The sequence below is a fragment of the Bacillus sp. A01H genome, assembly GCF_045277205.1.
GTDB classification, from domain to species: domain Bacteria; phylum Bacillota; class Bacilli; order Bacillales; family Bacillaceae_G; genus Bacillus_A; species Bacillus_A paranthracis.
The window spans coordinates 2,789,747-2,847,417 of sequence record NZ_CP117702.1; the positions used below are offsets into that span (position 1 = coordinate 2,789,747).

At 33.0% G+C, this 57,671-nt stretch carries 64 protein-coding genes and 6 pseudogenes (1 of these 70 cut by a window edge); 19 read left to right on the plus strand and 51 right to left on the minus strand.

From position 1 onward, the window contains the following. Positions 1–82 precede the first annotated feature (82 nt). Positions 83–1,819, minus strand: coding sequence for an SgrR family transcriptional regulator (locus PSR14_RS14720; RefSeq protein ID WP_098487568.1), 1,737 nt, complete (start codon positions 1,817–1,819; stop codon positions 83–85). Between the two features lie 101 nt (positions 1,820–1,920). On the opposite strand from PSR14_RS14720, the gene PSR14_RS14725 reads away from it, so the two are divergent. Further along, a complete protein-coding gene (locus PSR14_RS14725; protein WP_098487569.1) occupies positions 1,921–3,147 on the plus strand; it encodes an MFS transporter in 1,227 nt (408 codons plus the stop codon). 79 nt (positions 3,148–3,226) lie between these two features. On the opposite strand, the gene PSR14_RS14730 is transcribed toward PSR14_RS14725, so the two are convergent. The 9 genes from PSR14_RS14730 to PSR14_RS14770 form a co-directional block, all read right to left on the minus strand. Next, positions 3,227–3,871 carry a YjgB family protein gene (locus PSR14_RS14730; protein ID WP_001267136.1) on the minus strand — a complete coding sequence of 215 codons (645 nt, stop codon included), beginning with the start codon at positions 3,869–3,871 and terminating at the stop codon, positions 3,227–3,229. 28 nt (positions 3,872–3,899) lie between these two features. Further along, positions 3,900–4,745 carry a hypothetical protein gene (locus tag PSR14_RS14735; protein ID WP_000609539.1) on the minus strand — a complete coding sequence of 282 codons (846 nt, stop codon included), beginning with the start codon at positions 4,743–4,745 and terminating at the stop codon, positions 3,900–3,902. A gap of 99 nt (positions 4,746–4,844) precedes the next feature. Then, a complete protein-coding gene (locus tag PSR14_RS14740; protein WP_000847587.1) occupies positions 4,845–5,240 on the minus strand; it encodes a hypothetical protein in 396 nt (131 codons plus the stop codon). Between the two features lie 77 nt (positions 5,241–5,317). Further along, positions 5,318–5,560, minus strand: coding sequence for a GlsB/YeaQ/YmgE family stress response membrane protein (locus tag PSR14_RS14745; RefSeq protein ID WP_000638307.1), 243 nt, complete (start codon positions 5,558–5,560; stop codon positions 5,318–5,320). 179 nt (positions 5,561–5,739) lie between these two features. Beyond that, entirely contained in the window at positions 5,740–6,705 is a 966-nt protein-coding gene (locus tag PSR14_RS14750; protein ID WP_000029504.1) for a nucleoside hydrolase, read from the minus strand. Positions 6,706–6,832: 127 nt separating this feature from the next. Next, complete coding sequence (locus PSR14_RS14755; RefSeq protein ID WP_098487850.1) at positions 6,833–8,266, minus strand: IS4 family transposase; 1,434 nt, start codon at positions 8,264–8,266, stop codon at positions 6,833–6,835. A 181-nt stretch (positions 8,267–8,447) separates the two neighbouring features. Then, a complete protein-coding gene (locus tag PSR14_RS14760; protein WP_000621882.1) occupies positions 8,448–8,636 on the minus strand; it encodes a YvzF family protein in 189 nt (62 codons plus the stop codon). A gap of 70 nt (positions 8,637–8,706) precedes the next feature. Then, positions 8,707–9,492 (minus strand): class I SAM-dependent methyltransferase, encoded by a 786-nt coding sequence (locus tag PSR14_RS14765; protein WP_048557955.1) that lies wholly within the window; start codon positions 9,490–9,492, stop codon positions 8,707–8,709. Positions 9,493–9,688: 196 nt separating this feature from the next. Further along, positions 9,689–10,057: a hypothetical protein gene (locus PSR14_RS14770; protein ID WP_000067092.1), complete on the minus strand. Its 369-nt coding sequence runs from the start codon at positions 10,055–10,057 to the stop codon at positions 9,689–9,691. Positions 10,058–10,535: 478 nt separating this feature from the next. Between PSR14_RS14770 and PSR14_RS14775 the strand changes: the two genes are divergently transcribed. The 8 genes from PSR14_RS14775 (at position 10,536) to coaW (ending at position 16,538) form a co-directional block, all read left to right on the plus strand. Further along, complete coding sequence (locus tag PSR14_RS14775; RefSeq protein ID WP_073541767.1) at positions 10,536–10,688, plus strand: YqbF domain-containing protein; 153 nt, start codon at positions 10,536–10,538, stop codon at positions 10,686–10,688. Positions 10,689–10,843: 155 nt separating this feature from the next. Continuing rightward, on the plus strand, positions 10,844–11,278 hold the full coding sequence (exsC, locus tag PSR14_RS14780; RefSeq protein ID WP_073541761.1) for an exosporium protein ExsC: 435 nt from the start codon (positions 10,844–10,846) through the stop codon (positions 11,276–11,278). Between the two features lie 304 nt (positions 11,279–11,582). Next, positions 11,583–12,785: an MFS transporter gene (locus PSR14_RS14785; protein ID WP_000269249.1), complete on the plus strand. Its 1,203-nt coding sequence runs from the start codon at positions 11,583–11,585 to the stop codon at positions 12,783–12,785. 161 nt (positions 12,786–12,946) lie between these two features. Continuing rightward, positions 12,947–13,246, plus strand: a complete 300-nt coding sequence (locus PSR14_RS14790; RefSeq protein WP_001279503.1) for a hypothetical protein — start codon at positions 12,947–12,949, stop codon at positions 13,244–13,246. Between the two features lie 171 nt (positions 13,247–13,417). Further along, entirely contained in the window at positions 13,418–13,780 is a 363-nt protein-coding gene (locus PSR14_RS14795; protein ID WP_000722267.1) for a hypothetical protein, read from the plus strand. A gap of 180 nt (positions 13,781–13,960) precedes the next feature. Next, positions 13,961–15,160: an LL-diaminopimelate aminotransferase gene (locus PSR14_RS14800; RefSeq protein ID WP_000222674.1), complete on the plus strand. Its 1,200-nt coding sequence runs from the start codon at positions 13,961–13,963 to the stop codon at positions 15,158–15,160. Positions 15,161–15,215: 55 nt separating this feature from the next. Next, positions 15,216–15,614, plus strand: coding sequence for a 3-hydroxyacyl-ACP dehydratase FabZ family protein (locus PSR14_RS14805; RefSeq protein ID WP_000547657.1), 399 nt, complete (start codon positions 15,216–15,218; stop codon positions 15,612–15,614). 93 nt (positions 15,615–15,707) lie between these two features. Continuing rightward, positions 15,708–16,538 carry a type II pantothenate kinase gene (coaW, locus tag PSR14_RS14810; RefSeq protein WP_098487199.1) on the plus strand — a complete coding sequence of 277 codons (831 nt, stop codon included), beginning with the start codon at positions 15,708–15,710 and terminating at the stop codon, positions 16,536–16,538. 215 nt (positions 16,539–16,753) lie between these two features. Here coaW and PSR14_RS14815 read toward each other — a convergent pair whose 3' ends face one another. The 7 genes from PSR14_RS14815 to PSR14_RS14845 form a co-directional block, all read right to left on the minus strand. Continuing rightward, positions 16,754–17,380: a CPBP family intramembrane glutamic endopeptidase gene (locus PSR14_RS14815; protein ID WP_048557959.1), complete on the minus strand. Its 627-nt coding sequence runs from the start codon at positions 17,378–17,380 to the stop codon at positions 16,754–16,756. Positions 17,381–17,570: 190 nt separating this feature from the next. Then, a complete protein-coding gene (locus PSR14_RS14820; RefSeq protein ID WP_048557960.1) occupies positions 17,571–18,050 on the minus strand; it encodes a CcdC family protein in 480 nt (159 codons plus the stop codon). A gap of 36 nt (positions 18,051–18,086) precedes the next feature. After that, positions 18,087–18,758 carry a DUF4052 family protein gene (locus PSR14_RS14825; RefSeq protein WP_000178194.1) on the minus strand — a complete coding sequence of 224 codons (672 nt, stop codon included), beginning with the start codon at positions 18,756–18,758 and terminating at the stop codon, positions 18,087–18,089. Continuing rightward, positions 18,755–19,627, minus strand: a complete 873-nt coding sequence (locus PSR14_RS14830) for an ATP-binding cassette domain-containing protein (protein WP_000560908.1) — start codon at positions 19,625–19,627, stop codon at positions 18,755–18,757. Before PSR14_RS14830 ends, PSR14_RS14825 begins: the two co-directional genes overlap by 4 nt. Then, on the minus strand, positions 19,614–20,003 hold the full coding sequence (locus PSR14_RS14835) for a GntR family transcriptional regulator (protein WP_098487200.1): 390 nt from the start codon (positions 20,001–20,003) through the stop codon (positions 19,614–19,616). The genes PSR14_RS14830 and PSR14_RS14835 overlap by 14 nt, the downstream gene beginning before the upstream one ends. Before the next feature lie 125 nt (positions 20,004–20,128). Further along, the gene (locus PSR14_RS14840; protein ID WP_000424651.1) at positions 20,129–20,617 is read right to left on the minus strand and encodes a DinB family protein; all 489 of its coding nucleotides are present in this window, start codon (positions 20,615–20,617) and stop codon (positions 20,129–20,131) included. A 14-nt stretch (positions 20,618–20,631) separates the two neighbouring features. After that, positions 20,632–21,225 carry a DUF4825 domain-containing protein gene (locus tag PSR14_RS14845; protein ID WP_098487201.1) on the minus strand — a complete coding sequence of 198 codons (594 nt, stop codon included), beginning with the start codon at positions 21,223–21,225 and terminating at the stop codon, positions 20,632–20,634. A gap of 440 nt (positions 21,226–21,665) precedes the next feature. On the opposite strand from PSR14_RS14845, the gene PSR14_RS14850 reads away from it, so the two are divergent. Genes PSR14_RS14850 through PSR14_RS14875 form a run of 6 tightly spaced genes read left to right on the plus strand, consistent with a single transcriptional unit; the run spans position 21,666 to position 22,650 of the window. After that, the gene (locus PSR14_RS14850; RefSeq protein ID WP_000156198.1) at positions 21,666–21,806 is read left to right on the plus strand and encodes a YrzI family small protein; all 141 of its coding nucleotides are present in this window, start codon (positions 21,666–21,668) and stop codon (positions 21,804–21,806) included. Positions 21,807–21,833: 27 nt separating this feature from the next. After that, positions 21,834–21,977, plus strand: coding sequence for a YrzI family small protein (locus PSR14_RS14855; RefSeq protein WP_000142725.1), 144 nt, complete (start codon positions 21,834–21,836; stop codon positions 21,975–21,977). A 28-nt stretch (positions 21,978–22,005) separates the two neighbouring features. Further along, positions 22,006–22,149, plus strand: coding sequence for a YrzI family small protein (locus tag PSR14_RS14860; RefSeq protein ID WP_000668983.1), 144 nt, complete (start codon positions 22,006–22,008; stop codon positions 22,147–22,149). A 25-nt stretch (positions 22,150–22,174) separates the two neighbouring features. Next, complete coding sequence (locus PSR14_RS14865) at positions 22,175–22,318, plus strand: YrzI family small protein (protein WP_000668966.1); 144 nt, start codon at positions 22,175–22,177, stop codon at positions 22,316–22,318. Positions 22,319–22,343: 25 nt separating this feature from the next. Further along, complete coding sequence (locus tag PSR14_RS14870; RefSeq protein ID WP_000669815.1) at positions 22,344–22,484, plus strand: YrzI family small protein; 141 nt, start codon at positions 22,344–22,346, stop codon at positions 22,482–22,484. A gap of 25 nt (positions 22,485–22,509) precedes the next feature. Then, positions 22,510–22,650 carry a YrzI family small protein gene (locus PSR14_RS14875; protein ID WP_000668488.1) on the plus strand — a complete coding sequence of 47 codons (141 nt, stop codon included), beginning with the start codon at positions 22,510–22,512 and terminating at the stop codon, positions 22,648–22,650. 241 nt (positions 22,651–22,891) lie between these two features. Here the strand turns inward: PSR14_RS14875 and PSR14_RS14880 are convergent, their stop codons facing one another. After that, a complete protein-coding gene (locus PSR14_RS14880) occupies positions 22,892–23,977 on the minus strand; it encodes an AI-2E family transporter (RefSeq protein ID WP_000837888.1) in 1,086 nt (361 codons plus the stop codon). Positions 23,978–24,126: 149 nt separating this feature from the next. Here PSR14_RS14880 and PSR14_RS14885 point away from each other — a divergent pair, with 149 nt between their 5' ends. Continuing rightward, positions 24,127–24,948, plus strand: coding sequence for an HNH endonuclease (locus tag PSR14_RS14885; protein ID WP_000189721.1), 822 nt, complete (start codon positions 24,127–24,129; stop codon positions 24,946–24,948). 228 nt (positions 24,949–25,176) lie between these two features. On the opposite strand, the gene PSR14_RS14890 is transcribed toward PSR14_RS14885, so the two are convergent. The 25 genes and pseudogenes from PSR14_RS14890 to PSR14_RS15010 form a co-directional block, all read right to left on the minus strand. Beyond that, positions 25,177–25,269, minus strand: a complete 93-nt coding sequence (locus PSR14_RS14890; protein ID WP_001289320.1) for a putative holin-like toxin — start codon at positions 25,267–25,269, stop codon at positions 25,177–25,179. Between the two features lie 138 nt (positions 25,270–25,407). Further along, entirely contained in the window at positions 25,408–26,520 is a 1,113-nt protein-coding gene (ssuD, locus tag PSR14_RS14895) for an FMNH2-dependent alkanesulfonate monooxygenase (RefSeq protein WP_000422271.1), read from the minus strand. Between the two features lie 76 nt (positions 26,521–26,596). After that, the gene (locus PSR14_RS14900; RefSeq protein ID WP_000432111.1) at positions 26,597–27,445 is read right to left on the minus strand and encodes an ABC transporter permease; all 849 of its coding nucleotides are present in this window, start codon (positions 27,443–27,445) and stop codon (positions 26,597–26,599) included. A 16-nt stretch (positions 27,446–27,461) separates the two neighbouring features. Next, a complete protein-coding gene (locus PSR14_RS14905) occupies positions 27,462–28,448 on the minus strand; it encodes an aliphatic sulfonate ABC transporter substrate-binding protein (RefSeq protein WP_000276920.1) in 987 nt (328 codons plus the stop codon). 17 nt (positions 28,449–28,465) lie between these two features. Beyond that, a complete protein-coding gene (locus PSR14_RS14910) occupies positions 28,466–29,221 on the minus strand; it encodes an ABC transporter ATP-binding protein (protein WP_098487202.1) in 756 nt (251 codons plus the stop codon). Positions 29,222–29,448: 227 nt separating this feature from the next. Next, the gene (locus tag PSR14_RS14915) at positions 29,449–30,177 is read right to left on the minus strand and encodes a hypothetical protein (RefSeq protein WP_098487203.1); all 729 of its coding nucleotides are present in this window, start codon (positions 30,175–30,177) and stop codon (positions 29,449–29,451) included. Then, complete coding sequence (locus PSR14_RS14920; RefSeq protein ID WP_000822635.1) at positions 30,174–30,764, minus strand: TetR/AcrR family transcriptional regulator; 591 nt, start codon at positions 30,762–30,764, stop codon at positions 30,174–30,176. The genes PSR14_RS14915 and PSR14_RS14920 overlap by 4 nt, the downstream gene beginning before the upstream one ends. A 209-nt stretch (positions 30,765–30,973) precedes the next feature. Beyond that, on the minus strand, positions 30,974–31,483 hold the full coding sequence (locus PSR14_RS14925) for a DUF402 domain-containing protein (RefSeq protein ID WP_001037865.1): 510 nt from the start codon (positions 31,481–31,483) through the stop codon (positions 30,974–30,976). A 102-nt stretch (positions 31,484–31,585) separates the two neighbouring features. Then, positions 31,586–32,080, minus strand: coding sequence for an NUDIX hydrolase (locus PSR14_RS14930; protein WP_098487204.1), 495 nt, complete (start codon positions 32,078–32,080; stop codon positions 31,586–31,588). Then, entirely contained in the window at positions 32,073–33,122 is a 1,050-nt protein-coding gene (locus PSR14_RS14935) for a hypothetical protein (protein ID WP_406644023.1), read from the minus strand. The genes PSR14_RS14930 and PSR14_RS14935 overlap by 8 nt, the downstream gene beginning before the upstream one ends. A gap of 12 nt (positions 33,123–33,134) precedes the next feature. Beyond that, a complete protein-coding gene (locus PSR14_RS14940; RefSeq protein ID WP_000400626.1) occupies positions 33,135–33,608 on the minus strand; it encodes a tetratricopeptide repeat protein in 474 nt (157 codons plus the stop codon). 123 nt (positions 33,609–33,731) lie between these two features. After that, positions 33,732–34,421: a phosphopantothenoylcysteine decarboxylase gene (locus tag PSR14_RS14945; protein WP_098487206.1), complete on the minus strand. Its 690-nt coding sequence runs from the start codon at positions 34,419–34,421 to the stop codon at positions 33,732–33,734. A 15-nt stretch (positions 34,422–34,436) separates the two neighbouring features. Next, complete coding sequence (gene aacC, locus PSR14_RS14950) at positions 34,437–35,234, minus strand: BA2930 family N-acetyltransferase (RefSeq protein WP_130776749.1); 798 nt, start codon at positions 35,232–35,234, stop codon at positions 34,437–34,439. Between the two features lie 176 nt (positions 35,235–35,410). After that, on the minus strand, positions 35,411–36,658 hold the full coding sequence (locus tag PSR14_RS14955) for a glutathionylspermidine synthase family protein (RefSeq protein WP_098487207.1): 1,248 nt from the start codon (positions 36,656–36,658) through the stop codon (positions 35,411–35,413). A gap of 20 nt (positions 36,659–36,678) precedes the next feature. Continuing rightward, entirely contained in the window at positions 36,679–37,290 is a 612-nt protein-coding gene (locus PSR14_RS14960) for a hypothetical protein (protein WP_098487208.1), read from the minus strand. Positions 37,291–37,387: 97 nt separating this feature from the next. Then, positions 37,388–37,804: a GNAT family N-acetyltransferase gene (locus tag PSR14_RS14965; RefSeq protein WP_001053310.1), complete on the minus strand. Its 417-nt coding sequence runs from the start codon at positions 37,802–37,804 to the stop codon at positions 37,388–37,390. A gap of 56 nt (positions 37,805–37,860) precedes the next feature. Beyond that, complete coding sequence (locus PSR14_RS14970; protein ID WP_000643663.1) at positions 37,861–38,799, minus strand: multidrug resistance efflux transporter family protein; 939 nt, start codon at positions 38,797–38,799, stop codon at positions 37,861–37,863. A 69-nt stretch (positions 38,800–38,868) separates the two neighbouring features. After that, positions 38,869–39,390 (minus strand): DinB family protein, encoded by a 522-nt coding sequence (locus PSR14_RS14975; RefSeq protein WP_000654213.1) that lies wholly within the window; start codon positions 39,388–39,390, stop codon positions 38,869–38,871. 18 nt (positions 39,391–39,408) lie between these two features. Continuing rightward, a pseudogene (locus PSR14_RS14980) lies at positions 39,409–39,906 on the minus strand (N-acetyltransferase family protein); the annotation flags it as partial. 34 nt (positions 39,907–39,940) lie between these two features. Continuing rightward, a pseudogene (locus PSR14_RS14985) lies at positions 39,941–40,469 on the minus strand (GNAT family N-acetyltransferase). 15 nt (positions 40,470–40,484) lie between these two features. Further along, the gene (locus PSR14_RS14990; protein WP_000646299.1) at positions 40,485–41,186 is read right to left on the minus strand and encodes a nucleotidyltransferase domain-containing protein; all 702 of its coding nucleotides are present in this window, start codon (positions 41,184–41,186) and stop codon (positions 40,485–40,487) included. Between the two features lie 16 nt (positions 41,187–41,202). After that, complete coding sequence (locus PSR14_RS14995) at positions 41,203–41,886, minus strand: DNA alkylation repair protein (protein ID WP_098487209.1); 684 nt, start codon at positions 41,884–41,886, stop codon at positions 41,203–41,205. A 222-nt stretch (positions 41,887–42,108) separates the two neighbouring features. Further along, positions 42,109–42,610: pseudogene (locus PSR14_RS15000) on the minus strand (pyridoxal-phosphate dependent enzyme); the annotation flags it as partial. 119 nt (positions 42,611–42,729) lie between these two features. Then, positions 42,730–43,119: a VOC family protein gene (locus PSR14_RS15005; RefSeq protein WP_000800664.1), complete on the minus strand. Its 390-nt coding sequence runs from the start codon at positions 43,117–43,119 to the stop codon at positions 42,730–42,732. Between the two features lie 191 nt (positions 43,120–43,310). Next, a pseudogene (locus PSR14_RS15010) lies at positions 43,311–43,475 on the minus strand (hydrolase); the annotation flags it as partial. A 222-nt stretch (positions 43,476–43,697) separates the two neighbouring features. On the opposite strand from PSR14_RS15010, the gene PSR14_RS15015 reads away from it, so the two are divergent. Continuing rightward, positions 43,698–44,525, plus strand: a complete 828-nt coding sequence (locus PSR14_RS15015) for a peptidoglycan-N-acetylglucosamine deacetylase (protein WP_000551424.1) — start codon at positions 43,698–43,700, stop codon at positions 44,523–44,525. 39 nt (positions 44,526–44,564) lie between these two features. On the opposite strand, the gene PSR14_RS15020 is transcribed toward PSR14_RS15015, so the two are convergent. The 4 genes and pseudogenes from PSR14_RS15020 to PSR14_RS15035 all read right to left on the minus strand — a co-directional run bounded on the left by PSR14_RS15020 (position 44,565) and on the right by PSR14_RS15035 (position 48,828). Next, positions 44,565–44,990 carry a hypothetical protein gene (locus PSR14_RS15020; protein WP_000575898.1) on the minus strand — a complete coding sequence of 142 codons (426 nt, stop codon included), beginning with the start codon at positions 44,988–44,990 and terminating at the stop codon, positions 44,565–44,567. 154 nt (positions 44,991–45,144) lie between these two features. Further along, positions 45,145–46,416 carry a PTS ascorbate transporter subunit IIC gene (locus PSR14_RS15025; RefSeq protein WP_000459665.1) on the minus strand — a complete coding sequence of 424 codons (1,272 nt, stop codon included), beginning with the start codon at positions 46,414–46,416 and terminating at the stop codon, positions 45,145–45,147. 24 nt (positions 46,417–46,440) lie between these two features. Next, on the minus strand, positions 46,441–46,710 hold the full coding sequence (locus tag PSR14_RS15030; protein WP_000757318.1) for a PTS sugar transporter subunit IIB: 270 nt from the start codon (positions 46,708–46,710) through the stop codon (positions 46,441–46,443). 13 nt (positions 46,711–46,723) lie between these two features. Further along, a pseudogene (locus PSR14_RS15035) lies at positions 46,724–48,828 on the minus strand (BglG family transcription antiterminator). A gap of 305 nt (positions 48,829–49,133) precedes the next feature. On the opposite strand from PSR14_RS15035, the gene PSR14_RS15040 reads away from it, so the two are divergent. Further along, positions 49,134–49,808, plus strand: a complete 675-nt coding sequence (locus PSR14_RS15040) for a TerC family protein (RefSeq protein WP_000346935.1) — start codon at positions 49,134–49,136, stop codon at positions 49,806–49,808. A gap of 56 nt (positions 49,809–49,864) precedes the next feature. Here PSR14_RS15040 and PSR14_RS15045 read toward each other — a convergent pair whose 3' ends face one another. Both PSR14_RS15045 and PSR14_RS15050 read right to left on the minus strand, forming a co-directional pair. Continuing rightward, on the minus strand, positions 49,865–51,838 hold the full coding sequence (locus PSR14_RS15045; protein WP_000808752.1) for an LTA synthase family protein: 1,974 nt from the start codon (positions 51,836–51,838) through the stop codon (positions 49,865–49,867). A gap of 518 nt (positions 51,839–52,356) precedes the next feature. Beyond that, a complete protein-coding gene (locus PSR14_RS15050) occupies positions 52,357–53,982 on the minus strand; it encodes an ABC-F family ATP-binding cassette domain-containing protein (RefSeq protein ID WP_098487210.1) in 1,626 nt (541 codons plus the stop codon). 233 nt (positions 53,983–54,215) lie between these two features. Between PSR14_RS15050 and PSR14_RS15055 the strand changes: the two genes are divergently transcribed. After that, entirely contained in the window at positions 54,216–54,656 is a 441-nt protein-coding gene (locus PSR14_RS15055) for a hypothetical protein (RefSeq protein WP_001997685.1), read from the plus strand. Between the two features lie 192 nt (positions 54,657–54,848). Here PSR14_RS15055 and PSR14_RS15060 read toward each other — a convergent pair. Both PSR14_RS15060 and PSR14_RS15065 read right to left on the minus strand, forming a co-directional pair. After that, positions 54,849–55,699: pseudogene (locus PSR14_RS15060) on the minus strand (hypothetical protein). A 415-nt stretch (positions 55,700–56,114) separates the two neighbouring features. Then, positions 56,115–57,671, minus strand: partial view of an MMPL family transporter gene (locus PSR14_RS15065; RefSeq protein WP_142328646.1) — the final stretch only. The gene runs 1,560 nt beyond the window's last position; only the last 1,557 of its 3,117 coding nucleotides appear in the window; its start codon lies beyond the right edge, outside the window; it ends in the stop codon at positions 56,115–56,117.

Below are 57,671 nucleotides of genomic sequence, written 5' to 3' on the forward strand. Positions count from 1 at the left end.
ACAATGTGTAAAACAATCCTGTTTCACACAAAAAAAATAGGGTTCTCACGCATCTTATAAAATGCGTAAAAACCCTTATATATCAACATGTAAACCATATTTCATAAAAATCAATCCACCCTTGTGAATTAATCATTATATTTTGTACTTTTTCATGAGAAGTTACTTGTTGTTTGTTACGGTATAAAGGAATAACTTGAACTTGACGTAACAATGTCTCCTCAATATCGCGTAACAGTGTAACTCTTTCCTCTACTTGTTCTTGTTTAAAATAAGGGGACAATAATTTATGAAAATCCACGCTGCTTTGCCCATGAATAAAACTGTTTTTTGTAAGAAACATATATAACAAACTATCTTCTATTCGTTCGCTAATTGTTGCGCTATCATGCATCATATCAGCCTTTTGTATCGTACTAATTTCTAAAAGATCTTCTATTTCAAGAAAATTGGTTTCTACACGAATCCCGTACTTCGCACACTCTTTTTGTATCCATTGTGCATCTTCAACGTGATCTCGTCCTGTAAATGTGTATAGTTGTAGCACTTCACTATGATACGTACTCCTTTTAATTAAACTTTGGATATCTTCGTCAATATCTACTATACTTTCATTTGCTAATATTAGTTTTTTTGCCACTTCTCCACGTTCTCCGCCGAGTTCTTGAACGATTTTATCACCATGAATAATTTTGTATAGCGCTTTTCGAAACAGCTCATCTTGCATTGGCCCTTTTTTTACAAGATTACACGTTACATATGTCACATTCGATTCAAGCCGTGAAAGTTCTTTATTAAGATTTTCTTTATCTTTATACTGTGCCTTTACTAATACGTCATATGTATTTACATTTTGCTCTACATTCAATAGTTCAATTCGGTCAAGAAAAGGTCTTTCACGATAATATAAATCATGTACTTCTAATACAAATAAATGTGTATTCTTCTCTTGTAATATAAAAGGTCCTGTACCTATGAAGTTTCCCGCTTCATCTTCCTTTACGATAGAACATTGTTCTGCACTTATCATATGTAAAAACATCCTATTTTCCGTACGTAACTGAATTTCAATAACATATTCATCTACTGCGCGGAAGCTTTCAATATGTTGTAACATCCACGTATGTGGGTTATTTTCAGCATTCATAAATCGATTCAATGAATGTATAACATCATGTGCAGTAAGTTGTTTCCTATTATGAAAGTGAACTCCTTTTCGTAAATAGAACGTCCATATCTTTTCTGCATCATTATATTCCCATTGAAAAGCTAGCCTTGGTTCTATATAGTTTGATTCCTCATTTACATATACGAGTGTATCAAAAATATGTTTAACCATATGACATTCCGATCGCATTGTAGCGTAGACCGGATCTAATGCAATATCTAAATTCATTTGAACCTGCAAACGAAGGACATCTCTTCTCCCTTCGGATGTCCTTTCTATTTGATGACCAAATATGGAATCCATCCAAGCTTCATACTCTTTCTTTACTAACGGAAATTGTAAGCTGTAGCGTTCCACAAATGAAATTCCGCTTCTTACATCCCCTTTTTTCGTTAGTTCTTTTCCTCTGTCTAAAATTAATGTCATTGGTTGCTTTTGAAATATTAGTTTAGAACGATTCCCTCTTCCGCGCCCTGGAAACCAAGCAATCCAATTTAATTCATCTAACTTTTTGATAATTAATTTACTATTCCGTTCTGTACAAAATAATGTTTCTGCAATCATTTGTACTGTTACTTCAAATTGTTCGCCTTCTTGTCTCTCTTTACCATAGGCACACCATAGTTCAATATATTGATCTAAAATAAACATCATACTCCCCCTAAAAGGTGAAAAATACCCCCTTTTATTTCTACCCTTTTTCTCTTTCTCCTTTCATCTTATCATTTCAATATAGAAAGGAGGAATTAATATTGACCAATCTCTTACTACGTTATAACAAACCAATTATTATAAGAATGTGCGGCGAATTATTAATCCGAACAACAGAATCCATGTTAGCCATCATTATGATTATTTACGTTGATAAAATGTTAAACGGTAATATCATAATAACTATGCTAATTTTCGGATTACAACCACTTTCAGACATTGTATTTACACTTATTGCTGGAGGAGTGACTGATAAATATGGACGAAAGAAAATTATGTTACTAGGATTGTTACTACAGGGCGTTGCAATCGGTAGTTTCATTTTCGCTCAATCCGTTTTTATCTTTGCATTATTATACGTTATAAATGGTATTGGCCGTTCCTTATATATTCCCGCTCAACGTGCACAAATTGCTGATTTAACAAAACATGGGCAGCAAGCAGAAATCTTCTCACTTCTGCAAACGATGGGAGCAATAGGTACTCTAATCGGTCCTTTAATTGGTACTATTTTTTATAAGACTCACCCTGAATATGTATTTATAGTGCAAAGCATTACACTTATAGCATATGCAGTCGTTGTTTGGACGCAGCTTCCAGAAACTGCTCCGGCAATGATAACACCAACGCAAAAGCTTAAAGTATCATCTCCAAAGCAATTTGTACACAAACATTACGCCGTATTTGGACTAATGATTACTACAATTCCTATTAGCTTTTTTTATGCACAAACTGAAACAAATTATCTTATTTTCGTGAAACATACAATTCCGGATTTCGATCGCATACTCGTTTTTATTACAACATGCAAAGCTCTTATGGAAATCACTCTACAAGTTTTCCTTGTGAAATGGTCTGAACAATTTTCTATGGCGAAAATCATACTTATTGCTTACACCTGCTTTACGATAGCTGCAATTGGCTATGGATTTTCAGCAACAATCTTGTCACTATTTTTCACATTACTCTTTTTAGTCATTGGAGAAAGTGTTGCTTTCAACCACTTGCTTCGATTCGTTTCACAAATCGCTCCTACAGATAAACGTGGATTGTATTTTTCAATTTACGGGTTACATTGGGATGTATCTCGAACGTGCGGTCCTGTTATCGGTGCGGTTTTATTAAGTAAACTAAACGGTAGTATGCTATTTTATAGTTGTGCTTGTTTCTTAATGATTGGCGGCATTATTCAAGCTCTTTTTGTTCAAAATTTAGAGCGTAATAAAATAAAAAAAGACATTTCGGAGCATACTCCCCATGTTTTATAGGCTGCATTCCCCACCCTTTTAACAGTAAAAAGAAGGATGTCACAAAAGTCTCGATGACCTTTGTGACATCCTTTCTTTATTACCCTGCCATTTTATTAATACTATCCTCAGGTGAAAATACCGAAATATGATTTACCTTACCAGTCGATTTTGGAATGATGAATTTTAACTCAAACTGATTGTTTACTTTATATACATATATTTTATCTTCACCATTTCCTTTAACTGAGTTTGGTTTTCCTAATGCCTTTTCAATTTCTTGTAATGTAATTGATTTTAGTTCTGCATGATAGGAGCGTACATCAAAAACTTGTGATCCTTTATTAAAACCGAAGGAAACATTTTTATTTGTAAAAGTTGCGTACATTCCGTTTCCTGCTTGTTCTGTTTTATCTGCTTTCCCCCACGCTTTTTCTATTTCTTCAATATCTCCTGTATGAGCTGCGAACGGAACATTAGGTACTTTTCCTTCTTTCGCTAGTTCAAACAAGTTTTTAACGTGGTTAATTGATTTTTGGTTTATAACTGTATCCTTCGAATTTGAATCGGTATTTGATTTAACCTCAGGCTCTTTCTTTTCTTCAGAAGTATTATTCTGTTCATTTTTACTATTTTCCGTTGTTGGATCTGTTTCCTTTTTTTCGTCCGTTCCTTTACATGCTACTAATGCAAAAATACATGTAAAAGCGAGAAATAACATACCTATCTTTACATACACTCTCATACATTTCAGCCCCCTATCATAATCTGATTCATTTCGATAACCAATCCATTACACCTCTTTTCAAATTGTGTTTGTTCCAAAAAGTAAATACTTCACTCTCGCCCAATGCTTGTGCAACATATTCTACAAAAGCTGTTCCTAAAAAATAACCGAGTCGGTTGTATCCAAAATATTGTCCGCCAGATAACCGAAACCACTCTTTCTCTTTTTCAAACGTCCATCCTTCTATATAATCTTTCAAAAAACGTTTCTTTATTTGTTCTTCATTTTCTATATAATATTGTAACCAACGTTCACCATCATCGTCATATGAGTAATACACGGATTCATTTAAACCTTTCACAATTTGCTTTGATACGTATGTTGCAACACCTTCACGATACAAATTAACTGCCGCATCGGTCCACTCAGCTTTCTCCCAATCCATTCCATTATTTTGTAACATAACATTATGATATATATGCCCTATTTCGTGAGCGACAATAACACGAAGGTGATTTAAATTTGGAGATAATTTTTCTGCGGCAAAAAACATATCTCCAATAATCTCTCTTTCTACAAATGCATTTGATCCAAATCCTCCAACAAATAAATGAAATTTCATTTTTACATCAAAGTTAAATTTATTATGATATGCATTTGTTACCTCTTGGATAATGATTGGTAATGTTTTAGTAATGATACGAATGTCTTCTATTTTTGCGGGATATTGTTTTATGGCATTAGAAAGACGTTCATTCGTATTAGGACAATGATACTTAAAGTATTCTTCAAATATCTCTGGATGCGAAGTGAAGTATTGATTGAGGACTGCTAATTCTACGTCGGTGCTTTCCCATAATTTTAAAAAACTTGGAATTGTATTGTTTATCATTTTTCCATCTCCTTATATATCCCTTCTCGCCATTTACACTGCACTCCTTCCTTAAATAGAAAAAAGCTGCCCAAAAAGGACAGCTTTACATATGTATTTTTACACTTCGATTGACTTACCATCTTCAACAATATGGTAAAGTAAGTGAGCTAAATGATGAATTGGACCATATTCTTCCTCTTCCTCATCCGTTTCGCCTTGGAATTCAAGATCATTTAAGTATAGTGCTAAAAATTGATAGTATAATTTTAAGTCAAATCCGTAACACGCAGTTGGCTCTTCATGATCTCCTTCATATTGTAGCATTAAGTATTGATCATTTCCTTCTGCATCTTCTGCGTCAAAGAATACGAAGAATCCAACGTTTGTATCTAAATCAAATAGATGACGAGTACCTTTTTCTGTCGCTTTATTGAAGTCCTCTTCACTTAATTTATGTACTGTTGTCGCTTTAGCATTATCTTCTTGATGAAAATTTACTGTAAATGTTTTCAATGCTGACACCTCCTGATTGTATAATACTAGCATAACATATAAAAAGGACTGCTTACAAATGTAAACAGTCCTTACATTCATTTTCGCATTGCTCGCAATAAGAAACTTACGATGAAGATTAAAATAATCGCACCAATTAAAGCTGGAATAATTGCATATCCGCCGATTACTGGGCCGAAACTACCAAGTAATTTCCCACCAATCCAAGAACCAATAATACCAGCAATAATATTACCAATTACACCGCCTGGTACATCCCTACCAGTAATTAAGCTAGCAAGCCACCCTAATATACCACCAACGATTAAAGACCAAATCATATGATAACCTCCTTTATATTTCACCAATCAAAATATAATTAGAAACAATTGCTTACCATTAGTTATGTTACATTTTTCATAAGTTATTCACGGAGCATAACTGTATTTTTTTGTAAAAATAATACATGTTAATTAACTTTTTAGACTAACGATTTATGCAGCTTGAGATATTACACTTATTATGGACAATCGGGCTTCAATATTGTCCGCATAAACTCTTCTTTAAATGCAGGATAATTAAAACCAACCGCAATTCTTTGTATCGGCCGATCATCAAACCTCGTCGGCTCAGCTATTTTTCTAAAGTCAGCCACACTTTGTCCTCTTGTTACGTCATTTGTCGTACTAATCCAAACTGCAGATTTTTTATATTCAAAAATATCATCATTTATAAATGAAATGAACGGAAGCAAATCGTGAATCGGACTTCCAGCAATACCCGGGTATTCTTTTTTATAAAAGTTCTCATAATAAAAATCAATCATTGGTTTAATAAGCTTTGCCTGCCCTGTTCCTTCTTTATTAATAATATCCACCATTTCAGGCGTAATTAGGGCCTGTTGCGTTACATTTAATGGATAAATAGTCGCATTCTTTGCGTACTTCATTACAATATTTGCAGCAATTGGATCTCCATAAAAATTTGCCTCCGATACAGGAGTAACGTTACCAGGAAATAAAAACGCACCGCCCATAATATAATACGAACATATTTTATCCATTACATTTGGATATAATAAAAATAATGTTGCCAACGTTGTTAATCGTCCTGTCGCTACGATAATAATATCTTCTGGACAAGGCTCAATTAATTTAATTAATTCACAAAAATTTTCTCGTTTACAAATCCTCATTTCAGGTGGAATAATGGGACCTAGGCCGTGCTCTCCATGAATTTCAGGAAAAAACAAAGGTTCTTCAGCTGTCATCGGTCTTGCTGCACCCTCAATGATTTTTACTTCTGTAGCATAGTATCTTTCTAAAAAATACACATTTTCTGTTACGATTTCTCGCGATACATTCCCATATTCAGCAACAATACCTAAAATATCTAATTTACATGTTTTATTTGCATAAATTAACGCCACAGCATCATCAATACCAAAGTCTCCAAAAAAGATGATTTTCTTATTAACTATACTCACCCCATGCCCATCAACTTAAGGATGGATACAAAACAAAATTTTGTTCATTTGAACTAAAATCTCCCCAAATGGAGGGATTTATTAAAAATAAGCACGCAAAATAAACCCTAACGGGTTTCATTTTTTCTTATGCAGCTTTCTTTTGCTTGCTGCATCCACTATACTCATAGATAACACCCATGATATCAAAGACAGTTTTCTTCTCATATCGATGAGATTTCCGTCCGTTTTGTTGTAGAAGGTGGAACAGGCGGGTTAGAAGATTTGTTATCTCTTGGGTGTTTTGTATGGATTGATAGAGGAGAAATAGATGGTCTTGAATCATTCCAATTGCTTTATATTCACTTAATTCTTTTTGCTTCTTCTGTAATAAAAGTTGACGCATTTTAAACATGGTAGAAGAACATAAGAAAATAGCGATCAGTTTTCCGTATAAATGGCACTCTATTCTTTCTTGTTTGACAGTGCGACAATGATCTATATCAAATAATGATTTCCACGTTTTAAAAACAATTTCTATCTGCCAGCGTAATGTATACAATTCATGTACTTGTTCCATCGGAACCCATTCCCAAGGTGCATTTGTCACATATACATTTAATCCCGCTACTAATTTACTTTTCTCTGAATAGGTTCTGTGTTTTGACTTTTCTTTTTCTGTAATTTTCTCTAGGCGTTTTTGTAATTGTGCCGCTGTTAAACGATGAAAAACGAGACGTGAAAATAACTGCTGTTTATCTCCAATATAAGCTTGCTGATATTCTATCGTTTCCCCTGGTTGGAGTTGATTCAAAATCTGTATGACATTGATTTGTATGTATTCTGATTGTTTTTTAATGGAACCATTTTTAAAATACTCCGGATCTGGATTTTTTACATATACGTTTGTATTTAACTTTAACCGCGAAATATAATACGTACCCCGTTGATCCATTTGATCTAAATCCTCTAATGAAAAATACCCTAAATCACGAATACATAAATCGCCTGGCCGTAACGTATCTAAACATTCTGTTCCGAATGTTTTATCATTATTTTTTCCAGGTTCCACTTGAAAATTAAGAAATTGTCCACTATGCAAATCATATTCTAATTGAATTTTGATCCCAGCGGTTTGCGCACAGCCACCTGAACCAGGATATATATGTTCCAAAGTATGGGGTACTTGAAACATAGTGGCATCCATGATGCGAATACGTTTAAAATGCGCAAAAAGTTGGCTAGAAATGTGTGTTTGTTCACAGATTTTTTGTTGTAACAACAAAGAAAAGATATGTTTTAAAAATAACACTGATTTTTCATTAAATCGTTTATTTAAGCCCTCCGGGCTAAGTACAGTACCTGTAACTGCGTGAAGTCTACTACATAATCGTACTAAAGGATCACTGGCCACCCTTTGACTAATCCAAATACAAATGGTAGCTAAATCTGATCCCGAAAATTTGCGTTTTCTCTTTACAAACTTCATCTCTCTTGCTAGTTCTTCCAAAAATTCAGGTGTGATATAGCGCTGTAATTCTTCCGCAAATGGTTGTAATTCATCTTGAATCGCGAGATTCATAAAAAAACGTCACCCTTTCTCATTTATATTATGTAAGAAAGAATAACGTTTTTTTGTACTTGGGGGTAGTAAAAAGCCTTAAGTTGATGGGCATGTATACTCACCCCTCTTCAGCATTATCTACTATTATTAGTATGTAAAAAAGACAAGGCTGTGAAACGGTGCAAACTAAAAAAGCCGCCTATTTATTGGCGACTTCAATCTTTTTATAAGATAAATATGCTAGCACATTTTTACTTGAATCATACTTTGGATTATTTCCTTTTCTTGGTTCTCTCGTATGTGTTTTTTCAAATCCAGGAATATCCGGCATTTTCTCCATAAATTCAAGCATTTCTTCTTCAGTTCCTTCAATACGTACGCGAATCATTATTACATTTCCTCAATTCTCATTTTCTCTGTTACTAAGTATAACGTACTTTGGAAAGACTGCAAGAAATTTATCTTTTTAATGTTAAACTTTTTTTACATACAAACAATGCCATTTCAGTATAAAACGATATAATTTTATTATTTTCATATTGAATGTTAAAGAATTCTTGCATTTCAACTGATGTTTTCATCATACATTCTGTTAACTTCACCCGCTTCTGCAAAGGTACATTCATCATATCGCACCACCATTCAAAATCAAATTTCTTGTCAAAAGTAAGACATGACTGCATTTGCAAACCATTTTTCTCTAATAAGGTAATCCATTCTGTTTTTTTCAAAGCCCGTTCATGACTCGGATCCCGCTTTTTTTCTATAAAATTATAAAATGTATCGTATTCATTATTTTCCGGTGAAACATTATCTATTAAAATAAACAATCCATTATCTTCTAACGTACGATTTACTTCATAAATAAACTGAGCTGGATTCGTAAAGTGATGTGCTGCAATTCGGCACGTAATTGTATCAAAAGAACTATCAGAAAACGGTAAACTCTCAGCGTTTCCAGCAACAAAAGACACATTTTCATGGCCGTTACTTATAATAAATTTTTTTGCATTCTCTAACATTTTTTCTGTTAAGTCTAAAGCAACTACTTCGTTAAACAATGGCGCTAATACATTTGCAACATGTCCTCCGCCAGTAGCAATATCAAGAAGACGATTATTATGACGAGACTCAACTTGTTGAACTACATATTGTAAATCCGGTCCTTTAGCGTGAATTTTACTTTTTACATACTTCTCCGCATTATTACCAAACTGTTGTTTCACAAGCTCTTCTTTACTCATTTTATCATCTTCTTTCTATTGTTATTTACATATAGAATTCATATAATAATTAAAGTTCTCTTTATGTATTTTCAAATCCTCTTTTCAGCTCACTTCTTATCATGCTGTCCTATCATCAACATAAAATCGATTTTCCGTTTACATATAAAACAAAAAAGGCTACGGGAACTTGTCCCCTAACCTGACCAAATATCAATTACATTTTTACTTTTTCATATACATCTATATAATATAAATCCTCTTTCAACTTCATAATAACGTCTACTTCGTTATAAGTAGCCTCACGAGCATGTAAACCAAATTGATCCATACCAATCCATATCCATCCAGGTGTATGATAGAGAACATCTATGTTAAAATACTCTAATTTAGTAAGCTCCGATTTAATAAATTTATCTTTATTAGCAATTTGTTTATCTATTAAACCATATTCTTTTCCATTTTCCAATAGCGATATAATTTTTCCTACAATCGGGTGTTCACGAACAATAAAGTGATATTCCTTTTCCTCCACATTCGCCACAATTAAACGAAAATCAGATAAATCAGCCTCTAAATTCGACATCTTTATTTATTCACCTCCTTTATGAGTTTCATAAACATAATAACAAATGAATATTCAAATAATATTAATATAATGTAAAAAATAAAAAAGCTGACTTCCCTTTAGAAATCAGCCTTTATAGTTTAATCATCTGTATACTTTTACAAACTATTATAATGTTTCTTTTTCCTCATCCTTTCCAGAAACTAAATTCCCAATAGCATCTGCTGTTACTTCCACCACAAATTCACAAATTCCTGCTACAACTTCTCCAATCACTTCATCCATCATTTTTACCCCCTTATTTTATGTAACTTATTTGTAGTATAGAAGAGATTGGTTATTTTTAACTATCGGAAAACGTGACAACAACATTACAGTTTTGTAAGCTTTTTAATTTGTTTCGCTTCTATACTTTGAAACTTCAAGTATGATTCACAAGCATATAGGTCATCATAATATTAAGTGAATACTAATTTTGCTAGAGGAGGCGTGTAAAATTTACTACGTAAAATTAATTAAAGGTCAATCCTTCTATGCTTTTAATCATCGTTTCTTAATGTCTGAAGAAGAAGAGGTTTCCGAGAAAGTTTATAATTACTTACGTCGTAATGAATTTTTCGAAGTACGCAAAGAAGAATATTCGGCCTAAGTACAAAAGCACCAAGAAAACCATCACTGTATTGTGATATTTTCTTGATGCTTTTTTGTGAATTACTCCTTTTCAACAATTAATGTCGACTCTATTATTTGTCCAAGCTATTTCATTGCTATTTTCATATTTTAGTATAAGAGGAGGTGACGAATATGACTCATATCGTTGATTACCAAGCTACTCAACCTATAAGTAAAACGGGTGAAACCACTTTTGCAATTCCAGCTTCTCCAAATAAAGCAATTCTAGCAAATTTGAAAGTAAGAATTTCAAGTAGAAATTCACGTAATAATCGTGTAGAGTTAATCGCTACAATTGGTATAGAAGGTATATCTGGGACTTCACAAGTTTTATTCCGAATTTTCCGTGATAACTTTGAAATTTTCAATGCACAAGCAGGTATTGAATCTACAGATTCTGAGCAATTCTACACTCAAACATTTCAAGCTATAGATCAAAATGTTAGCAGTGGAACACACCAATATTCATTAACTGTAGAAAACCTTACTAGTGGTGCAAGCGCAGAAGTTGTTGGTCCTCTATCTTTTAGCGCTTTAGCTATTGGACAAGAGCGTAAATGCTGCTAAGTGAATCTAATGTTTAATTTTGCAATTGAGAAAAGCGAGACATAGTTATATGTTCTTGCTTTTTTATTTTTTTAATATTTATCCCTACTATTCATTATGTTTTAATCATTTAGTATTTACATTTTGATTTGCTTATTTTATCAATTAACGAATCGATTTTTTGACAAATCAAAAAAATTGAAATCCACTCATGAAACACGTAATATAGACTCTGACTCTAAAAAAGTTCGTTAAAAATAATACATAAAATAAGGAGGTTTTATATACGAGTTTTTCATTTTAAAAGACGGAGAGGTTTTATATTATGTGGCGTAATAAAAATGTTTGGATTGTTTTAATTGGGGAGTTTATTGCTGGTTTAGGGTTATGGCTTGGAATTCTTGGCAACCTGGAATTTATGCAAAAATATGTCCCTTCTGATTTCATGAAATCAGTTATATTGTTTATCGGGCTATTAGCAGGTGTTCTAGTGGGACCTATGGCTGGTCGTATCATCGATCAATATGAAAAGAAAAAAGTCCTTCTTTATGCTGGTTTTGGTCGTGTTATTAGTGTTATTTTTATGTTTTTCGCTATCCAATTTGAAAGTATCGCCTTTATGATTGCATTTATGGTTGCGCTTCAAATTTCAGCAGCATTTTATTTCCCTGCATTACAATCTGTAATTCCACTCATCGTACGTGAGCATGAGTTATTACAAATGAACGGTGTACATATGAATGTAGGTACAATCGCTCGTATTGCAGGTACTTCACTAGGTGGAATTCTTTTAGTTGTAATGAGTTTACAATATATGTACGCCTTCTCAATGGCAGCATATGCTTTATTATTCCTCTCAACTTTCTTCCTACAATTCGAAGATAAGAAATCAACAACACCTAGTAAGCAAGCGGCAAAAGATAATAGCTTTATGGAAGTATTTCGTATTTTAAGAGGAATTCCGATTGCTTTCACAGCACTTATATTAAGTATTATCCCTCTATTATTTATAGCTGGATTTAATTTAATGGTAATTAATATTAGCGAAATGCAACATGATCCAACGATTAAAGGCTTTATATATACGATTGAAGGTATCGCATTTATGTTAGGTGCCTTCGTTATTAAACGTTTATCTGATCATTTCAAACCTGAAAAGTTACTATATTTCTTCGCTGTTTGTACCGCTTTTGCACATCTATCATTGTTCTTTAGCGATATAAAATGGATGTCTCTTACATCATTTGGGTTGTTTGGTTTTAGTGTTGGTTGTTTCTTCCCTATTATGTCAACAATTTTCCAAACGAAAGTGGAAAAGAACTATCACGGCCGACTCTTCTCATTCCGTAATATGTTTGAGAGAGTGATGTTCCAAATTGTCTTACTTGGCACAGGCTTCTTCTTAGATACGATTGGATTGCAATATATGGTTCTTATTTTCGGTGTTATTTCATTATTCATTATCTTCATATCGCTATCTAAACAGAAACAGTATGAAAAACAACCTTCGCAATCTGCGAATTTATAACATAATTAAAGAAGCATGGATTTAGTAGTATTAAACTAATCCATGCTTCTTTGTTTTATATAATCTTATTTATTACGTTTATTGAAATTATTAAAAGGAGTAAACACTCTTACCTTCGAATACATTATATAAACTATTATCTACAACAAGGCGGTGTAGGAATGTCTGATGGTATGCAATTATTTATTATCTTTATTTTTGTAATAGTTATGTTTAGCATCCTAAACTTTTTAGCCATTTTCCTTTCTCAGCATAACTTTAAAAGAAGAATTGTCGCAGGTTTTATATTTTCACTACTGACTCCCCTTGTCTTTTTGACTACCACAGCATTCGCTTCTATATTTGATAAAGCTGGATTTGTCGCAGGTACATTAGCCTTTATTGTTGCAATTGTATATATTTTAAATGGAATTGTGATCCTACTTTCCTCTTTATTCTTCCTCAAAAGAAACATCACATAAACTATTGTACTCGGCATGAATCTGACTTTACACTAGATTCATGCTTTTTCAATCCCCCCCTAAATTTTTATATGAAATTAAATAATTCTTTATAAAAATTTAAACTTTATTTATTACAATGTTCGTATCGTATTCGCACGTTTATTGAAAATGCAAAGAAAGGAGTACAAAATGAAAAAGATTCTATTAATTATTCCAATATTCATCGTTTTACTTAGCGGATGTAGCAATAATGATATTTACGGTTCTTGGGAAGTCGTTGACAATAAAAACGGTCTTTGTCCTATATCGTATAAATTTGAAACAGTTGTAAAAGAAGAAAAGAAAGAAAAAATCATTCAATATTTAGTAGAGATGCAAACAACGAAGAAAAAAGAAGATTTATACAAAGGCTCATTTGTTAAGGATTCTAATGTATATCACATTGATTATGGTAACTCATTTACATCAGATCAAACTTTAAAAGTTGTCGATGGCAAATTAAACGTATACTTTTATGCAGTGGAAAAATTATGTACATATAAAAAGAAATAATTACACTTCATATCAAACGCAGAAAATGTTTTCTGCGTTATTTTGTATTCCATCTCTTTATCCTCCCTCTAAATTTGTCAATCATTTTAATTTTCACAAAAAAGTGATAAAATGTAACCATGTGTTTTCAGAATAATTAAAAACGCAGAAAGAAAACACTGTTTTTTAGGAGGGGTTTTGATGACTTACACGTTAGCAACTAGAATGAAAGCATTCCAATCTTCTATATTTAGTGAATTAGGGGCCTATAAAAAAGAAAAAATTGCAGCAGGTCACAAAATGATCGATTTAAGTATCGGGAATCCTGATATGCCACCTGCTGATTTCGTAAGAGAAGAAATGGTACATACAGCAAATCAAAAAGAAAGCTATGGATACACATTAAGTGGTATTCAAGAATTTCACGAAGCTGTAACTGAATATTACAACAACACTCATAATGTTATATTAAATGCCGATAAAGAAGTTTTATTATTAATGGGGTCACAGGACGGACTCGTTCATTTACCTATGGTTTATGCGAATCCAGGAGATATTATATTAGTTCCTGACCCAGGATATACAGCTTATGAAACAGGAATTCAAATGGCTGGAGCAACATCTTACTACATGCCTTTAAAAAAAGAAAATGATTTCTTACCTAACTTAGAGCTAATTCCTGAAGAAATTGCAGATAAAGCGAAGATGATGATTTTAAACTTCCCAGGGAATCCGGTTCCAGCAATGGCTCATGAAGATTTCTTTAAAGAAGTAATCGCATTTGCGAAAAAGCATAACATTATTGTTGTCCATGATTTTGCTTATGCTGAATTTTATTTTGATGGTAATAAACCAATTAGCTTCCTTTCTGTGCCTGGTGCTAAAGAAGTTGGCGTAGAAATTAACTCTTTGTCAAAAAGTTATAGTTTAGCAGGTAGTCGTATTGGATATATGATTGGAAATGAAGAAATTGTCGGGGCACTTACACAATTTAAATCTAATACAGATTACGGAGTGTTTTTACCAATTCAAAAAGCGGCATGTGTTGCACTAAGAAATGGCGCTGCTTTTTGTGAGAAAAACCGCGGTATTTATCAAGAACGTAGAGATACTTTAGTTGATGGATTCCGAACATTTGGCTGGAATGTTGATAAACCAGCTGGCAGTATGTTCGTCTGGGCCGAAATTCCGAACGGCTGGACTTCTATAGATTTCGCATATGCATTAATGGATCGTGCGAATGTCGTTGTTACGCCAGGTCATGCATTTGGACCTCACGGAGAAGGCTTTGTACGCATTGCACTCGTTCAAGATAAAGCAGTGTTACAACAAGTTGTTGAAAACATTAGAAATAGTGGCATTTTTTCTCTTGAAAAAGCAGAAGAATTAGTTAAAAATTAATGATAACTCCCCTGCTTAACTATAAGCAGGGGTATTATTCATTGGAGGTACTTAAATGCATATTAAAGACACTCTTCCTCATCGTTATCCATTTTTAATGATTGATAAAGTAACAAATGTAAAACAAGGTGAATCCGTTACAGGATATAAACTCATTACAAATAACGAATGGTTTATAAATGATAGTCAAAAACATATGCCTCATATGTTAATTGTAGAAGCACTTGCTCAGCTTAGTGCATTTGTACATACAAGTGATTCTAACGGACTAGGCTTCCTTTCCTCGTTAGATGGGGTTACGTTCCATGAAAAAGCATATCCCGGTGATAAACTTAATTTGCATTATGAGTTAACTCGCAATCGCCGAGGTTTTGTTCTCGGTAAAGGTACCGCAACCGTTAATAATCAACCGATTGTAACGATAGAAAAGCTATTAATATATCAAGCAGAATAAAAATCATGTAATTCAACGGGGGTGTCTATCTCCTAAAAATTCGTTTCATCAACATGAACAGAGTAAATAAATTACTTAGTTAGGAGCAGACAAATGGAAAGTACTATTGGTATCGATGCTGGAGGCACATTAACGAAAATTGCTTATTTGGATGAACAAAGGCAATTAGCTTTTGAAAAATTTTATTCAAATGAACAAGATAAAATAATAGATTGGCTTAAGAAAAACACTGGTAAAAAGCAAATATGTATTACAGGTGGTAAAGCGAAAGAATTACAGCAACTACTTTCAAACTCATATAAAATAGTAGAACTAAATGAATTTGAAGCTACTCTTATAGGCGTCCGATACATTTTAAAAGAAGAGAAGTATGATATAAACAACTTTATTTTAACAAATATCGGTACAGGTACTTCTATTCATTACGTTTATAATGACCAATATATTCGAGCTGGCGGAACTGGTGTTGGCGGTGGTACTATCATGGGACTTTCAAAATTATTAACAAATCTAGATCATTTTGAAGATGTGATCCCTTTAACAAAAGTAGGAACTAGAAAAAAACTAGATATTACGGTTGGAGATATTTATGTTGGTATTCTCTCCCCTATTGATAATAGTTTAACTGCAAGCAATTTTGGTAAAGCCGCTACTATAGAATCAAATTATAATAATTCAGATATACTTGCTACTGTACAAGGACTTGTCGGTGAAGTCGTTACTGCATTAAGCCTTCAATTCGCCGAAACAAAAAACATTGACCATATTATTTATATTGGTTCAACTCTATGTAATAACATACACCTTCAAAATATTATTAGTAGCTACACAAAATATCAAAATAAAACACCTGTTTTTTTACAAGATGGTGGTAATAGCGGTGCGATTGGTGCTTTACTTTATGCTACGAATAAAAAAAGCTGACTTTTGTCAGCTTTTTGAAATGCGGATTTTATACGCTAAAACAGTCTCTACATGTGAGATTTTATCTTTGTTACTGTAAAAATCAACTAGTTCCCCAGCTAGAGGTGATTGTTGACGTAAAATTCGTTAGCTGTAGTAAAAAAACTATTTTCTTACCTTTTTTAATAAGATTTCAATAATTCATTTATAAATACACTAACTCAATTATCAATTTACTACAGCTTTTTTGCGTAATATACAGAAAGGAAGTTAAATTCTATATGTAATAATATTGGGAAAACAATTGATAGTGTGGAATCCGTAATCATACCATGTATTATTCCACCTAAAAATGCGAACAGCATAAATTTTATACTAGTCTGATTAAATTTGTAATATTGTAAGTGAGATACAGCAAATAGAAAGGAAGATATTAGAATTGGTAGCGTAACTGGTATGTAAGCTATTTCAAAATTAGAGAGGATTGGGAATGCGTTGTTAAGTATTGGTATAATCATCCCTCTAAAAATTACTTCTTCAAAAATAGGATACATAATTACAAAGTTTAAGATATTCTTTTTCCCAATTGGATTATATCCTGAGTATCGTGAAATGACAATATTCGTTATCAAAGCAATCAAGATTAATACAACAATTGATTCATAGTGAATTGGTAAACGGAATACATAATTATCTACATAAAAATAACTAATTATCGTCAGTATTGTCCCCCATATATAAATAATCTCATTTTCTATCTTGCGGTACAACGTTTTTCCAATAATAATGCCAACTGTAATATCAACAATTTTATATGAAAAAGCTAATAAAACAGCAAATACTAACGCAATAAAGTAGCTCATATCGACTCATTACCTCCTCTCAAAAAGAACTATTTCATTTCATGTATTTGATTTACCCCCATTACCATACATTTCTTTCATTCATTATAAAATTTTACCATATAGTGATGATTTTGAGAGGGAAAATTAGTTACATAGCATATAATGATTTCATAAAAACAAAGACTTCTCTATTGAGAAGTCTTTGTTTTTACACTGTATGATTACTATTCCCCCGCAAAACTTTCCTAAACTTTATATAACAAGCAATTCTCCACGGAATGATATACGATACTGCAACTACGTAAAATAATAAACCAACCGTTTGTTGATCTAAATCTACAATAAATTGTCTTGAACCATATCTTAAAACGACAAGTGCAATAAAAGTAATTAAAAAGACAGCACTTTTTTTCGTATAAATATTCCCATCATCTCTTCGTTCATAATTTGTTAATACTATAAGCGGCACAGAGAAAAGTACCCCAATGAATACCGCTATAACTACTTGTAATATAGCTGGATGTACTGGACCAAAAAACCATACAACACCTGGTGTTAAAAATAATAACGGCCATAAAATACGTTTTCCTGATCCCTTTATTGGCTTATGCATGGAGCGATAACGACGCCAGAATATTAATAGTGCAATGCCTAAAAAGACTGTAATGAGTGAAGATGTGTCTCCCATTTGCTATCCTTCTCTCTATAGTAATCTAATAATATTTCAAATCGTTTTTTCGAATGATACTTTACGAATAAATATACTACTAGTTATGATATAAAGGACAGTTAATCCAATTGAAATAACAGTAAAATACGGTATATTTACTAAAGATCCATCACTCGTAAATAATAAACTGGTTACCCCTGCTTCTCCATAAAGTACACTATTTGTTGATAAGAAAAGGGTCCCACCAATCATAAGACCGATCCACTGAAATCGTTGTTTAAAAACTACTACCACTTGAAAGAAACATGCTGTTGTAACATAAAATAAAAATTGCAAAATAAATTGTTGCACCGATTGCTCCCCAAAACTAACATTTACTAAATTATATTTTATATCTTGTAAAAGCATTATTTGAAGAAACGAAAACATTGCGGATTGCAAGATGATATAACAAATTGCTCCGATGAAATATTGAATTCTCGTTACACCAAATGAAACAGCTAAACGAAATAGCTCATCTTGAATGATGAAAACACTCCCTACTATAAACAACATAATTGCTATTGACGGGTTATTTATAATTTCGGGTAAATAACCAATGTTCACTCCATTTAAATGCGCAGCATTTAAAGCTCCTTTTATTAATAAGGCTACAATCCAAAATATTAAAATCGCTTTATAATGAAAATTAATATGTAACTTTAACTGCTTCATTAACATCGTCATTTCACTTCACCACCAGTTATATGAATAAATAATTTTTGCAATGTAATTCTATCAATTGCTAAACCTTCTTTTTCAAGAGAGTAATAATCTTCATTAGAAAGTTCTTCCCATATAACAGCAATACCCTTATTTCCATAAACTTCTCGATTTAATACTTTTTTATTGATCAAGAACTCGTCCACTTTATCCTTTTGCCCTGAAATAATCTGAACTTGTTGTAATAAATCTTCTACCAATGATTGAACAACTAATCTTCCTTCTTTTATGATTATCACATCTTCAATCACATGGGTTACTTCTTCTACTAAATGTGTTGATAATATAATTGTTCGTGGATACTCACCGTAATCTTCTAGTAGTAGACTATAAAATAATTCACGGTGTGCTGCGTCTAAACCTGTAGTTGGTTCATCAAAAATAGTAATTGGTGCTCTACTTGCTAACCCTTGAATAATGCCGACGACTGTTTGCATGCCGTGTGATAATTTATGATATTTCACTGTCATATTAAGCTGAAATTTATTAGCGAGTTCTTCAGCATACTTTCCATCCCAGTTTTTATAAAACATGCTGCACATCTTAAAAATTTCTTTTACTTTAAAACTTAACTGAGCTTCTTCTTTTACTCTAACAAAACAAATATTTTGCATCGCTTTACTATTCTCAAAAACATGTTCGCCAAATATTGATACGCTTCCACTACTTGAAGTAATTTGACCTGCAAGTAAATTTAATAGTGTCGTTTTTCCTGCTCCGTTTCTACCGAGCAAACCATATATTTTATGCTCTTCCAATGAAATCGTTACTTCATTTACTGCTACTTTCTTTTTGTATTTTTTCGTTATATCTTTCGTTTCAAGTGCAATCATCCCTCGTTCCCCCCTTCGTAATTTTTTGAATCATATCCATCAATTCATCTTTGGATATTTCTAATACTTTCGCTTCTTCCCACACTTTAGGTAAATATTCGGTCATAAAAGTATTTTGTCTTTTTTTAAGTACAACTTCTTTCGCTCCCTTTGCAACAAACATCCCGATCCCTCTCTTTTTATATAAAATTCCTTCATCCACTAATACGTTTACCCCTTTAGCTGCAGTAGCTGGATTTATTTGTAACATCTTCGCAAATTGATTTGTTGATGGAACTTGTTCTTCTTCAAGTAATATGTCTTTTAAAATATCAGATTCAATCGTTTCTGCAATTTGCAAGTATATTAATTTATTTTGCTCCAGAGTAGGTTTCATAATTTCACCACCTTAGGTTCATAGGTTCATTACTTATGTAATTAACCTTATCACATAAAAGTGTATATTTCCATAAATTTCTTTTATAAAAAAAGAGAGTCATTCGTTTAAGAATGACTCTCTTTCTAAAATTTTGAAGTTTCAACTCTAATTTTTAAATTCTTTTCATTTATACCATTTTGACAAAAATTAAATTGTTGTCCCTTTATAGACTTTGTACGATCTACAACTTGCCCTAAATGATAACTTGTGTGCTCCACTAAATGTAATAAACTATGAAGGTCAATATGTCTTTTTTCTCCACATGCTTGTATATATTCTGTTCCCCATTCATCAAATACGTCTTCAACGTACTGTAGCAAAAGTTCAGTACGTTGTCGCTTTACTGGAAAATACTCCTCAATTCCCTTTTCAAAGACTATATTTGGATTTTTATAACGACTAGTATTTCTCTGTATATGTTCACAAATATGTAGTACGATTCCACCAATTGAATTCACAGAATCCCCTTGTTTCCATAAATCTTCTTCACTAACGAAGCTAATTGCCTGTATTAACTTAGGTAAATAATGATCTTGCATTCGATGATAAGTAATTTTATATACTAACTCCACCTATTTTCCTCCCATCATTTCAACTGCTGTACTGGATACTTTACAAATAAAGCATTCCTAAACTCTTTATCATTCATAAGCATTGTAATTTCTTCGTTATTTTCGTTAAGAAACTTTACTACTTTCTTTTTATCCCATATATCATTTTCTTTTGGGAAATTATCAAACTTTTCATACAGGATTGATAGTATTTCTTCTCTTTTTATCGTGAAATTTTTATTTTCTACTTGCAACTCGTAACCTTTTGCATTTGGTACTAAAATCGCTAAATAAATAACGTTAAAGAGAAAATTCTTCTCCATCGTATCCTTACCATCAAACCAATACGTCTCAACCATGTCTTCTGTCAAAGTTCCATTTTCTTTTGTACCATAGTTCACCTTTATACTTTCATTCTCTAAACTTACACTTTGAAATGTTTCACCACCGGGTAAACGATTAACAATTGCAACTACATCTGAGTTATTCCCAACATATGTCCCAGCATATTGCTTAAAGTCACCAGGTTCAACATCAGATATTTCTTTTATTCTTTCTCCGCTAGAACAAGCAGTAATACATAAAAAAATTGTTAGCATAACAACTACATTACGATGCATATATTTCATTTAGCATCCCCCATTTTTATCGATATTTCGTTAATTACAATACACCTTCTCAAAACCCTTTAAAATATACGCATTTTAATCAAAATTAAAAATTTTCGCTTTTTATGTTTACAATTATCCATTAATTGTATATACTTACTAACGTAAGAAAAATATTCTAAAAGGAGGTCGAAGGAAATGATGAAATTACAATTACATGCTTTAACTTTAGCGTTAACTGCACCTGTATTTTCTGAACAATTAAATATGAATTCGACCACCCTAATGGAGAATTGAAAATCGTACTTTATTTCTATTAATTCATAAATTCGCCACAGGAGGTCGTATACTTTCCTGTGGCTTTTTCACGCCCTGCCATAGGAGAACTATATCTTCCTGTGGCTTTTTTGTGCGATTTTTTAGTCTCTTACATTATTTTTTAAAGAAAGGAGCAACATTCGATGACTATTAGCGTATTGTTTTTAAGTATTACGATTCAAAGAAATACAATTTCCAAACATGAAATTTTTCATAATGAGCAAATTGAAAAAGCTATGAATGATGTTAAGGAGCGCCAAGCACTTTATTGTGATCACATGTAATTCCTTTTCGAAAGGAGGAATTCATTTATGACTTTTCATATTTTCTTTTTTACGACTGTACTTCAGAAAAATACTTTATCTGAAGGTGAAATCATTCGTAAACAACAAATAAAACAACTGACTGATAAAATGACTGACATTAAAAGTTCATATTATACGCATATGTATTAAAAATATATTTTAAAGGAGCAATACCTTCATGAAATTTAAAGCATTCTTTTTAACTATCACCATTCAAAAACGTAAGCTTTCTCAAAGTGAGATTTTACGTGAGCAACACATTCAAACTATTATGGACGAAGTAAAAGAGCGTCAAGCTTCTTATTACAGCCGTCTTTTCTAATAAACTTATAAAGGGGTTTTATCTAATGAAATTTAAAGCATTCTTTTTAACTATCACTATTCAAAAACGTAAACTTTCACAGAAAGAGATTTTACGTGAGCAACACATTCAAACCATTATGGACGAAGTAAAAGAGCGTCAAGCTTCTTATTACAGCCGTCTTTTCTAAATCAATTATAAAGGGGTTTTATCTAATGAAATTTAAAGTATTCTTTTTAACGATTACCATTCAAAAAACTAAGTTCTCGGACAGTGAGGTATTGCATGACCATCAAATTAATAAAGCTATGGAAGATGTAAAAGAACGTCAAAGTCACTACTGTAGCCATCTATAATTCCTTTCGAAAGGAGGAATGTATCATGAAGTTTCATCTTTTCTTCTTAACAATTACAATCCAGAAAGAAATCTTTTCTGAAGATGAATTAAAACAAGAGCAACAATACAAAAAGATTATGGACGAAATTCGAGATCGTAGAAGCAAATACTACACTCACCTATAATCCTTTAAAAATATAAAACTTGAAAGGAGTCGATTATGATGTTGATAGCACGTTGTAAGGAAATGATTTGGATAGTTCAGAGGGATTCCACATAGTTTATTGGGGGCTATATCATACAACTTTACCGTTTTATTTGATATGTAATAAATATATAATAAAATTGCATTCGTACACTTTTTAACATTGATTAATAAACAAAAGATACACCACTTAAAAAGTGGTGTATCTTTCTCAACATATACTATTTTCGATTACTTCGTTTCGTCTTAAACAGTCTCACTAAGTTCGATACAACTGTTTTCGTTACTGCGTACACTGGCACCGCCAAGATCATTCCAATAATTCCCGCAAAGTTACCTACCCCTAAAATTAAAATAATAATTGTTAACGGATGGATATTTAATTTTGAACTCATAATACGCGGTGAAATGATGTTACTTTCAAACTGTTGTACAATTGTTACGATAATAATTACGTACAACGCTTGCATCGGAGATACGAACAAACCTACAATAACAGCTGGTGCTGCACCGATAAATGGGCCTAAGTTAGGAATTATATTTGTAAATGCAGCTATAATTCCTAAAACAAAAGCGTACGGTAAATCGATAATTAAATAACCGATAAAAGTAAAAGCACCTACAAATATACAAACGAGCGCTTGCCCTTGAATATATGCAGATAATGTTTCGTTCGTTTCCTTAATGATACGAAGCCCTTCTTCACGGTATGACTCTGGTAATAAGCTTACTGCTTTTCCTGGAAACGCATGTCCATCTTTAAACATATAAAATAAAATGAACGGTACTGTAAAAATAACTAATGCGACGTTCGTTATGATACCAAATAAAGCCGTTGCACTCGACGTAATTGTGTTTGGTATATCCTTTAAGTATTCAATTGCATTTTTTTCAATTGTTTCAATGGAAACATAATTTTGTGTAGATAACCATTCAAACAATCTATGATGGGATAAATCTTGTATGTATAGTTTTCCCTCTTTTATATAGCCTGGCATATTTTTCACTAAATCCATTAGCTGTTGTGAGATCGTTGGAACAACTACCCCAACGCCAACCGCAGTTAATGTTATGATAAAAAGATATAACAGTAAAATCGCTAAATTTCTAGGTACTTTTTTCTCCTCTAAAAAGACTAACACCGGATTAAATATGAAGTATAAAAATAACGCGATTAAGATTGGGAAAAACAGCGTTGATATGAAGATACCAATCGGTTGAAATAGAAACGATATTTTTGTGCAAATAAATATGATCGCTACAACCATTAGCACTTCTAATGTCCAAAAGTGCACTTTCGATTTCAAAAAAACGTCCTCCTTTAAACTAGCACTTCTCTTCATTGTACCAAAATAAGTAACAATTTCACATAATATTTTCCTTTACAATATTCCAAAATACCAATAAATACACTACAATGAGATTACATACAAATTTGCAGGTAAAGGTGATAAAAATGACACAATGCATCATTTGCAGAAAAGATACGAAAGAACTTAGTGAACAATATGTCATCCCAGAAATATTATGTGGATATTATTTCACAAACTCAATTTGTGATACTTGTTATGAACAAATGACAACAAATATTGATCGCCCCTTAATTCGGCATAAATTAAGTCAGTTTAAGATTGAACATATGAAAAAACAGATTGACTCCCCGCTCTATACGAATGAGCATGGTGAGGAACTTGCGGCCGCTGAGACAGATGTTGTTGAAGTAAGTGACGAAATACTTTATTCCAATGCATTAATTATGAAACTATGTAAAAAGCACGATATTTCACTACATAATGAAATTTGGAAAGAAGAACGTGTAACGAAAGTAGCTAGCTCTATTCAACGTGAATTACTTTTAGATAACCGTAAGTATAAAATGAGTGTATTAAAAATGGCTTATACTTTCGCTGTACAAGCAGTCGATGGCTATTTTGAAGATCCAGATGCGATTGATATTTCTAGCATCCTATCGAATGCCGACTTCATGGAATTAAAAGAAAAGAGCATTGTTCGTGATTTAAGCAAAAGTTCTTTATGGAATACATTAAATACAAATAGTGAAAACCATTACTTTATTTTATTAAGTGATAAAGATGGCCTGTTCTGTTTCATTCGTCTATTTGATATTTTTGATGTTGTCGTTCATTTATCAGAAAAGAGATATGAACTTCCATCACCAATTGTCGGCGTAAATGATGTAAATAAGCAAAAATTTTACGTTCAAACTTTAAAACAGTATATGGACGGGCTCTTTAAAGAAAAGTCACCTTCTATTTAATTAGAAACAGAACATACGGTCTCCTTTCTTGATGAAAAGACACTGTGTTATAATAAGTATGAAAAGAACAATACAATCACATAAACCAATTATAAATTGTATATAAATAAAAAAGACTAGTGTGCGGCTACACACTAGTCCACGTAACTTAGCAGATTGGATTGTTCATTTATCCTATTTGTTTCTTACAAACAAAACAACCCACATTCTATTGGCATAGGTGGGTTGTTATTTTTTGAGCTTGTCTATTAAAACGACGACGAATGTTAACAGTGCAACGAGAAACAGTCCACCTTGCAGTAACAACGCTATTTCACTCACTTATTATCACCCCCCTCCTACTTGGAGAAGTGATAATTGAACAACCAACCGTACCTTAAGTTACTATTTAATTTTACCATATTTTCTGATAGTTTACGATGAAAACCCGCAAGTGATTTACTTGCGGGTTTTTTCTCACTATTTTTTTAATGCATATGCATCAGCTATCATTTCACCAACAATTTTATTTTCTTGTTTCTTATCTTCTTTCAATAAAGGAAATAACAGTTCTGCCACTTCATATGCCTCTTCTAAATGAGGATATCCCGATAATACAAACGTATCAATTCCTAACGCTTCATATTCTTTTATTCTATCTGCTACTGTATGCGGATCTCCAACAAGCGCAGTACCTGCACCACCTCTTACAAGCCCGATGCCAGCCCATAAATTAGGACTTATCTCTAACGACTCCCGTGTACCTTTATTTAAATGGGTCATTCGCTTTTGACCAACTGAATCATATCTTGCAAATGTCTTTTGAGCAAGTTCAATTGTCTCATTATCTACATATTGAATTAAACGTTCTGCCTCTTCCCACGCTTCTTCTTCTGTTTCTCTTACAATTACGTGTAACCTGATGCCAAATCGTACTGAACGCCCCTTCTCTTCTGCCAGCTTTCTTACTTCCTCTATTTTCTCCTTCACTTGCTCTGGTGGCTCGCCCCACGTTAAATATACATCACTATGTTCTGCTGCAACTTCCTTTCCAGCAGCGGATGATCCTCCAAAATATATAGGAGGGTATGGCGTTTGCACTGGCGGGAACACAACTTTACTTTCCGTAACTTTAATATGTTTTCCTTCTAAAGAAAATGTTTCACCTTGCAATGTCGATTTCCAAACTTTTAAAAACTCATCAGCTGCTTCATATCTTTCATCATGCTCAAGATACAATCCATCTCCTTGTAATTCAACTGGATCTCCTCCAGCGACTACATTAATAAGTAACCTCCCGTCTGAAATTCTATCAAATGTAGATGCCATCCTTGCTGCAACTGTCGGTGACATTAGTCCCGGTCTAACTGCTACTAAAAATTTTAGCTTTTCTGTCTCAGCTGCAAGTGCCGATGCTAATACCCATGGATCTTCACAACCTTGGCCAGTTGGAAGTAACACACCTGTATATCCTAAATAATCAGCTGCCTGTGCAACTTGTTTATAATAACCATACTCAGCTGCTCTTCCTCGTTTTGTCGTTCCTAAATATCGTCCATCTCCATACGCCGGAATAAACCATAATAATTCCATACCTTTACACACCCCTTATTTATTTTGAAACGTACACTAAACTACTCTATATAAATTACCCCTAATAATTTATATGTTAATTTCCTATCTCGCCTTTAAAGTTATCTCGCCATCTTAAAAACTTCACTTCTAGTAAACGTACGAGTGAATCCGAAAACTTCCCAACGAATGCAAAAATAATAATACCGACAAATACAATATCTGTATTTGAAAATTGCCTTGCATCCATAATCATATAGCCAATGCCTTCTGTAGATCCCATAAGTTCTGCTACTACTAAACTCACCCATGCTACTCCTAATGATAATCTTGCCCCAAGTAATAGGTTCGGCAATGCTGCCGGTAAAATTAGTTTTGTAATTAATTTTCTTTTACTAAACTCTAACACTCTCGCAACATCAAATAACTTTGAATCTACACCTCGTATTCCTAGAAACGCGTTTACGTATAAAGGAAAAAATGCACCATCTGCAATTAATAACACTTTTGATGTTTCCCCAAAACCGAACCATAATACGAAAAGCGGTGCAACAGCTAAGTGAGGCACAGTTCTTAACATTTGTACTGACGGATCTAAATATTGCTCACTTCTCGTTGAAAATCCAACAATTGTTCCTAAAATAATTCCTAAACTCCCGCCAATAAAGAAACCAGCCGCAGCCCTGAATACACTAATACTTAAATGACCGAATAACTCTCCTGTTTTTATAAGTTCTTGAAAAGCTAAAAATATATCTAGCGGCGTTGGTAAAACTGTTTTAGAAACTAGACCGAATACGCCGGCCAATTGCCAAATTATTAATATAATAATCGGTATAGTAATTGCCCTTATCAAAAATTTGATATTCGTCTTCTGTACTTTCTTTACATTGTTTTTCTCAATCGTTATACTCGCCCTTTTAATAACCGCTTTCGTATTCTCCAATTTATACAACCTCTTTTCACTTCGCCTTTAACGCTTTTTCTACGAAAGAATTATCTACAACTTTATCTGTCTTAATTTCTTTCTTTATAGAACCAAGCTTATATTGAAAATCTGCTGTCTGTTGCTGTTCTGCAACTATTTCTTTCGTTACCGGAACTAAGATGGGTTTGTCGTGATTAAACACTTCTTTTACAATATCTGCATCTATTTTCTTTGCAGAAGTGTATATTTTTATTGCTTCATCCAAGTTTTCATCTTGCCATACACGTGCTTTTTCATATACTTTAAGGAATTTCTCCACTAATTCTGGATGCTCTTTCGCAAATTTTGTTCTCGCAATTAAAAACTCTGGAGAAGATACATTTAATTGTTCACCATCTGTAATCACCTTCGCTCCTTTATTTACCGTATGTAACGATATGAAAGGATCCCAAATTGCCCATGCATCTACTGATCCTGATTCAAATGCTGGCTGCGCTTCATCTGGTTGCAGTTGAATAACATTTACATCTTTCGCATTGATACCTTCTTTATCAAGCGCTCGATACAATAAATTAAATGCGCTACTTCCTTTTGCTACTGCGATTTTTTTACCTTTTAAATCTTTTACACTCGTAATCTTGCTATCTTTTTGTACAAGAATCCCCGTTCCTTTTCTCGCATAACTTGTATTAGCAATTTCAGTAAATTCAATACCTGCTGCTTGCGCGGAAATAACTGGAGAATTGCCAACTTCACCAAAGTCTAATCGATTTGATGCGATTGCCTCAAAATAAGGAGGTCCGCTTTGGAACTCTGTCCATTTCACCTTAACTCCTTCTTTTTTAAACTCCTCTTCAAACCATCCCTTTTTCTGCGCGAGTAATAGTGGACTTAATCCTTGCTGAATACCAATTTGTACTGTTACATCTTCCTTCTTACTACTTGCTGTACTTTTCTCACATCCGAATAAAAATAAAGAAATAGCTAATGCAAAAGAAAGAACTTTAAATTTTTTATACATAAATATTCACCCTCTCCCTATAAACTTGTTTGAATCAATCCTCCATACTCAAACTGCTGTAATACTTTCTTTCGAATTTCTTGGAATGACTCCGAAGTTTTACTACGCGGATAAGGTAAATTATTTTCAATTACTTTATGTATTTTTCCAGGCTTTGCACTCATGATGATAATTCTGTTTGAAAGATATATTGCTTCGTCTATATCATGTGTAACGAATATCATTGTCGTCTTTTTTTGTTCCCAAATGTTGAGCAGTACTTCTTGCAAATGACTTCGGGTAAATGCATCCAATGCTCCAAATGGTTCATCAAGCAATAACACATTTGGACCCCTTAACAACGCTCTTGCAATCGCAACACGTTGTGACATCCCGCCTGATATTTCTTTCGGATATGATTTTTCAAAACCGTCTAACCGAACAATTTCAACCCATTCCTTTATCTTATCCTTCACATACTTATCTTTTAATGACAAATCAGCTGCAATGTTTTCTTCAACTGTTAACCATGGAAACAGACGATGCTCTTGAAATATAAATCCTTGCTTCTTACTCGGTTTTGTTATACGCTCCCCATCAATAATGATTTCACCTTCAAAATCGTTGTCTAAACCTGCAATAATTTTTAATAATGTACTTTTTCCACAACCACTCGGACCAATTACTGTAACAAAATCCCCTTTTTTTAATTGAAAATTAATATTCTCTAATACTTGAACAGTACCAGTTTGCTTCGAAAAATATTTTGATACCTCATTAATTGAAACAGTCACTTCTTCCCCTCCTTGAAATGATTCATCTAAATGAATAGATTCAGTATTTATGTAATAAAAAAACCAAAGGCATTTTATCAATAGATAAAATGCCTTTGGTTTCTCCAATCAGCAATACGTAATAGAATTAAGTACATATTATACAAATATTTCCGATAAGTCAACTAGGTTTTATTAAAAAATACATATGATTCGTTTAAATACCCTTATTGTTATTTATATAAAAATTATTTTTTATGTTCCTTAATCCACTGTAACCAATAAGAAAACTCACATGCCAAATGCATTTGATGCGATTCAATAAGACTATTAGGACAAAGTGCCGGAAACTCTACAACTAGACTTACTTCTATACCAGTATCTGTATCTTTGAATTGATGTCGAACTCCACCAATAGTAGTACCGTCTTTCATACGTGCAACACCTGTTGATTGGTATTGATAAGACTTATCTCTAGGTGTCTTTAATCCTGTTTCGTCACCAAAAACAATAAAAAATTGAACTGGAAATGGAGAATTACCAGTAATTTCGATAACCTCCAATTCATTTTCCCCAAAGGGTCTTAGTACGTAGTGATCTGGACAGGCTGATAAATTCACTTGATTATTTTCATCTGATTGTTCAAGCATAAAACTATCAATTCCATTTATCGCCTCTTCTGCTGTAATCCCATCTAAATAAATATTTGTTTTTGAAAATTTTCGTCTATCACCAGATAAAGCAGTACAAATACGCATACCCATTTCACTTAATTTAAGTTTAGATTTTAACTTATCATACATTTCATTGTATGAATAATTTAATTTTAGTTCTGTTAGTTTTTTTATCATAACGTCTGTATCATTTAATTCTGGCTCTTTATGTCCTAATGTATTGAAAACTTTTTTCATACGTTCTTTTTTCCACTTTGTAAGTTGTTCATTCGAAATATTGTTTCCATCAATCATGATCTTCATATACATTCTCCTTCTCTTTGATCATATCGTAGTGTATTTAATACTAAATTAACCATTTCTCGCTTCATGTCTAGATTCAAATTCACCTCTGAATGAGCAATACTGCTAAGACCGTATAAAATAAATCCTGATGCTAATAATGAGTTATCAATATTAAAAATCCCAGTTTTCACCCCTTCTTCGATTACTTGTCGAATTAATGGCTGCATTCGCGTAAATAATTTCTGTTCCAGTTGAAAATGTTGTTCCGTCTGAAACGAACTCACATTTTTATAAGGCGCTAATTTTTCGATAAATGTCCAAAATATATTTAGAGAATCTTTCAGCTTTTGCATGACAGACCGTTCATTAGAAACAAGTATTTCTTCAATTAACTCCATATTTTTCACAATAAAATCATTTAATACTTCATCAACAAAATTCTCTTTAGACTTGAAGTAATAATAAAATAAGCCCGTTGCTACACCAGCATGATTCACAACATCTTTTATGCCAAATCCTTTCATACCATTTTTCATATATAGTTCAAAACCAATATCCATCAACTCTTGCCTTCTAACATCTGGTTCTTTCGATATTCTTTTCATATGTTATCTCCTATTATGTTTTTTCTGCGACTGAATATGATTCAATCATAAACGACTGAACTGTATTCAGTCAATATTAATTTCCACAAAAAAAGAGTAATCCCAAGAAATATACATCTAACCTTAGACTTATCAAAAAAGTTAGATTATATAACTTGAGACTACTCAATTTCATTAAACACGTATTCTATTTTCAAATCGATTACAATTTAGTTTAACCTCACTCTTTCTGTCTCTACAATCATTTGAGGAAGCGTCTTTTGAATTATTTCCTCTAATACATTAAGAGCTTCATTCACATAACCATCCTCAAACTCCTCTAAAGACTCAGGCAACTCATCCTCATCTAAAATAAAATATTCTCCACTTGGAAGTACCAAAATATCAATAATTAAGTCTTCAAATGACACTAGTTCATCTGTTATTTGCGTATTTTTTACAACATTAAAATAAGAGCCTAAATACGTTCCATTCTTATCTCTCCATATGTATAAATTGTACGGACGATCTTCCCAATAGTATGCAATGGTGTAACTTCCTTTTGGGATTGTTAAACTCGCAAGATGTGCAGTCATTGTAAATGAATACTGAACCTCATGAAATAGCACGATACTTTGCAACTGCTTTTCAAGTAATAAACAAGTGTGTTCTACTGTTGTCGAGTCATATCTTATTTTTCTTTCTATAATTTCACTTTTTGGTGTTAGTAATTTATTCATTCTTTGTTTCCCCTTATGCTATTTCTAGCTTTATTATATCCATTTATATAGTGATAAAGAAGTGTTTGGTCTCCAAATACACAATAAAAACTCCCTCTTATTTTAGAAGGAGTTTTTCACTGTCCATGTTTCATATTTTTTTACTTCTAATGGAAGCTCATTTGTTTTCAGCCACTCTACTGCACTACATACAAGCGGAGATGAATTGTCTTCTGTAATGCTTTCTATAGAAACCCATCTCGCTCCTAAAGAATCTTGACCTTCAAATTGTTTTGGTACTATGATTTTCCCTGCACTCTTTTCAACTTCATACAAAACTGCAATATGGTGTACATGTGTATAATCTTTAAACTTTGAAGGGTATTGAAAATCAACCGTTCCTACTTGCTTTATAACCTTTACTTCTAATCCAGTTTCTTCTTTACATTCCCTATGGAGTGCCGATAACAACGACTCCTCTTCATTTAAGCTCCCACCAGGTAGATCATATCTGTTCTTATATGGACCTTTTGATTTATCGATTACTAATATATTATTATTTTCGATACAAATACCGTACACACCAAACGCACGATGAAAATTAATAGCATTACCCATGTTTTAATTTCTCGGTAACTGCATCATAAAATTTCCGTTCCTCATCAACATTTAAGTGAACGCGACTTACTGTTTTAGAAAATCCATATAACAATTGTGCTTTTATTGGCTCTTTAAGTATTATTTCAAATGTTGGAGGTTCCTTTATAAATTCCATCACCGTTACGTCAAGAAGCTCTTTCTCTTTTTTTAAAAGTTCTCCTTTATAAAACGTAATCTTATCAATTTGTGTAAACGGTATAATGATTTTCTTCCCTAATCCAATTTGAATAATTACCTGTTCTTCCGTAACAATAATTGGATTTTTACGCATTGCTTGTATTTCAGCTAAAAAATAAAACATTGCATATACGTTTAAAATAAGTAACACCCATGCTATTACTGGATTCCATTGATGAAGTAAATAATGAAAACCAATACTTTCTATTAAGGTCGCATGGATGATCATGACATATGCACCTATTGCACTAGTCTTTTTGTGATATGAGTATACTGATTCACCTTCTGGCACTTTTTCACGCCACGATAAAAATGCATAATAGATTAACTTACACTCTGTTACAATGATATCTATTAATGTATTTCTTTTCATAGTGGCTTCAAACGCAGCATCAATTGCATAAGAAAATGAAGAATACTCACTTTTATATTCTTTATATTTTTTTATTATGCTAGGAAGCTTTCTAACAATTTTATATAGAAGGAATAACTCTAAACATACAAAAGCAATTTCCCCTGCAACTATAATATAAGAAACGTATGAAAAAGCTTGTAAATAGTCGCTTGGAATAATAAATCTTGCAAATATATAACCAGCTATTACAACAGGAAATATATACGTTAACGAGTACCTTTTTCGAATAATAAAGAAATACGTAATGATTGGAATTACAAACATACAATCTAATATTGATCCAAGGACAACTTCTTTCGGAGCAGCTGGTACAATCGGAAGAGCATATAATAAATAGTTTGATAACAAGATTAAAGATACGAGTCCAATCCATATACCTTTTCGCCTTCGCGAAAGTGTGACACTCATATGTTCACTCCTCTATTTAAAAACCTCATTTAAATGATCTTTATAAAATGAAATAGCACGTTCAAATTCTTTCACTTCTTCTACTTTTACGACTGTTTCAAGTAATAATTTCATCGCGGATTCATGATCGTTTACGTTATATTTCGCTAATGACAAAAATACTTTCATCACATCATTATCTGGAAACTGCTGTAATCCTGTTTCTAAAACAGTAATTGCTTTGTCATACTCACCTATACAACGATATGTACTACCAAGGCCGATATAAGCTCCGCAAAGTGACTCACCTTCAAGACCGTTTGCAATTGCCTGTTCATAATACGGCATAGCTTCTGTTTCCAGCCCCATTACATCATGTATCCAAGCACATTGATAAAGTACTTCTGCATCCCTCGTAAAATTCGTTAATCCAATGAGTATCTCTTTAGACTGCGCATATTTCTTTTCTTTCCGGAGTTTAATAGCTTGCTTTAATAAATGTTCCATAGAATTCACTCCTCACCAATTATTCTATGTATCCATATTGAATGGTTAACGTTTGTATCAAAGCAAAAAGTTTCGCTTACCAATATATACTATGCGGATTCACTCTTATCCAAATACTTGAAATTATGAAGCAGTAACGCGATTACATAGTACCTCTAACCTTTTGACAATTTCTTTCGCTGTTTCATCTTTTCCATTACATAACTGCCCTTTACCGTCTTGTCCAATTACGTAGTGCATTGCTCCGCGCGAATATAAAGAATGTGGTGAATTTGCAATCATTACACTCGCCTTCGCTTCTTCCATTCTATTTTTCGCTCTTTCAAACAATTCTTCTTTATTTACGTCACTTTCAAGTTTAAAGCCAACGAGTACAGTTTCTGGATCCCACTCTTTTATTTGTTTTAATACTTTCGGTGCCTTTTGAAAATGTATAATTGGCGCTATATCACTTGAGATTTTTCCATTCATATCAAGAACATTACCCTCTTGATCACAAATCTTGTCCACAATCCAATCAGATCCAGCCGCTGCCATAATAACCGCATCGACTTTTTCATACGTAATGATACTTTTCATTTTATCTTGTAAATCAACAATTCCTTCAAATGGATGTAATTCTAATTGATTGTTTATATCATTCGGTTTCTCCGCAAAATAACCATGTAAATATATAACATGGGCCCCTTTACTTATAAGCTCTTCGGCGATTATTCTTCCAATTGTTCCTTTTGCCATATTTGTATGGCCGCGTACTTGATCCCATTTTTCTAAACAACCACCGCTTGTAATTAATACCTTTTTCCCCTTCATCGTAACCATCCCTTACTAATTTTTCTTACGAAACCATTCTGTTCCAAAGTCAACTATATCACGTTGTTTCATAAGACGGCACTTTGCGTTTCCTATTTTCCCCATTGTTACGGTTCCTTTTTGCTCAAACTCTACACCAATTTCTACAAATTTGTCAGAATCGTAATCCATATCAACAAATTCTTTCCATACTCTTTCACCATTTTCTATAATAGGTGCCCCTACTTTTATTAACTCACATGCACCAGAACGTACTTCTGATAAATGTACAGAAGTATTGGAATCATATCCAACACCAATTAATAATATGTATCCGTCTAGATCGTATATTTTTCTTAATGGAGATTCTTCTCCTAAACTCATCGATAGTGACTGATTTACTGTTATTTCTTCTGCATGTCTTCCCCATGCAGCAAAGCTTCCTAATGGATGGTTACTACGTACTACATTCGGATATGTACGAAAACATTCAACTACTTTTCCCATTGCCCTTGTTGGTGTTATATGTGGCTCAAATGCTGGAACGTTATCCCGAATAATTTGCCACCATTCTTCAGGTACAGGTGGTCTTGACCAATGTTTCGGATCAGATAAATCCGAAGACTGAGTTGGCATAATAATCGTTCCCTCTTCTGTAATAACCTCCATTAACGCCTCTACTACTGCAACTGCTCCGCCTGATACCCAGCCAATGGAACTTAATGAAGAATGTACAATAACTGTCATTCCTTTTTCTAATCCTAATTTTCTTAAATCATTTGTAATTGTTTTGATTGTATTTGGCAATTGCGTACTTGCCACTATATCATTCATTTTCACGATTGTTCCCCCATTTGTTTTAAACTACTACATACATATATTATCATATTTTTCTTAATTTTTAACTTAATCATTTTATCTATGCAAAAAATGAAGGCGTTACATCAAAAACATAAAAACACCATATGCAAACAAAGAGCTCACCAAAAATGATAAGCTCTTTGTTTCATTTATCCTTCAATTGTAACTCCAGTAAACATCGATAAATTTCCTGTTATTTTCTCACCTACACGTAAAAATAAACCAGCAGCTCTCCCGCTAATACAGTGTGAACCAATTAATAGTTTACCAGTATACGGACCGTCCCACGTGTCAACTGTATAGTCTGGCATTTCTATGTATTGCTGATATATTTTCCGCTGTTCAAAGTAATACTCTGTTTTATCTTCAGCTAATAGTTCATTATTTTCGTATATAGATACTCCTCCGCCTTCACGGCCGTATAAAGGTTTAGAAACATAGGATTCATTTCTTTCTATAAACGGTTTATTTGTAAAATATGTTGGTAGGAAGTATTTCTGAATGATTCCTCGCTCCTCTTCCTTAAAGAAAACTTCTTCTTCGTAAAGTTGCCAAATTAATGCGAGTACACTTTTATTTTGCATAAGAAAAGCAGCTGGTGGATTAATGATTTTCACTCTGCCTTGCGCTATATGATCTAAAAACTGGAGTCCAATTCTTTTCCCGCTTTTATCAGCATCTGAAACTAAATATTCAATTGGATATAGTCTATATAAATAATGAATTCTCTCACCATTTTGCGTATATATACCATCATCTGCAACAACGATATCTTGAATACCTATATAATCCGTTGACTGATCTAAACAATAGCTTCTTAAAAATTGAACTGTTTGATGGTCTTCATCATGCCAATCATAACTCGTAAAATAAATCGTTTCTCTAGGATCTATACTATAGTCATGTTTAATTTGTTCCCACGCCTGCACAATATGCTCCTCTATATGATTTGGATGATTTACATCGTGATAACGGCATAACACTTCATTTGCGACAGATGGCTCTAAATAACCTGTTGGTGTATCACAATTTACTTCTATTAACTTTATATCTTCACCATTTACGATAAAGTCAAACCTTGTAAAATATGAAAATAAACCTGTATGTTTTATTCTCGCAATTTCCCACGTTTCAGCTGGAAATCCTAATTTTTGAAAATCTTCTGTCGTATTGAGAATGTATTGATACGTTCTATATAACACATACATAATTTCTTCTGTCGCTTTTGAAATAGCAGTATAAGTTTTTACTGGCATACGATACATACCTGTTGCCATATATTGATTCCATTCTTCATTTTCTAATAGACTCGGCCAAGTAAACCCATTCCGACCAGCCTCTTCTGCAAGTGAAAACCATACTTTCATATACTCTTTCTGTTCTTGTTCTGTATACATTACTCCATTATCCTTTCATTTTAGGATCCTGCTGGCGCTTTTGCGTTCCCAATTCCACTAGAACCAGAATTCACTTTCGGCGTTTGTGTCGTAGATGATTTCGGCGTATTTGTATCTGGTGTTACTTTATTTGATGGATTTGGCTGTTGTTTATTTAAATCCACTTTATTGGAAGATTTATTATTGTTACTGTTAGTTCCGCCGTAATACCCGCCACCACCACTGCCACCAGTTCTACTTTGGTCTTTTTCACGATATGGAATAATGTTATTTGCATACGGTTTCTTCATTATATTCGGTTTTACTATATAATTCATATTTGAAGTTCTGCTTGCTAATAAATATCCTGCAACGAACGGCAGTATCGGTAAATGTGAATTTTCATGATAAGAAGAAAATGACGGATTATTTTCCTTACATAACTCATCTTTTTCTACATTTTCATTAGTTGGAGCTTTATCATCACAATTTAATCTTTCTTGTTCATTTCCTTGTTTTGCACCATCTGTTTTAACAGCAGTACTTTCTTGCTGGGCAGTATCTTCTTCATAATCGCCACAGCCCGTTAATAAAAAAGATGACACTCCTATTGAAGTAGCAATTTTTATAAATTTACTTTTATCCATTCTCATGTGTTATACACCTAATTTCTATTATCTATATTTTTCCAGATACCTTTATTATATAATGTAAATATCACTTTTTTCAAACGAAACATAAGATGTATATTTATATATTTTTATAACGAATTTCCAAATAACAACAAAACCTTTCAACCCCCGGATATTTTTCTCCTAAACTTTTAACCTGAAAACCAATTTTTTTATAAAATTCTACCGCTTCATCGTCTGTCTCTGCTTCTAGATACATCAATTGATGCATTCTTAATACTTCCTTTATCATTTGCCACGCAATTCCATTATGACGATATTGTGGAACGACTGCTATATGACAAATTCTCGCTTTCTTTGCTCCAATTATTTCAATACCTATGCAAGCCTTTTCTTCATATCTATGCAAAGTCGCTTTATTCCTTTCATAAAATAAAACTGCTTTCTTTAAGCTAATTTCACTTGGTCCGACTGCATACTGTAGTACATTTAAAATAGGATCTTTCTCAATTTGTTCAACGCGTTGCAAATTCATATCATCATTCCTTTCTATGAAAAAAGATTAGCTCTTTATATAAAGAGCTAATCTCATTATGCCGTTATTTTTTCTTCTTTCTTCACAACGACCGCTACATAACTATGTAGTATCATTCCAATAATAACTAGACTCATACCAATCCAAGATAAAAATGACGGAATTGGTGCAGATAACAAGATAAGTTCTCCTACTAGCGCAAATAAAACCTCACCGGACTGAGTTGCTTCCACTGTTGCTAGTTTTTGCGGATCATCTTTTACAAGATCTGTCGCAAAGAAGAATAATACCGTTGCGATTAAACCTGAACTAACTGCTACTATAAAACATTGGAAAACTTGGCTACTTGACGGTAGACCACCTGTTGATACTTCATAACCAGATAGTAAAAACCAAAATGGTAAGCTTGCTAATGTCATACCGAGAACTCGCTGAAATACATCTAATTCCCCTTTACAAACTTGCATCATTTTTCGATTTCCAAGAGGGTACGCAAACGCTGCAATAAGTACAGGAACTACACATAAAACGGTTTCACGAATTCCTAATGAAGAAGCATGTTCTACTTGCATAAGTACAACACCACATAAAATAATACCCGACATAACTAATTCCTTCATTGGGAGTTTTTTATGTAACGGATCTACTGCAAAAAATGGTGTTAACAAAATCCCTGCTACGATCGTAATTTGCCATGTTGATGCAACGAGCCAACCAGGTCCGAAAGCTCCAGCAAAACTAAGTGGTGCATAGAAGAGACCAAATCCAACGATACTCCACACTAACCATTCTTTCGGATTGTTTTTCATATATTGAAAGAGTTGCTTTAAATTCCCTCTATACATGACAATAAGTAAAAGCATTGGAACCATAAAGTAGTACCGTAATGATGCACTCCAAATCCAGCTTCCACCTTCTAGGTCCATTGCCCGATTTAAAACGAAGGTAAAGGCAAAGAAAAATGATGCCAATATCCCTACTGCAATAGCTTTCATTATAAAACCCCTTGTTTAGTTTCTTCTTATACTATACAACAAATTAAATATAATTAAAATTCGAAATCTTTATCTCGTATGCATTCTAGCTCTATATAGTTTTCTTAACTGACTAATATGAGCTTGATGGTACCGATTATGATCAGCTATATGCCATATTCCCCACCTTATAGTCGCATTTTCTCCCTTTTCATAAAAAACCTCTCGTGTTAAATCATTTTCTGTTAGTTTCAAACATTCCTCATAAAACATATGTTGCACTGCTTCATAATCTTGCATTAATTGTTGCAATGTATGTTTTCTTAAACTGGGCAGCTCTCCTGCTTCATTTAACATAGGTCCATATATATTATCAAGTGCCAGTGGAACGGGTTCTCCTTTTAAGCGGTATACCCAATGCAAATCGACAACTGCTAAATGTTGAAGTAGTTGTCCAATACTATTTTCATTATTTTTTAACCCTTTAAAAGACAGTTCTTTCTCATCGGTACCCTCTACTAACTTTTGCAACCGTTTAAATGTATCGGCAACTGTCGCATATAGAATTGCTACTTGCGGGTTCATATTTTTTTCTAAATAGAGATCTTTCATAGTAAACTCCCTCTTTTTAAGGAACAAAACCATATGTTCATCATCACTATACACACCATTCATCTTTATAGCTCTCTTTTCAATCCCATACGTTTTAAAGCCTATTGATTCATACAACCTTTTTGCTGGCTCGTTAGTGGATACAACACCTAATGTCAATTGTTCCAAGTTCATTTCTCTTGCTTTTTCGATTGCCTTACGTATTAACTCACGTGCAAGACCACTTCTTCGATTGCTTGCATCTACATACATCGCAACGATATGACCTTTATGTTTATACGCCTCTTTCCCTTCTGTTAGTAAAGTAACAACTCCAACTAATTGATGCTCTTCATTAAAAGCACCAAATGTACAACTAGTAGCAGCTGTTAAATTACTTTCCACTCGCTTAATCGGATTTTCTTGGTGAATCGCCTCTTCATAAGTTGTTACAAATGCCTCTGGATTTACTTGTAATGCTTGTAAACGTAAGTCCCAATATTTTTTTGCATCTTCTTTCGTAAGTAATCGAATCATATTTCTCTATCTCCTTTTAGTTAACATAACATTTTTATAAACTACTAATTAAAGATTGATATTCTTCTCTTAACATACTATAACGATAGCGATGAATGAACTGACCTCTACGTAATCGATCATTTCTCATTAACCCTTCGCATACAAAACCAGCCTTTTCATAGCTCTTTCTAGCTTGAAAATTATCTTCATCTACACGTAGCCATACTTTTTCTAATTCAAATTCAAAGAATGCTACATGTAACATACTATATAGGGCAGCTATTCCATACCCTTTACCCCAGTATTCTTTATTACCAATCGCGATTCCCAATTCTGCATTTTTATTTGTTTTATCAAAGTTTTTAAGATCTACCCATCCAATATGTATGCCGTTCTCCGCAGTGATAGCTCTTTGTTCGTAACCATGCTTCAATCCATTTTTTTGTATCTTCACGAGTGAACGGTGGATATTGATCTGGTACAACTAAATGTTTTGTTACTTTTGTATCTAATGACCATTGATATCGGTCTTCTACATCATCTAGTGTCAGTTCTCTTAATTGAACGAATGGTATATTCATTGTATTATCCCCTTTTTACTTTCCTATACAAAACCCTTCGAACATTCTTCCTCCATACTGTTCTAGCGTTTTTTCTACAAAAGTAATTAATTTTATTTTCTCTCCCGTTGTATAAAAATGATCGAACGCCACTACAAATTGATCTGCGTATTGTTCATCATATTTTCTAAGTACCCTTATAAACCATTTTGAACTTCCAAGCCATTTCCCATTTACTCTTAATACATATTCATGTAATAAATCAGCTAATAAATTCGCGATAAACAACTCTTCTTCTCTTTTTGATGCACCAATAAAATCATCCAAAGTATCTGTAATAAAATAACGCTTCTGCTTCATCATTTCTTCAGTCCATTTAGCTGGTCCTTTATTTAGTAACTCATTCGCTTCGCTTTTTAATTTCTCAACAATTTCATCTTCCCCTTTTAATACAACACCTTCTGCAACTAATTGTGGTAACGAAGGTCTTCCGCGATCACAATCCATTTTAAAAAAGGTTTTTAACGTTTCAAAATTATGTACAAATACCTCAACTGGCCATCCATTACTATAGAAAGATTCTCTATAACAAGATGACAAACTAGGATCTATTATTACAATGTCCAGATCAGATGTTTTTGTCGCTTCCCCTCTTGCAACGCTTCCTCCAAGTAAGGCTACATCACAATCCGGAAAGTGTGATGTAATGATGCTTTTTGCCGCTTCCATTGCTTTCATAACCGTTCCCCTTTTCTTATTTCACTTTCTTTTTTGCAGCTCTTTCTCTCGCTTTTTTTATATACGACTCTGCGTCTGGTGTTTTGCATGACGTTGCTCCGTGATCAACGTGTACTTTTCCAATTTCACGTGCAATTTCAATCGCTGCTTGCTCTAAGTCTTCATTACGAATTCCTATCGCGATTAAAGCACGATTCATTGCTTCTCTTTTTCTATTTTTTTCATTATGTATATTTTCTTTAATCTCATCTAGATAAGGAGAGAAGACATCATCTTGTAACGTTTTATTTTTAATCGCTATATTTGCTAATAAAGCCCAGCCTACTCTTCCAATCCATTCATCATCAGACTTTGTCCAGTCTTCCATTCTTTCTATCGCGATTGGCGACGTACAAATAGCTGTCATTAAAACGTCCATTAAACAATAATAATCAACTTCCTGTACCCATTTATTTAGTAGTTCTGTCGTAACTTTTTTTGGATCTAATATCATTGTTGCTAATGTCATTGCATCCATATTTTTTGTTTCCCATAATGAAATTGCTAAATCATGATCTTTTTTTATCTTCTTTTTTAACAATTTTAAATTAGCAAAACTAACTCCGAATAGTGGTTCTTTCGCTCCGTGGTTTTTATACGTTTTACGATTTTGTTCTGTTCCATATTCCTCTAGTTGCTGCATTACTTCTTCAAGTAACATATACCCACCTCTTTATCTTTTCTGTTGACTTCATATATGTATGTACGATATATTCTACATTACTTTTTGGTTTTCCTATATTTACTTTTTAAATTCGGTATGTGAAATTTTTTAGTTGCTACAAACATCTAAAACCACTACGAAAAACCTGTACATTTTACATATACAGGTTTTCGTTTCATCGATTTCCTATAGTGTAAGAAATAGAATATGAAAGAACTTTTAATGGTTTGATTCTCTCCTTATTTTTGGTAAGCTCTTTACATCTGACCACTCTTCTATGGACCCTGCGTCTGGAAAAACTGTAACTACATTAAAATCAGAACCTTTTTCTCTCCCAATTTGTTTAGCGGCTAATAAATTCGCTGCCGCAGACGTTCCTATTTTCATACTAGTTTCATTATAAAAACGCGCCATTTCATACAAGGTCTCTTCATATGAATAAGTCCATTGTTTTTCTATCAAATTGTCTTCCTGTTTCCTTCCTAAGCCGAACCCACCTGATCCAGCATATTTCTTTAAATCATTTGGTGGTTGTTCAGAACCATAAGGCAATTCAGCAGGCATTACTAAATGTAGCTCAATTTTTTTGTATAATTCTTTACTGCTTTATACCCCCCATTAGAGTTCCACCAATACCAGCAGATGCTACCCATGCATGAATTGGTTTCCCATTCATTTGTACAATAATTTCTTGGCCTGTACCTTCTATATGACTTAATACTCTATACTTTTTAATAACTCCCTTAACTAAATCTTCTTATATAAAAATCCCTACAAATGCTGTAGGGATTTATGACTCAATCATTTTGTTACACTTCATTACATACGAAAAGAGCTTCTTTATTCAAATGCGTTCATTAGCACAATTCTCCAACCATCTGGATCCTCTATTGTGATTCCTTTCTCTATCCAATACGGATTTTCTGGTTCCACCTCATGATAGCCCATATTGCTTAATCGATTCACTATTTTTTCAATTTCATCTTTATTAGGCATATAAAAAACTAGTAAATTATCTTTTGTCGGTGCCGGACAGGGACTTCCGTTAACATGCGTTGTAAACTCCAAATGATACTCGGCATCCGGTAATCCAAACATAACTCCATCATATCCTTCATGATTGTGAAATTCTCCTATACGCTTTAATCCTAACCCCGTCTCATAAAAACTTATAACTTCTTCAAATTTATCTGTTGGTCTTGCAATTCTAAATTGAACCCAATTCTTCATGCAAATCTCCTCCTTTTCATTTCCCAAAGATTTACAGTCATTATTATAGGTAACATATATTTCCTTTAACATCCCTCATTAGTGTGAGAACTACTTAAGTTGAAAGGCCTATTAGTTTATAAATAGTAGGCCTTTAGTATTAAATTCATACAAAATTAATTATATGGATATCAAGATAAAATAAACATTTCTTCCTTTTTGTATAAATTGCTATTTTGCATAGTTTCTAATGTTGTCCATGACTGTCCAATTGGATTCACATATTGTCTTTCTTCATTACAAATTTTCCAACGAGAAGGTGCTTCTTCATTTTAGGAATACTGTACTCCACATGTATTGCAAATATAATTAGCCATATTCCCCCTCCCTTTTCATTTCATTGTTTCTTTACCAATATCTTAATAAAAAACAAAAATATTCGAATCAATAATTGGAACGAAAATGAAGTGATACGAAAGTATGAAATCTTGCATACTTTTGGACAAACTTTTTTGCACTTGTAAAAAAGTTTTTTTGCAATTACCTCCCTATAATTGCTAATATAGTAGAGTAGAACTTTTATAGAGAGAAGGAAAATTATGCACAATGGAATTCGAATGACAACTTTAGTGAAAAGGGCTATTTTGATTTGCGCGGGGGTATTATTTACATACGAAGCGGCTTTAGGATCAACACATACTGCTCTAGCAAGTACAGAGGATGAAGCAAAATCTGTTCAACTTGTAAGTGAAATTCAATCGTCTCTTGCACCGAAAGAAGCTCCAAAACAATACAATGGGCAAGTTAGAAAAGTAGCTTATTTAACATTTGATGATGGTCCTGGAAAATACACAGCTGAGCTTTTAGATATGTTAAAGAAAGAAAATGCAAAAGCAACATTCTTCCTTATTGGTTCAAATGTAAAAGCTTTTCCTGATCTTGTAAAGCGTGAAGATGCTGAAGGCCACTACGTTGGGATGCACAGTATGACTCATAACTACAAGAAACTTTACACAGAAGGTCATTACGTAGATGAGATGAAAGAAGATCAAGGATTAATCGCTGGCGTTCTAGGTAAATCACCAGTATTAACTCGTCCTTCTTACGGCTCAATGCCAGGATTAAACGAAGCGCTTCGCAACAAAGTTGTTGAGAATGGGCTAAAAGTTTGGGATTGGACAATTGATTCATTAGACTGGAGATATAACAAAATGCCGGTTGACGCTGCATCAGCTAAAATTGTAGAAAACGTTATTAATGGTGCAAACAAGCCAACAGAAGTTATCCTTATGCACGACATTCATCCACAGTCCGTAAAAGCAGTACCTGGTATTATTAAAGGGCTGAAAGAAAAAGGATATGAATTAGAAGCCTATAGTGAGAACGAACACTTCCCATTAAACTTCTGGCACGATAATCGTATGTAATAAAAAAGACTTGATTTCCTTTAGGATATCAAGTCTTTTTTATCGTTTTGGAAATTTTATTTGTTGTTCTTCAATCAAACGAATAATATTTTTTCTATCCTCTTGCGTAATAGTAATACAAAATTCGTACTCTTCTTCTTTACACCATGAAGGATTTAGTTCTATAGATAAACGAACTATAATTTGAAATATCTCTTCTTTTTCTCCTATAAATTCAAACGACAGATTAGGTTCTATGAAGTCTAGTCGGGTATACGTAGGATTCGGTAATGTCTGAAACCATTCTTTCATGTGTTGTAATTCGCTAGTTTGTAAAAAAGGATCCATCGTTTCAAAAACTTTATTTCCCTCTGAAAGTTTCACTTTTATTATTAGCCAATTACGATCAAATGTATCAAATGCATTGTTAAACTCGTATTTTACAGCTTCTAAATGTAATGATACAATTTCATTAAAAAAAATCATAAATTACCTCCTTATTATTCAAGTATAGAGACTATCCAATTAATATTTAATAATGTTTTTCAAATTATTTTATCATAATTTTTAAATTCATTAATAAGATAATAAAAAAGACTTGCATTCCTTACAAGAATCCAAGTCTTTTTCATCTTATCTATTAAAAAATATATCCTACTAACTTCACAATTTCACTAATTAAAATACCTACAACTGCAAAATCAGAATCACCAAATGTTGTATTCTCAAATCCTAATCCACCTAATATAGGTAATAATATTGCTGGTAGGAATGAAATTAGTAATCCATTTACAAAAGCTCCTAGTATTGCTCCTCGTCTTCCTCCAGTTGCATTACCGAATACAGCTGCTGTTGCTCCTGTGAAGAAGTGAGGAATTAACCCTGGCACTATTACACTTAAACCGATAAATGGAAGTATAAACATGGAAAGTAATCCAGCGATAAAACTTGTTAAAAAGCCAATAATAACTGCATTTGGTGCAAATGGGAAGATTGTTGGACAATCTAACGCTGGTTTTGCATTTGGTACAAGTTTATCTGCAATCCCTTTAAATGCAGGTACTATTTCTGCAATTAACATGCGGACACCCGCTAAAATAATATATACTCCTGCTGCAAATGTAATTGCTTGCATGAAAGAATACACAAGATAATTTTGTCCGTTACTTAATTCCGTTTCGATAAACTCCTTACCCGCAAATGGTGCAACAATAAAGAATAATACAGCCATCGTTAATGACATAGAAACTGATGTATCACGTAAAAACCCTAGTGACTTAGGTACTTTAATTTGTTCTGTTGATTTATCCTTATTTCCAAATTTACTCCCAACAAACCCTGCCGCTAAGTATCCAACTGATCCAAAATGACCGATTGCGATATCATCCATTCCTGTAATTTTTCTAACATATGGTTGTAATAATGCTGGAAAAATCACCATGAGTGACCCTAAAATGATTGATCCAACAGTAACTAATGTAGCACCTTTCATTCCGGTAGTTGAAAATACCGCTGAAATTAAACATGCCATGAATAATGTATGATGACCAGTTAAAAACACATATTTAAATTTTGTAAAACGTGCAATTAGTAAATTCACAATCATACCAAATACCATAATTAACGCTGTTTCTTTTCCTAATGTTTGCTGTGCTATTGCAACTACAGCTTCATTATTTGGTATAATCCCTTTAATATGGAATGCTTTATCAAATATTTTACCAAAAACATCTAAAGCTCCTATTAATATAGTGGCTCCGCCTCCTAAAACTACGAAGCCCATAATTGTTTTTAAAGTCCCTGAAACCGTATCAGCAAAATTTTTCTTTTGCAGTAGTAAACCACACATAGCAAATAATCCGACTAATATTGCGGGTTGTCCTAAAATATCCTTCATAATTATATCAAACATAGCACTACTCCCCCTTCATTGTTACTACATTAGGTGTTTTTGTAATGCTTCTCTAATTTCATTTAAATCTAAAATATTCGTTAATCCAGCAACTGTTCGATTACCATCTTCAAGGTTACAAATAATATCCTTCGAACCTAAATATAGATCTGCTTGTTCTGATTTACTTGATGCTAAATCTGTGTGTGATACTTCTGCTTGTAATCCTAATTCACTTAAAATTTTCTTCACATTCATTTCTACAATAAAACTACTTCCTAATCCATTTCCACATACAACTAATACTTTTTTCATTTTAATCTCCCCTTTAATTAGAATATTTAGCTATCATTTTTAGCATTTCATCTATTGAATTTGAATGAATTAACATTTCCACATTTTTCGGATCCGATAACATCTCACTTAATTGTGCTAATGCTTTCAAGTGTGTCTCATTATCAATCGCTGCCAATACAATAATTAAATTTGCAGCATGCTCTTGTTTTTCTGAAAATAGAACACTTTCTTTTAGTTGTAATAAACTCATCCCCAATTTTTTGACCCCTGCTTCCGGGCGAGCATGAGGTATTGCAATTTTAGGTGCAATAACAATATAAGGACCTAATTTTTCTACATTTACAATCATTTCATTGATATATTCTTTAAAGATGTATTGATTTTGTAATAACGGATCAGCCGCTAATCTTATCGCATCTTTCCAATTATCAACACGATCTTCAAGCTGAATAAATTCTCTAGTTAAAAGTTCGTTTAACATTGGTTTATACTTCTCCTCCTTCTCAAAATACGCCGGACCACTCATAAATTCAATCAGTTCTCTTTTTAAAGATTCTTCATCCACTACGTCAGCATATTTTTGAATTATCCCCATCACTAAATCCACAGAATCTTTTTGATTCTCTCCATACAATACTCCATTTACTTTTCTTAATAGAGCTGCTTTTTCAGAATCCGATAAAATTGGATTCACCTTAAAAACCGGCACATTCCCTTTTTCAATTTCAGTAGTCGTAATTATACAATCTACATCAAATGTATTTGATTCATATTCCCGTTTTGAAATTGCATTTAATATATCTATGTTTGAAAATAACTTCTCTAATTGATACTGCAACATACGTGATGTGCCAATGCCATTTGGACAAACAAGTAATGCTGTTTTTCGTGGATTGGGAACGATTCCCTCTTTCCTCATCCAAGCTCCAAAATGCATAGTAACATACGCAATTTCATCATCGGAAACAGATTTTCTCACATATTCTTCAAAATGATGAATTACCTTTTTCGTAAGAAAATATACCTCTTCATAATTTTCTTGAATTGTATTTCGTAATGGGTTTTCAATTTCTATTCCATACTTCACACGATAAAATGCAGGTTTCATATGCAAATATAAATCTGTAAACAACCCATTAAAGTCTTGAAATAAAACACAAGCATAGTGTTGAAAATCTTTAATCATACAGTCAACAATTGAATGTATTTCATCCATGTTATTTTTCTCATAAACATTTTCCTGATAATTTACTTTTGCACCTAGCAAATGAGTCGTAATATAATAGATTTCATCTATTGGAAATTTGACAACAAACGCTCGTTCAAACTGCTTTGCTATATATTTCGCAGCTTCAAATTGCTTTGAATCTTTCAGAAGATTTTTTTCAGCTTCTTCCATCTCGACGCACTTACCTTTTAGAATACGTCTATGGAACAAATACATGTAAACGCTTAAATTTTCTAGTACCTCATCTGTATATTGGACACCTAAAAACTCTTCACAATTCGCAAGAATTTTTTTATAATATACAATGTTTCTCTTGCAAGTGTATCTGTTTCACTTCCCATATCACTCATAATATAATTTACTTGTGATATTAAATACTCCCAGCCATTTTGAGAAATAATTTGAGAGAGGCTTAAAATTAATAAATTTCGTTTACTCTGTTCATTTCCAACAATTTGATAGCCTTCCTTACGAAAAGAATGTAAAGATAAATTATACTTATTCAACTCTACTTTTAGCTTTTTCAAATCTGCAAGTACAGTATTACGACTTACCTGCAAAAGATTTATTAAGTCTTTCAATAAAATTCTTTTTTCCTGTATTAGTAAATATAATATTAACCATATTTTTCTTTCTTTCGGAGAATATTCATATTGATTATTCATACACTCATTTAATTTTTTTACTATCATTTGTTTCGTTTCTTTATTTAAGCAATAACCTAAGTGTCGTATATATTCAATAGAATGTAACCCTTCCTCTTGTAACCAATCGTCAATTTTCTTAATATCGTAATAAAGCGTTCGTTTGGAAACTTGAATCACATCAATTAATTGATTTATAGACACATAATCCTCTGCTTGAATAATTTGTTGCAAAATATTTATACTTCGAGTATCTAATATCATATTTGGTGTACACCCTTTCTATACTTGTTCACTAATTGACTTGCAAGTATAGATACTAACTTTGCAAAATTAGATTTTTTGAAATCGCTTTCTATTAATATAATATCTATTATTGCTTCTAAATATAAGTCCAAATTTTTGTTTCTCTGTAGTGCAAAGATTGTGCTTTGAAAATTTCTTAAGCTTATGTTTAATGCTATTATTCCCCTTCATGTTCCTTTTCAATAAAACATGAATATTACCCTCAGAATTTTTAATACTGTATAGTAGCTTAGCACATATTACTCTTAAGGAGTGATATGTATATGGATTTCCTTTCAGCTGAATATTTGTCAGCCTTACTTGCCATTATTGTAATTGATTTAGTGTTAGCAGGTGATAATGCCATTGTAATTGGGTTAGCAGCAAGACGATTACCGAAAGATCAACAAAAGAAAGTTATTATATGGGGAACTATCGGGGCAATCGCGATTAGAGCCCTCGCTACTTTAGTTGTCGTTTGGTTGTTAAAAATACCAGGGCTACTTCTAATTGGTGGTGTACTCCTTATATGGATCGCTTACAAATTAATTGCTGAAGGCAAAGATCACGATATTAAGGCGGAAGAAGGTTTCTGGTCTGCTATTAAAACCATTATCATTGCTGATGCATTGATGGGAATTGATAACGTTCTCGCTGTTGCTGGAGCTGCGCATGGCAACTTTTCTTTAGTAATCATCGGGCTATTAGTTTCAATTCCAGTAGTAGTTTGGGGCAGTACATTAATTTTAAAATGGGTTGACCGTTATCCTATCATCATTACGATTGGAGCAGCTGTTTTAGCTTATACCGCTGCGAAAATGATTGTAGACGAGAAATGGTTCGCTGCATTTTTCGAAAGTAACCCTTTCATAAAATGGGCATTCATCATTATCATTATTGCCGGTGTAGTTTTCTTCGGAAAGGCAAAACAGAAAGCAACAGATGGTTCTATCTCATGATGATGTTTTATTTACAAACAAAAGGCACTATTCATAGGAATAGTGCCTTTTGTTATTTATTTAGCTTCCCCTTCCGGAGTCGTTTTTACTTTCGTTTTGTTTTTATCACGATTGTTATAGTTATACTTCGAACGATCTATCGGTGTAAATCCTTCCGGTGTGTAGAATCGTAATAAGTCACCATTTACGACTTGGTCAGAGTATTTTAACGAGTTTTGAACCATTTGTTCATTTTGTTTTATTTCATCTGTAAATTCTACTGGTTTTCCAGTCGTTGTATCATAGTATTTGCCGTTTAATGCAGTAACTGTTGGGCTTACGAAGTTGCCGTTACGGAACGCAACAACTTGTTTATGATCTGGTGATAATAAATCTGAACCAAATTGAACATAATTTTTTGTATCTGTTCCTAGTAAGTGTAAAAGAGTTGGAAGAACATCAATTTCACCACCATATTGATGTTGTACGCCACCTTTCACACCTGGTACACGAACGATAAATGGTACACGTTGTAACTGTGCATTTTCAAATGAGTTAATTTCTTTACCCATTACTTTTGACATTGCTGCATTATGATTATCTGAAATACCGTAATGGTCTCCGTACATAACGATAATAGAATTATCGTATAAACCAGATTGTTTCAAGTAATCGATGAAACCTTTTACAGATTCGTCTAAATAACGTGCTGTTTGGAAATACGTATCTACAGACGAGTCACCTGTGTTTGCTGGTTCAATTGTCGCTTCCTCTTTATCAATCGGATACGGGAAGTGATTCGATAACGTAATAAACTTCGTATAGAACGGTTGTTTCAATGTTTCTAATAACGGAATGGATTCATTAAAGAATGGTTTATCTTTTAATCCATAGTTTACTACATCTTTTTCGTTCATATCATAGTATGAAGCATCAAAGAATTTATTAAAACCAAATGATTTATAAATATCGTCACGGTTCCAAAATGTTTTATAGTTACCATGGAATACAGCTGATGTGTATCCTTGTTGTCCTAAAATTGCTGGTGCTGATTGATACGTATTATGAGATTTCGTTGTAAATACAGACCCTTGTGGTAAACCAAACATAGAATTCTCTAACATAAACTCCGCATCAGACGTTTTCCCTTGTCCTGTTTGATGGAAGAAGTTATCAAAATAAAGCGTATTCGCATCTTTTGTAAATGAGTTTAAGAACGGCGTAACTTCTTGACCGTTTAATTTATAATCAATTAAGAAGTTTTGGAATGACTCTAAATGAATATAAATTACGTTCATTCCCTTACCTTTACCGAAATACTCAGGATTCGGACTAGCATAAGTTGATGTTAAATAATTTCTTACTTCTGTCATATTATCTCCATCAGCTAACGCTCTTTCCGTTGATGCTTTCGCACTTTGAATTCCATCATAAATTGTGTAGTTATACGCCCCTAAATATTTCACAATATAATTTCGGTCAAACGTTCTTGTTAATAATTCAGGACGGTCAGATTCTGCAAGTCCTAAGTTAACACTGAATAATAAAATACCTGCTACAAATACTAGTGATACTTTATGCTTCGCAACACGAATTGGTTTTGGATTTGCAAATTTCGTTGCAACTAACACAATTAAAATAATTGTATCTAAGAAGTATAGCGGATCATAAAGATGTAGCAACGCAACAATACTACCACCTAAATCTCCAAAGTTATTCGTTTGTGTCAACGTCGGGAACGTAATAAAGTCACTGAAAAAGCGATAGTATACGACGTTTGCATATAAAAGAATCGACAATAACAAGTTGATAACAATTAACCAAATATAAGATCGTTTCCCTTTTGCAAATAATGCAAGTCCTAAAAATAGAACTGCTGAACTAAGCGGGTTGAAAAACAGCAAGAATTTTTGGATTGTATTTGAAATACCTAAATTAAATTCTGTTACATAAGCCGCATATGTTTTGAGCCAAAATAAAATAACGGCAAACAGAAAGAATCCAAAATGATTGCTTAGCACGCTTTTGCTCTTTAATAAGAATTGTTTCATTTCTCCACCTCTTTTGATCATCCAAGGCTTATTTTTTTATAAGTCTGTCTCTCTATTCAATTTTTTATCTTCAAATAGATTCTATTTATTTAACTATATGAAGAATACTAGTAATTATAATTTGAAGCTAGTATTTATTCAACTATTTCTTTCTATACATTTTGACCTTGGTTTCTATTTAACAAAATAAATTTGTAACATTTTCTGTTTTCTCCCAAGATTCATCCACTAATTATGACATCACATACTATATACCTTTATTCCCTACTTCGCAAATAAATATGTCTCCAGTTCTGGAACATTAATGTAATATAATTAAATTCACAATAGATAACATTTATTTTTTAATGTATATTATATTTCGTCAGTTATTTATGCTTCAGCCATTCTTCTATGTACAACATTCAAATCTCTTTCCTTCAATAAAATTATTTTCGAATAATTATTCACAATCCATAAAATACAATTTATAAAAAAACCCTCGCTCTCAAAACGAGAGCGAGGGTTTTCATCATTTATTATTGACCTTTGTACATTGCATCTACTTGTTTTTGAAGTTCTTCATTTTCTAAGAACTCATCGTAAGTAGCCTCTTTATCGATTATACCGTTTGGCGTTACTTCGATAATGCGGTTTGCAATTGTTTGTACGAACTGATGGTCATGTGATGTGAATAAAATTGTACCTTTAAATGCAATTAAACCATTGTTTAATGCAGTGATAGACTCAAGGTCTAAGTGGTTCGTTGGGTCGTCAAGTGTAATAACGTTTGCACCACTTAACATCATTTTAGATAACATACAACGAACTTTTTCGCCTCCAGATAGTACTGAAACGTTCTTCTTAACTTCTTCGCCTGAGAATAACATACGGCCTAAGAAACCACGTAAGAAGCTTTCTGACTCATCTTGTGGAGAGAATTGACGTAACCATTCAACTAAGTTGTAGTCACTGTTCTCAAAGTATTTAGAGTTATCTCTTGGGAAGTACGATTGAGATGTTGTAACGCCCCATTTAAATGAACCACTATCTGGCTCCATTTCACCCATAAGGATTTTAAATAATGTCGTCATCGCAATATCGTTACGACCGATAAATGCAACTTTATCACCTTTATTTAAAGTGAAGTACACATTATCTAACACTTTTTCACCATCAATTGTTTTAGAAAGACCTTCAACAGTTAATAAGTCATTTCCTACTTCACGTTCTGGTGTGAAGCCAACGAATGGGTAACGACGAGATGATGGCTTAATATCATCTAATGTAATTTTATCTAATAATTTTTTACGAGAAGTTGCTTGTTTCGCTTTAGATGCGTTTGAGCTAAAGCGCGCAATGAAGTTCTGTAACTCTTTTACTTTCTCTTCTTTTTTCTTATTAGCATCTTGTGTTAATTTTAAAGCTAATTGGCTTGACTCATACCAGAAGTCATAGTTACCAACATAAAGTTGAATTTTACCGAAATCAAGATCAGCCATGTGCGTACATACTTTATTTAAGAAGTGACGGTCATGGGATACAACGATAACTGTATTTTCAAAGTTCATTAAGAAGTTTTCTAACCATTGAATCGCTTTTAAGTCCAAGTGGTTGGTAGGCTCATCTAGTAATAGAATATCAGGTTGACCGAATAAAGCTTGAGCAAGTAATACTTTTACTTTCTCTGCCCCAGTTAATTCTGACATTTTCTTATCATGAAGGTCTTCACCAATACCTAAACCTTTAAGAAGAATTGCAGCTTCTGACTCAGCTTCCCAACCGTTCAGCTCAGCAAACTCACCTTCAAGTTCAGCAGCACGCATACCATCTTCATCACTAAAATCTTCTTTCATATAAATGGCATTTTTCTCTTGCATTACTTTGTAAAGACGAGTATGACCCATAATTACAGTTTCTAATACTGGGAACTCTTCGTATTCGAAGTGGTTCTGTTTTAATACTGCAAGACGCTCACCTGGCGTAATATGTATGTCACCTGTTGATGGTTCGATTTCTCCAGATAAAATCTTTAGAAATGTTGATTTACCAGCACCGTTTGCTCCGATTAAACCGTAGCAGTTACCTGGCGTGAATTTTATGTTAACATCTTCAAACAATTTGCGATCCGCGAAACGCAAACTAACGTTACTTACTGTAATCATTTGTGTCCTCCTACTAATACCGCTTATTTCAGCGTTTTCTCACCGATTGTCTTAAAAAATCGCATATTACGACTCAATTATTGTAGACTATAGTTATTATATAGTAGAAGCTGGATGAATAGCAACGGTTGATTGCTATTCCTTTCTTTCCAAACTTGAATAAAACCTTTGTTTTTAATTATATTAAAGTTACATACACACTTTAAGGGGGATTCATTTTGAAAACAATATTTATGATTGGAGCATTATGTTTATCTCTTATTTCCTTAACTGCATGTAGTAATAACAATGGAAAAACACCTACTGAATCAAAACAAGAGAAAAAAGAAACGAAAGTAACTGTCGATTCAATTATCACTGAATTTAAAAATGCTGGTCTCCAAGCAGAAAATCCAACCGATCTTCCACAAAAAGAATTTGGTAACCTTCGAAAAGAAGGTAAGCGTATTGTCGTACCTGCTCTTGGTGAAGATAAAGGCGGTCGATTATTCGAAATTACAAAGAAAGAAGACCTAGAAAAAGTAAAGAAATATTACGATGAATTAGGAAATTCTGCTCCTATGTTATTCTCTCATACACACGCAAAAGGCAATTTTCTTCTACAAATGAATGGCGATATGAAAGATGAAGAGTTTGTAAAATATAAAGATGTGATGGACAAGTTTGTAAAATAAGGAAAATCACCTTTTAAAAGAACGGGTTCAATTTAGGGAGAGAAAAATGTTAATACCCATTATAAATAACACAATAATTTGTATGCATTTCACACCACGTTTCGTATTATAAAGAGCAAACTAAAACGCTCAGAAAATATTCTGAGCGTTTTCATTTCCTTCTCCAACTAAAGCACCAGGTAGTGTAAAAAGCTATTTCACCATTTGTATTATTAACTTATCTTTTAACATTGACCTATACGAGTCAATTTCATATTTTGTATTATTGATTTTTTCTTTGTTCATTTTTAACATATCAAATATTTCTAACTCTAAATTCCTTCTAGCTTCAAGAACTTTTATCGTTCCTTCTACACCTGAATGGTTATGTTCTTTCCCATAGCCTTGGTTCGTGTAATAGTCGACAAATCCTGTAGACCATTCTGGAGTTCTTTCTTTTAATGCCTTCCTAAATGAAAGTTCAAGATTATCTTGTTCTACATAGAATAACATTGGATTTAGATTCTCTATGATTTTTGCAACTTTCATTACATAATTTATTATTTTTTCTTTTTGTTCACCGTATTTAATCATCCCAATCGTTAATGGATTTTGTATGAAACAACATTCAAAAATATAAACCTTATCATCTTCTAGAGCAATTTCAGCAAAGTCATTCCATTTGTCAGCAATTAATTCAACATTTTTATCGAATGGTAATTCATATATATATCGTTTCTTGAAATATCGTTACATAATTCGTCCGAAAACTGGTCACCAAACTCATTTTTTATCTTTCTGTATGGTAATAAATAATTGCTTCCTTTTTTTAAAACTCTTTTAAGAAGCACTTCTTTAAAATCTCCACTGTTAGATACTAATCTATCGAATTCAAATTTATTAAAACAAGATACACCATCATAGTCGGCGGGGTGGTTCAAATTCCCCTCTAAAAATAGTTCAACTTCAATTTTATTTTGGCTTAGAATTTCATTTATTAGCTTTGCAGTGGTCGATTTTCCGAATCCAGGTAAACCTTCTACTATTATTAGTTTTGCATTCATATTTATAAATCCCTTCCTTCAAAGTATTTAACCAAGATTTAAAAAATTAATTACTCCACTGCAATCACTCCTTCAAAATATGATATTCACCATTTCCTTTGAAAAATCCTTCTTAAAGTATCCTGACCGTTAGTTTAAGAACATTTTTTCACAATCTCTACCATTATTTTAACATAAATTTTCCATTTATCTTTTAAACCAAATACTTTGTCAGTAATCCCCAATCGTTGCGCTGCTGTTTTTACTGTTTTCTTTTTCTCTTCCTTTGCAATTTTACTATATAAAAGTACTTAAACAATGTAATACCAATTAAAAAAGGGATGCTAAATCATATGTGATTTACATCCCTAATTTGTGTGTTATTTTATATGTTCTCTCTCATAACTGAAACAGTTACTTTTAAAAGGCGATTCTTTTATTTCCTTTCACTTAATTTCTTTGCATAATTCTTCATTTTACTCGTTAAGCCTATTAAAGCAGGTAGCAATATCGGCATCACAATAATAGCTAATAGTAACAATGCAACACCAACAACGGATGCTACTTGTATAAGCGTTAATACACCTGAAGGGATTAATGCAGCAAATGTACCACCTAAAATAAGTGCCGCTGATAATACGACTCCTCCGATATGACGAGAAGCAGTTACAATTTTCGTCGCTGGGTCCTCTTCTAACTCATTGTATCTCATCATTACAAAAATACTATAATCCACTCCTAAAGCGACAATCATTATGAAACTAAAGAATGGAACATTCCAGCTTAGTGAATCTACGTTTAGTAAGTGTGTACTAATTTGTTCACTTATACCAAGTGATGCAAAATAAGCTAATATTAAAGATCCAATAATAAAGATTGTGTTTAATAATGAACGTGTAATCACGATTAATACGATTGCAATTCCAATTAACATAATTGTAGCTGTACGTAAGAAGTCTTGCCCTGTTACTTCTTTTAAATCAACGTTTCTAGCTGTTGTTCCTCCAATTGCTGTTTTCGCATGATTTAATTCCGTCCCCTTCAAAGTACCATCTATCGTTTTATTGATTTCTTGAATAATTGGCATGGCTTCTTTTGAATACGGATTTACGTCTAAAATGATTGTCATTTTAGCAGTCTTTCTATCATGTGACATGTACGTATTCAAAGCTTTTTGGAAATCTTCTCCCTCCAAAACTTCTTTTGGAATATAAAATTTCTCAGAGCTTTTTGATTCATTTAGTTCTCCTAAATATTTCTGAGCATCCCCTAGGCCGTTACTTACCTTTTCAAGGCCTTCTGTACTTTTAGATAGTCCTGATTGTAATTGTCCCATCTGTTCTTGCAAGTCTTTCAGTCCGGTTAATAGCTGACCTTGCCCATCGTTTATTTTCGTTAATCCGGTTTGTAACTCAGATGACTTGTTTGCAATTTGTTTTGAACCTGTTGCTCCTTCATTTAATCCATTTTTAAGATCAGCTGCTCCTTTTTGTAACTTAGTAACTCCATTGCTCATTTCTTTTAAGCCGTTATCCACTTTCAATAACGATTGATTCGCTTCTTTAAATGATCCCATCGCCGCATTGTGCTGCGCTGCTAATTGATTTAATTCATTTGACAGCCCACCTAATTGCTTTTGAGCCTCTTTAGCAATTCCTATCGTCTGCAGAATGTTAGGATCATTTGCTAATTCTGGTTTCGTTTGAATGAAATTGGTCATTAACATTTCAATTTGTTCATAACCTTTCTTCGCACCGTCAATCGCTTGAGAAATACTTCCGAAGTATTGATCGTAAGAACTTAAACCTTTTTCTAACTGCGTATAGCCAGCATGAAGTTGTGAAGTTGCATGAGATAATACACTTATATTTTCATTTACTGAAGTTAACCCACTCTCAATTTGCTGCGCACCTTTTGCTCCGTCATTTATGCCATTTGATAGTTGATTTAAAGCTGTTCCTAATGCCAATACACCATTTTTCGCTTCATTTGT

Coding starts and splice junctions, on each gene's coding strand:
- PSR14_RS14720 (WP_098487568.1), bottom strand. CDS start 1,819: ATGTTTATTTTAGATCAATATATTGAACTATGGTGTGCCTATGGTAAA.
- PSR14_RS14730 (WP_001267136.1), bottom strand. CDS start 3,871: ATGAGAGTGTATGTAAAGATAGGTATGTTATTTCTCGCTTTTACATGT.
- PSR14_RS14735 (WP_000609539.1), bottom strand. CDS start 4,745: ATGATAAACAATACAATTCCAAGTTTTTTAAAATTATGGGAAAGCACC.
- PSR14_RS14745 (WP_000638307.1), bottom strand. CDS start 5,560: ATGATTTGGTCTTTAATCGTTGGTGGTATATTAGGGTGGCTTGCTAGC.
- PSR14_RS14755 (WP_098487850.1), bottom strand. CDS start 8,266: ATGAATCTCGCGATTCAAGATGAATTACAACCATTTGCGGAAGAATTA.
- PSR14_RS14760 (WP_000621882.1), bottom strand. CDS start 8,636: ATGATTCGCGTACGTATTGAAGGAACTGAAGAAGAAATGCTTGAATTT.
- PSR14_RS14765 (WP_048557955.1), bottom strand. CDS start 9,492: ATGAGTAAAGAAGAGCTTGTGAAACAACAGTTTGGTAATAATGCGGAG.
- PSR14_RS14770 (WP_000067092.1), bottom strand. CDS start 10,057: ATGTCGAATTTAGAGGCTGATTTATCTGATTTTCGTTTAATTGTGGCG.
- exsC (WP_073541761.1), top strand. CDS start 10,844: ATGACTCATATCGTTGATTACCAAGCTACTCAACCTATAAGTAAAACG.
- PSR14_RS14785 (WP_000269249.1), top strand. CDS start 11,583: ATGTGGCGTAATAAAAATGTTTGGATTGTTTTAATTGGGGAGTTTATT.
- PSR14_RS14790 (WP_001279503.1), top strand. CDS start 12,947: ATGTCTGATGGTATGCAATTATTTATTATCTTTATTTTTGTAATAGTT.
- PSR14_RS14795 (WP_000722267.1), top strand. CDS start 13,418: ATGAAAAAGATTCTATTAATTATTCCAATATTCATCGTTTTACTTAGC.
- PSR14_RS14800 (WP_000222674.1), top strand. CDS start 13,961: ATGACTTACACGTTAGCAACTAGAATGAAAGCATTCCAATCTTCTATA.
- PSR14_RS14805 (WP_000547657.1), top strand. CDS start 15,216: ATGCATATTAAAGACACTCTTCCTCATCGTTATCCATTTTTAATGATT.
- coaW (WP_098487199.1), top strand. CDS start 15,708: ATGGAAAGTACTATTGGTATCGATGCTGGAGGCACATTAACGAAAATT.
- PSR14_RS14815 (WP_048557959.1), bottom strand. CDS start 17,380: ATGAGCTACTTTATTGCGTTAGTATTTGCTGTTTTATTAGCTTTTTCA.
- PSR14_RS14820 (WP_048557960.1), bottom strand. CDS start 18,050: ATGGGAGACACATCTTCACTCATTACAGTCTTTTTAGGCATTGCACTA.
- PSR14_RS14825 (WP_000178194.1), bottom strand. CDS start 18,758: ATGACGATGTTAATGAAGCAGTTAAAGTTACATATTAATTTTCATTAT.
- PSR14_RS14830 (WP_000560908.1), bottom strand. CDS start 19,627: ATGATTGCACTTGAAACGAAAGATATAACGAAAAAATACAAAAAGAAA.
- PSR14_RS14835 (WP_098487200.1), bottom strand. CDS start 20,003: ATGAAACCTACTCTGGAGCAAAATAAATTAATATACTTGCAAATTGCA.
- PSR14_RS14845 (WP_098487201.1), bottom strand. CDS start 21,225: ATGAAATATATGCATCGTAATGTAGTTGTTATGCTAACAATTTTTTTA.
- PSR14_RS14850 (WP_000156198.1), top strand. CDS start 21,666: ATGACTATTAGCGTATTGTTTTTAAGTATTACGATTCAAAGAAATACA.
- PSR14_RS14855 (WP_000142725.1), top strand. CDS start 21,834: ATGACTTTTCATATTTTCTTTTTTACGACTGTACTTCAGAAAAATACT.
- PSR14_RS14860 (WP_000668983.1), top strand. CDS start 22,006: ATGAAATTTAAAGCATTCTTTTTAACTATCACCATTCAAAAACGTAAG.
- PSR14_RS14865 (WP_000668966.1), top strand. CDS start 22,175: ATGAAATTTAAAGCATTCTTTTTAACTATCACTATTCAAAAACGTAAA.
- PSR14_RS14870 (WP_000669815.1), top strand. CDS start 22,344: ATGAAATTTAAAGTATTCTTTTTAACGATTACCATTCAAAAAACTAAG.
- PSR14_RS14875 (WP_000668488.1), top strand. CDS start 22,510: ATGAAGTTTCATCTTTTCTTCTTAACAATTACAATCCAGAAAGAAATC.
- PSR14_RS14885 (WP_000189721.1), top strand. CDS start 24,127: ATGACACAATGCATCATTTGCAGAAAAGATACGAAAGAACTTAGTGAA.
- ssuD (WP_000422271.1), bottom strand. CDS start 26,520: ATGGAATTATTATGGTTTATTCCGGCGTATGGAGATGGACGATATTTA.
- PSR14_RS14905 (WP_000276920.1), bottom strand. CDS start 28,448: ATGTATAAAAAATTTAAAGTTCTTTCTTTTGCATTAGCTATTTCTTTA.
- PSR14_RS14915 (WP_098487203.1), bottom strand. CDS start 30,177: ATGAAGATCATGATTGATGGAAACAATATTTCGAATGAACAACTTACA.
- PSR14_RS14920 (WP_000822635.1), bottom strand. CDS start 30,764: ATGAAAAGAATATCGAAAGAACCAGATGTTAGAAGGCAAGAGTTGATG.
- PSR14_RS14925 (WP_001037865.1), bottom strand. CDS start 31,483: ATGAATAAATTACTAACACCAAAAAGTGAAATTATAGAAAGAAAAATA.
- PSR14_RS14930 (WP_098487204.1), bottom strand. CDS start 32,080: ATGGGTAATGCTATTAATTTTCATCGTGCGTTTGGTGTGTACGGTATT.
- PSR14_RS14935 (WP_406644023.1), bottom strand. CDS start 33,122: ATGAGTGTCACACTTTCGCGAAGGCGAAAAGGTATATGGATTGGACTC.
- PSR14_RS14940 (WP_000400626.1), bottom strand. CDS start 33,608: ATGGAACATTTATTAAAGCAAGCTATTAAACTCCGGAAAGAAAAGAAA.
- PSR14_RS14945 (WP_098487206.1), bottom strand. CDS start 34,421: ATGAAGGGGAAAAAGGTATTAATTACAAGCGGTGGTTGTTTAGAAAAA.
- aacC (WP_130776749.1), bottom strand. CDS start 35,234: ATGAATGATATAGTGGCAAGTACGCAATTGCCAAATACAATCAAAACA.
- PSR14_RS14955 (WP_098487207.1), bottom strand. CDS start 36,658: ATGTATACAGAACAAGAACAGAAAGAGTATATGAAAGTATGGTTTTCA.
- PSR14_RS14960 (WP_098487208.1), bottom strand. CDS start 37,290: ATGAGAATGGATAAAAGTAAATTTATAAAAATTGCTACTTCAATAGGA.
- PSR14_RS14965 (WP_001053310.1), bottom strand. CDS start 37,804: ATGAATTTGCAACGCGTTGAACAAATTGAGAAAGATCCTATTTTAAAT.
- PSR14_RS14970 (WP_000643663.1), bottom strand. CDS start 38,799: ATGAAAGCTATTGCAGTAGGGATATTGGCATCATTTTTCTTTGCCTTT.
- PSR14_RS14975 (WP_000654213.1), bottom strand. CDS start 39,390: ATGAAAGATCTCTATTTAGAAAAAAATATGAACCCGCAAGTAGCAATT.
- PSR14_RS14990 (WP_000646299.1), bottom strand. CDS start 41,186: ATGAAAGCAATGGAAGCGGCAAAAAGCATCATTACATCACACTTTCCG.
- PSR14_RS14995 (WP_098487209.1), bottom strand. CDS start 41,886: ATGTTACTTGAAGAAGTAATGCAGCAACTAGAGGAATATGGAACAGAA.
- PSR14_RS15005 (WP_000800664.1), bottom strand. CDS start 43,119: ATGAAGAATTGGGTTCAATTTAGAATTGCAAGACCAACAGATAAATTT.
- PSR14_RS15015 (WP_000551424.1), top strand. CDS start 43,698: ATGCACAATGGAATTCGAATGACAACTTTAGTGAAAAGGGCTATTTTG.
- PSR14_RS15020 (WP_000575898.1), bottom strand. CDS start 44,990: ATGATTTTTTTTAATGAAATTGTATCATTACATTTAGAAGCTGTAAAA.
- PSR14_RS15025 (WP_000459665.1), bottom strand. CDS start 46,416: ATGTTTGATATAATTATGAAGGATATTTTAGGACAACCCGCAATATTA.
- PSR14_RS15030 (WP_000757318.1), bottom strand. CDS start 46,710: ATGAAAAAAGTATTAGTTGTATGTGGAAATGGATTAGGAAGTAGTTTT.
- PSR14_RS15040 (WP_000346935.1), top strand. CDS start 49,134: ATGGATTTCCTTTCAGCTGAATATTTGTCAGCCTTACTTGCCATTATT.
- PSR14_RS15045 (WP_000808752.1), bottom strand. CDS start 51,838: ATGAAACAATTCTTATTAAAGAGCAAAAGCGTGCTAAGCAATCATTTT.
- PSR14_RS15050 (WP_098487210.1), bottom strand. CDS start 53,982: ATGATTACAGTAAGTAACGTTAGTTTGCGTTTCGCGGATCGCAAATTG.
- PSR14_RS15055 (WP_001997685.1), top strand. CDS start 54,216: ATGATTGGAGCATTATGTTTATCTCTTATTTCCTTAACTGCATGTAGT.